The following is a 55,208-nucleotide window of genomic DNA, read 5'->3' as shown; positions in this document are numbered from 1 at the left end:
GCCGTCGTGTTCCTGCGCGACCCGATGACGCCGCAGCCACATGAACCGGACATCAACGCGCTGGTGCGCGCGTGCGACGTGCACAACGTGCCGTGCGCGACCAACGTGGCCACCGCCGAGCTGATGATCGCAGGCCTGGCCGACGAGGCCAACGTGGCCGATGGCGCGCAGGCAAGCTAAATTTCCCCGATCGATGCAGCACCACAACAAGGAGCGACGCAGATGAGCAAAGCCATCCGGATCGAGCAGACCGGCGGTCCTGAAGTCATGCAGTGGGTCGATGTGGAAGTGGGCGAGCCCGGGCCCGGCCAGGTGCGCGTGCGCCACGAGGCGGTGGGCCTGAACTACATCGACGTCTATTTCCGCACCGGCCTGTACAAGCAGCCGCTGCCCGGCGGCCTCGGCATGGAAGGCGCGGGCGTGGTCGAGGCGGTGGGCGAGGGCGTCGGCCACGTGAGCGTGGGCGACCGCGTCGCGTATGCCGGCCGCCCGACCGGCGCTTATGCGCAGGTGCGCGTCATGCCGGCCGATATCGTGGTGCGGCTGCCGGACGCGATCCCGTTCGACACCGCCGCGGCGATGATGCTGCAGGGCCTTACCGCGCAATACCTGATCCGCGACAGCTACAAGGTACAGCCGGGCGACACGGTGCTGCTGCACGCGGCCGCCGGCGGCGTGGGCCTGATCGTCAGCCAGTGGCTCAAGGCGCTTGGCGTGACCGTGATCGGTACCGTCGGCACCGACGAGAAGGCCGAGCTGGCCCGCGCCAACGGCTGCGCCCATACCATCGTCTATACGCGCGAGTCGTTCGTGGACCGCGTCAAGGAGATCACCAATGGCAAGGGCGTGCCGGCGGTCTATGACTCGATCGGCAAGGACACCTTCCAGGGCTCGCTCGACTGCCTGGCGCCACGTGGCACCATGGTGAGTTTCGGCAACGCCTCGGGCCCGGTACCGCCGTTCGATCTCTCGGTGCTGGGCAACAAGGGTTCGCTGCGGCTGACGCGCCCGACGCTGATGACCTATGTGGTGCACCGCGAGCTGCTCGAGCCAATGGTGGCCGACCTGTTCGATGCGGTCACGACCGGCAAGGTCAAGGTCGATATCCGCCAGCGCTATGCGCTGTCTGAAGTGGCGCAGGCGCACCGCGACCTGGAAGCGCGCAAGACCACCGGCTCGACCATCCTGCTGCCGCGCTGATCCGGTGCTGCGCAGGAATAAAAAATCCCCGGGGCAATCGCTGCCCCGGGGATTTTTTTGGCGCCTCAGTGGGGCCGGACAGTCGTGGCGGTGGCGCGCGCCTGCGCCTGGCGCAGGATATGCGGCGGCAGGCGCTTGAGGATCAGATGAACGGCCAGCGGGATCAGCACCACATCGTCGATGATGCCGAGGCCCGCGACCACGTCAGGCACGAGGTCGATCGGCGAAACCGCGTACAGCAACAGCCCGATCGCCGCGGGTTTCAGCCATGCCGGCGCATCAGGGTGGCGCAGCGCATACCAGAACAGCCGTCCATCACGGCGTACCAGCGTCCACAGGGCCGAAAATCGCTTCAACATGAGAGGCCTCCTTCACATGGCGGGCGCCTGGGATCGGCGCATACGCAGAGAGGTTGGGCCGGTGTGGGCGGGTTCAAGTTCCGCAGGGCCGATGTGATGGGAGAGGCAGTGGTATCGCGGCTTCAGGTGCCCGCGGTTTTCTCCCCTCTCCGGGTGTATAGACCGGGGCGGGGGTCAAAGGCTGAGGCGGTGCGTCTCGCTGTGGCCCGCCCCAGCGCCGTCGAGCGACCGATCAGCCCGGGATCTTCCCTTCCACGCCCTCGACGTAGAACTTCACGCCGTGCAGGAACTTGTCATCCGCGACCTGATCCTTTGCCAGCTGCTCCGTGCCGGTGTTGTCCTTGATCGGACCCTTCCAGATCGGCGCGCTGCCATCGGCAATGCCCTTCTTGCGCTCCTCGACCAGCTTCTTCACGTCCTCGGGCACGACCGCGTTGAACGACTTCAGGTCGATCATGCCTTCCTTCAGGCCCCACCACGTGGTGCCGTTCTTCCACTGGTTGTTCAGCACGTCTTCGACCACCTTGTTGTAGTAAACGCCCCACGAGATCACCGACGCGGCCAGGTGGGCCTTCTCACCGAACTTGGTCATGTCGCTGTCCCAGCCGAAGGCATGCACCCCCTTCTCCTGCGCGGTCTGCACCACGGCGGCGGAGTCGGTGTTCTGCATCAGCATGTCGACGCCCTGGCCGATCAGCGTGGTGGCGGCTTCGCGTTCCTTGCCCGGGTCGAACCACTTGTTGACCCACACCACCTTGACCGTGGCATTTGGGTTGACGCTGCGCGCGCCCAGCGTGAACGAGTCGATATTGCGGATCACCTCGGGGATGGGCACCGACGCGACCACGCCCATCTTGCCGGTCTTGCTCATCTTGCCGGCGACCACCCCCGCCAGGTATGCGCCTTCATAGGTGCGCACGTCGTACTGGGCCATGTTGTCGGCGGTCTTGAAGCCGGTGGCGTGCTCGAACTTCACGTCCGGGAATTCCCTGGCGACCTTGAGCATCGATTCCATGTAGCCGAAGGTGGTGCCGAAGATCAGCTTGTTGCCCTGGCTGGCCAGGTCGCGGAACACGCGCTCCGCATCGGCGGCGGATTCGGGCACGTTCTCGACGAAGGTGGTCTTGACCTTGCTGCCGAACTTTTCTTCCACGGCCTTGCGGCCGTTGTCATGCGCGTAGGTCCAGCCGGCATCGCCGACCGGGCCGATATAGACGAAGGCGACCTTGAGCGGCTCGGCCGCCTGCCCGGCAGCGGGCGCGGAAGCGGCGCCGGCGGTCTCGGCAGGCTTGTCGGCTTCCTTCTTGCCGCAGCCGGCCAGGGCCAGCACTGCGGTGGCGGCCAGGGCCGCCAGGGTCTTCCTGCGCGTGACGATCATGATTTCTCCTTGTGTGAATTGTTGGTAGCTCGGGGATTTCCGTCAGGTAAAGCGGTCAGACAATACCGATCAGGCATTGCCGGGCCGGAACGGCTTGCCCAGCGATGCCGGCATGTTCAGGCGTATCCACGCCGGGTTGCGCGAGATCAGCGCCAGCACCACGATGGTGGCCGCGTACGGCAGCATCGACAGGAACTGCGACGGCACCGATACGCCAATGCCCTGCAGGTAGAACTGCAGGATCGTCACGCCGCCGAACAGCCACGCGCCGATCAGCACGCGGCCGGGGCGCCAGGTAGCGAAGGTGGTCAGCGCCAGCGCGATCCAGCCGCGGCCGGCGACCAGGTTCTCGACCCACATCGGGGTGTAGACCAGCGACAGGTAGGCGCCCGCCAGCCCGCAGCAGGCGCCGCCGAACAGCAGCGCACCGAAGCGGATGGTGCGCACCGGATAGCCCAGCGCGTGCGCGGATTCCGGCGACTCGCCGATCGCGCGCAGCGTCAGGCCCGCGCGCGTGCGGAACAGGAACCACATGATGGCAAGGCACAGCAGCAGGCTGAAATACACCATCCAGTGATGCTGGAAGAACGCCGGGCCGACGAAGGGCAGGTCCGCCAGCCCGGGCACGGCCTTGGCCTGCGCCGGCATGGCAAAACCGACGAAGCGCTGGCCCATGAAGGCCGACAGCCCGGTGCCGAAGATCGACAGCGCCAGGCCGGTGGCGACCTGGTTGGTGGCGAGCACCAGCGCCAGCCATGAGAACAGCGTGGCCATCAGCATGCCGGCCAGCGCGCCGGCGGCAAAGCCGAGCAGCGGCGACTGGGTCTGGTAGCCGACCATGAAGCCGGCCACCGCGGCGACCAGCATCATGCCTTCGGCGCCCAGGTTGAGTACGCCCGAGCGCTCGTTGATCAGCAGACCGAGTGCCGCGAGCAGCAGCGGCGTGCCCGCGTTGATGGCGGTGGCGATGAGGGGAGCGAGTTGTTCCATGTTCTTTGTCTTGCTCCGCTCAGGCCGTGGCGGCGCGCCAGCGCAGGCGGTTTTCGATCAATGTGTCGCAGGCCAGCAGGAAGAACAGCAGCATGCCCTGGAACACCCAGCCGATGGCCGAAGGCAGGCCCAGGCGCGACTGCGCCATCTCGCCGCCGATATAGAACAGCGACATCATGATGCCGCCGAAGACGGTGCCGACCGGGTGCAGCCGGCCGATAAACGCGACGATGATCGCGGTGAAGCCGTAGCCCGGCGAGATCGACGGCAACAGCTGGCCGATCGGGCCGACCACTTCAAATGCGCCCGCCAGTCCTGCCGTGGCGCCGGAGATCAGCAGCGCGCTCCACAACGCGCTGCGTGCTGAAAAGCCCGCGTAGCGCGCCGCTGACGGCGCCGTGCCGCCCACTTGCAGGCGATACCCGGCAAAGCTGCGGAACACGAACACCGTCATCACTGCCACCAGCACCAGCATCACCGCAAAGCCGGCGTGCAGGCGCGAGCCCGACATCAGGTTGGGCAGCAGGAACTCGGACGAGAACACCTTGGACTGCGGGAAGTTCATGCCGTCGGGATCCTTCAGCGGCCCGTTGACCACCCACAGCAGAAGCTGCTGCGCGATATAGGTGAGCATCAGCGAGACCAGGATCTCGTTGGCGTTGAACCTGTCCTTTAGCAGCGCCGTGAGCGAAGCCCACGCCATGCCGCCGACGATGCCGGCGAGCGAGGCCAGCACCAGCACCACGGTGCCGTTCATCGTTTGCCCCGGCACGTCGAAATACAGCACCGCAGCGCCCGCGCAGATGCCGCCGGCGATCAGCTGTCCGTCGGCACCGATGTTCCACACATTGGCCCGGTAGCACACCGAAAGCCCCAGCGCGCACAGCACCAGCGGCACCGTCTTCAGCAAAACTTCCCCGATGGCGCGCTTGTCGCGCAGCGGATCGGCCAGGAACACCTTGAGCGCGGCCACCGGGTCCTTGCCGAGCACCAGGAACAGCAGCGCGCCGAACAACAGCGTCAGCGCCAGCGCGACCACCGGCGAGGCGTAGGCCATGGTGCGCGACGGCAGACCGCGCGGTGCCAGCGTGAGCGGGGAACGGGGGAAGAAGCGTCGCACATCAGCCATGGCTTGCCACCTCCGCATTGCCTGCCTTGGCGGGACCGCCTTCCCACAAGCCGCTCATCCACAGGCCGACCTGCTCGCGCGTGGCGGTTTCGGTCGGCACCGACGGCGACAGGTGCCCCTTGGCGATCACGTGCAGCCGGTCGCAGATCGCAAACAGCTCGTCGAGTTCTTCCGACACCACCAGGATGGCGCACCCGGTGGCCTTCAGCGCCAGGATCTCATTATGGATCTGCGCCGCGGCGCCCACGTCCACGCCCCACGTCGGTTGCGCCACGATCAGTACCTTCGGGCCGCTTTCGATCTCGCGGCCGACAATGAATTTCTGCAGGTTGCCGCCGGACAGGCTGCGCGCCAGCGCATCCGGCCCGCTGGTCTTGACGCGGAAGCGGTTGATCACCGCCACCGCGAGCCCGGTCGCCGCACGCGGCGAGATCATGCCTTGCCGTACATAGGGCGGCGTCTGGTGCGACAGCAGGATATTGGTGGCCAGGCTCATGCCCGGCACCGCGCCGCGGCCAAGGCGTTCTTCCGGCACGAATGCCAGCCCCGCGCGTCGGCGCTGGCGCGCATCGAGCTTGCCGACCGGCTTGCCGCCAAGCTGTACCGAGACATTCGACGCGCGCGTGTCTTCTCCTGACAGCGCGGCGAGCAATTCCTGCTGGCCATTGCCGGAAACGCCGGCGATGCCGACGATCTCGCCCGCATGCACGTCGAGCGATATCCGCTCGAGTTCGGTGGCAAAGGCATGCGAGCGCGGCAGCGACAGTTCCTGCACGCTCAGCCGCACCGGGCCGCGTTCGGCGGCGACGCGGGCCTCGCGCGGCGGTTCGCCGCCGATCATCAGCCGCGACAGCGACGCCGCGGTTTCCTGGCGCGGATCGCACACGCCGGTGACCTTGCCCATGCGCATCACGGTGGCGTGATGGCACAGCGCGCGGATCTCATCGAGCTTGTGGCTGATGTAGAGGATGCTGGTGCCTTCGTCGGCCAGCTGGCGCAGCGTGACGAAGAGCGTTTCCACTGCCTGCGGCGTCAGCACCGAAGTGGGCTCGTCCAGGATCAGCAGCTGCGGGTTGGCCAGCAGCGCGCGCACGATCTCCACGCGCTGGCGCTCGCCGACCGACAGCGTGTGCACGTGGCGGTTCGGTTCCAGCGGCAGGCCATAGCGCTCGGCGGTGGCGCGGATGCGCTCGGCCAGCTGCCTGATGTTGCCTTGGTTGCCCTGCTGGCTGGCCGGCAGGCCGAGCGCGATGTTTTCGGTCACGGTCAGCGTGTCGAACAGCGAGAAATGCTGGAACACCATGGCGATGCCCAGGTTGCGGGCATCGTGCGGGCTGTTGATCGTGACCGGCGCCCCGTTGAAGTGCATTTCGCCGGCATCGGGCCGGACGGCGCCGAAGATGATCTTCATCAGGGTGGACTTGCCGGCGCCGTTCTCGCCCAGTACGGCGTGGATCTCGCCGGGAGCGACGGTAAGGCTGACGTCGTCGTTGGCGACGACGCCCGGATAGCGCTTGCTGATATGGGCAAGCGCCAGCCTGGGAGGGGTCTGTGATGTCACTGAGGCGGCTCGGGTTGTTGTGAGGGCAGCAACGTCGGGATGAGTCAAAGCGCGGCAGTGCGTGGCGCAGGATCGCCGCGACGCATTGCAGCATTCATCATGAACTGGTGATGCTCGATATTGGTGACAAATTATATAAGTGCGCGGAGGCTGGAAGGTCCGAAACGGGCGAGTGTCCAGTCCCCGCAACGGTTGCAGGCAGGTTGCAAGTCGCATGCCGGCTGCGGCACGAAAAAAAGCCGCCGCCTCCTGGTGGAGGCGGCGGCTTGGTTGCCGACGACGCCGGAACTGCGAGGGTTTTCTCCCCTCTCCCATTTATGGCAGAAGGGTGGGGGTGAGGGCGGGCGTCACCACGAAGCCAATGCCCCTTGCAAGCGCCGGCCCTCCCCCCCGGCCCCTCTCCCGCTAGCGGGAGAGGGGAGCAAACCAGCCGAAGCACGGACGCCCCGGGCTCCGGCCAGCGTTACGCCCCAGAACCCGCCGCGATCGTCGCGAATCGCCCATCCCGGAAATCCGCCAGCGTCTGGTAGATCTGCTCCTGCGTGTTCATCACGAACGGGCCGTACTGCGCGATCGGCTCGTTCAGCGGCTTGCCGGCGATCAGCAGGAAGCGCGCGTCCGCATCGGCCCGCACCACCACGCCGTCGGCCGTGCCGGCATTGTCCAGCACGCCCATGCGCTGGGCCTCGACCACCGCGCTGTCGTCGCCATCGCCAATCGACACCTCGCCCTGGTACACATAGACAAAGGCGTTATGCCCGGCCGGCAGCGCCTGCGTGAACGCCTGTCCGGCCGGCAGGTGCACGTCGAGGTAGAGCGGCTCGGTCACCGGGCGCGTCACCGCACCGGCCACACCGTGGCTGGCGCCGGCCAGTACGCGGACCGTGCCGCCGCTCCCGTCGTCCCCCAGTGCTACCGTCGGAATCTCGGCCGACGGCATGTCGCGGTACCACGGCGCGGTCATCTTGTCCGCGGCCGGCAGGTTCAGCCACAGCTGGAAGCCTTCCATGCGGCCGTCTTCCTGCTCGGGCATTTCCGAGTGCACCACGCCGGCGCCGGCCACCATCCACTGGGCGCCGCCGTTCTGCAGCAGGCCTTCGTTGCCCGCGCTGTCGCGATGGCGCATGCGGCCGGCCAGCATGTAGGTGATGGTCTCGAAGCCGCGGTGCGGGTGATCGGGGAAGCCGCCGACGTAGTCGTCCTTGCTGTCGGTGCCGAAGGCATCGAGCATCAGGAACGGGTCCAGCCGGCGCTGCAGGTTCTGCGTCAGCACGCGGGTCAGCTTGACGCCGGCGCCGTCGGAGGTGGCGATTCCCCGCACGACGCGGTCCACGGAGCGCGAGCGTTGCACGCTTTCCGCGGCGGTGGCGGGAACGGTGGTGAAGGCGATACGGGTGTCCATGTCTTTCTCCTGTGGGCGGGAGGCGCTGCGATCGTGCCGCGCTGTCCCGTCGTTTCAGCTACCCAGTGAATTTAGTGGTTTGGCTGGGAAAGAGTAGAGGGCGGGAAGGCAACAGATTGTTCCATCCGTGAGTCGAGGCTCAGAACATCGCTATCGAAATTGGAACAGCGCGAGAGCCGATGCTGGCCTCGGCGACCGGTACCGCGAACGCCCCGTGGCAGCATAAAATTGCCGCAAATTGGGGGTAGGAAGGTGGGAAGATGACAAGATGGAAGAAGATCGCTATAATAGCGCTCTCTTTGTCATCCGTTGATGTGAATTGCAAGGTGGCCGAATCCGCGCCAGCCCTTGCCAGTCAACGGCCAATGGATCGGCGGCGCGTCGAAAAACCTCAATACCTGCGCTGCCACTGGCCAACTGGTCGTCACGCTTGCGCGTCGCCGGTTGCGCCGCATCAGGGAATGCCCGGCCGCATGTGCCGGCGTCCCGTCAATCGGGCTCCCCGCCAAGGCGGAAGGGTCCACAGACCGTCCGCCGGCAATCGTGCCGGTCATGGCGGCAATGCAATCTGAACCGGGCCGGTGGCGCCTCCATCTCCGCAACCACCAGCCCATATTGTTTTCCGCGATCGGGAAGTGGCGCCTTGCTCTCTTTTCGGCCCCGGAGAAGGGGAGAGTATGCCAAAGCAATCGGCCCGGTCTTTCGCCTGGGCAGGACTGACGCTTGCCGCGATCGCCGCATTGGTCGCATGGATTGGCGTGGATGTGATTCAGAAATATCAGGAGCGCCTGATTTACGACGTTGCCGACCACCTGCGCCTGGTCGCGATTTCGATGGCGCTGGCGCTGGCCACCGGCATCCCGGCCGGCATCGCGCTAAGCCGCCCGTGCATGCGCCGCTGGGCCGACCGGCTGATGCAGGTCTTCAACGTCGGCAACACGGTGCCGTCGCTGGCGGTGCTGGCACTCGCGCTGGCGGTGCTCGGCATCGGCGAGCGCCCGGCGATCCTGGCGCTGTGGCTGGCTTCGCTGCTGCCGATCGTGCGCAACACCTACGAGGGGCTGCGCAACGTCTCGCCCACGCTGCGCGAAGCGGCGCGCGGCATCGGCATGACGCCGGTGCAGCGGCTGGTGCGCGTGGAACTGCCGAACGCGCTGCCGGTGATGCTGGCCGGCATCCGCATCGCGCTGGTGATCAATGTCGGCACGGTGCCGCTGTCGTTCCTGATCGGCGCCAACAGCCTGGGCGAGCTGATCTTCCCGGGCATTTACCTGAACAACCAGTCGCTGCTGCTGCTGGGCGCGGCCGCCACCGCGCTGCTGGCACTGGCGCTGGACGCGCTGTTCGCCGCTGCCGGCCAGATGTACCTGCGCCGCCGCGGGCTGGCGCGCTGACGCGCTGACAGCGCTTACCAAGGGGGCCGACATGAAAGACCCGATGCAATTCATCCGCCGCCGCGCGCGGCGCGCCGCGATGCTGGTGGCAGCCGTCACCGCATTCGCGGCAGGACTGGCGTTGGCCACGGCGCCCGGGGCGCATGCCGCCGATGGCGCCAATACCGCCGCAACGCCGATCCGCGTGGGCGGCAAGAACTTCACCGAGCAGCTGCTGCTGTCGTCGATGACGTCGAAATACCTGCGTGCCAAGGGCTTCAGCACCGAGCTGACCGCCGGGCTGGGCAGCACGCTGATGCGCCAGGCCATGGAGAGCAACCAGCTCGACGTGGTCTGGGACTACACCGGCACCGCGCTGATCGTGTTCAACAAGGTCCAGGAAAAGCTGGGCGCGAAGGAAAGCTATGAGCGTGTCAGGCAGATGGACGGCGCGCGCGGGCTGGTGTGGCTGGATGCCTCGGGCATCAATAACACCTACGCGCTGGCGATGCCGAAGGAGCGCGCTGGCAAAGGCGTGACCACGCTGTCGGCGTTTGCCGAGCAGATGCGCAAGGCCGGCCCCGATGCCAGCCACCCGTTCGCGGTCGACATGGAATTCGCCGCGCGCCCGGACGGCCTGGAGCCGCTCAAGCAGCTGTACAAGCTGCCGTTCTCGCGCCGCGACGTGATCCAGCTCGACCCGGGCCTGGTCTACACCGCGCTGAAGAACAACCAGGTCGAGCTGGGCCTGGTCTACGCCACGGATGGCCGCGTCAAAGGCTTCGACCTCGTGCTGCTGGAAGACGACCTGCATTTCTTCCCGCCATACAACGCGGTGCCGGTGGTGCGCAAGCCGGTGCTCGACAAGCATCCGGAACTGGCGGGCCTGCTCAACGCGCTGGCGGCCAGGCTCGACAACCAGAGCATGACCGACATGAACTACAAGGTGGACATCGGCCAGCAGCCGGTGGACAAGGTCGCGGAGGACTTCCTGCGCAGCCACGGACTGATCTGAGGACTTGCGAATGGACCTATTTGCTTACCTGCAACACAGCTGGCCCACGCTGCTGAAAATGACCGGCGAGCATCTCGCGCTGGTCGGTTCGGCGGTGGGCCTGGCGATCCTGATCGGGGTGCCGCTGGGCATCGTGATCACGCGCTTCCGCGCGCTGGCCACGCCGCTGCTGGCGCTGGCCACCATCGTGCTGACGCTGCCGTCGATCGCGCTGTTCGGGCTGATGATCCCGATCTTCGCGCGCTTCGGCCACGCGCTCGGCTACGTGCCGGCGGTGACGGCGGTGTTCCTGTACTCGCTGCTGCCGATCATGCGCAACACCTACACCGCGCTGGCCAATGTCGACCCCGGCATCCAGGAAGCGGGCCGCGGCATCGGCATGACCACCTGGCAACGCATGCGGCTGGTCGACCTGCCGCTGGCCGTGCCGGTGATCCTCGGCGGCGTGCGTACCGCCGTGGTGATGAATATCGGGGTTGCCACCATTGCCGCCATCATCGGCGCGGGTGGCCTTGGGGTGCTGATCCTGCAGGCGATCAGCCAGAGCAACATGAGCAAGCTGGCCGTGGGCGCGGTCCTGGTCAGCCTGCTCGCCATCGTGGCGGACGCCTTCCTGCAGTGGTTGCAGCGGGTGCTGACGCCGAAGGGGATCCGTCTATGATCGAACTCGACCAACTCACCAAGTCCTTCCAGCAGAAAGACGGCACTGAAGTGCGCGCCGTCGACGCCGTGTCGCTGACGGTGCCGAACGGCGAGATCTGCGTCTTCCTGGGCCCGTCGGGCTGCGGCAAGACCACCACGCTGAAGATGATCAACCGCCTGATCGAGCCGACGTCGGGCACGGTGCGCATCGAGGGCGAGGACACGCGCGGCATCGACGGCGTGGCCCTGCGCCGCAAGATCGGCTACGTGATCCAGCAGATCGGCCTGTTTCCCAACATGACCATCGAAGAGAACATCATGGTCGTGCCGCGCCTGCTCGGCTGGGACAAGAAGCAATGCCGCGAGCGCGCGCGCGAACTGATGGCGATGGTGCAGCTCGATCCCAACCTGATGCTCGGCCGCTATCCGCGCGAACTGTCGGGTGGGCAGCAGCAGCGCATCGGCGTGATCCGCGCGCTGGCGGCCGATGCGCCGGTACTGCTGATGGACGAGCCCTTCGGCGCGGTCGATCCGATCAATCGCGAGAGCATCCAGAACGAGTTCCTGCAGATGCAGCGCCAGCTCGGCAAGACCGTGATCATGGTCTCGCACGATATCGACGAAGCCATCAAGCTGGCCGACAAGGTGGCGGTGTTCCGCAGCGGCAAGCTGGTGCAGTTCGACCACCCCGACGCGCTGCTGGCCCATCCGGCCGATGAGTTCGTGCAGGCCTTCGTCGGCCACGACAACACGCTCAAGCGCCTGCTGCTGGTGCGCGCCGGCGATGCCGCCACCATGCCGCCGAGCTGCCGCCCCGACATGCCGCTGGCCGAGGCGCTGGGCGTGATGGACGATGCCGACGTGCGCCACCTGCCGGTAGTGGACGACGCGCAGCGCGCGGTGGGCTATGTGACGCGCCGCGACGCCCGCTCCGGCAAGGGCGTGTGCAGCGAGGTGGTGCGCCCGTTCGCGGTGACCGCGGCGTCCGACGAGCACCTGCGCATCGTGCTGTCGCGCATGTACCAGCACAACACCAGCTGGCTGCCGGTGATGGGTGCGGATGGTGACTACCTGGGCGAAGTGACGCAGGAATCGATCGCGGGCTACCTCAGCTCGGGCCGTTCGCGCGGCCAGGCGGCGGTGGAGATGCCAACGGCTGCCGCGCCGGCGCCGCTGCGCGCGGCGGCCTGAGCGCAGCGCAAGGTAGGGCGAGGCAGAGCGCGAGCATCCGGGCTATGCTTGACGCATGCTCCGCTACTGCCGCTCCCCGCTCTGTCTGGTTGTCGAAACCCGCTGGCTGATCCCGCGCGGGTTTGACGGCTTTACGCCCGGTCCGCTGATCCTGCTGCGGCCCGGTGCCGATGAGGCGCTGATCGAACACGAAAAAGTCCATGTGCGCCAGTTCTGGCGCAGCTGGGGGCTGATGGGCGTGCTGTATCTCGCCAGCCGGCGCTGGCGGTTGCGCTATGAAGTGGAGGCGTACCGGGAGCAGTTGCGGTACTGCCACCCGGACTCGGCGCATGCCTTTGCGCGCGTGCTGGCCCAGAAGTACCGGCTGAAGATTTCTGAGGCGGAAGCCTACCGGTTGCTGACGCAGTGTCCGGAAGGCTCGCCCAAATAAAGACGGCCCGCACCGGTTGCCTGGTGCGGGCCGTCTTGCTGTCTGGCGGAAGCGGTGAGATTCGAACTCACGGATGGGTCACCCCATCGGCAGTTTTCAAGACTGCTGCCTTAAACCACTCGGCCACGCTTCCGGAAAGTGCGGGCATTGTAGCGCGAAAGGGCGGATCCTTCGGCGCCTTGTTGCCATCGATCTGACGGTCAGGCCGCGCATTATACAAGGCCTGCGTGGCAGCGGGTGGCGTTGCGCTGCGGTGAACGTGCATGCGTAAGCTTCCTGCCACACTGCCGCCTGCGGCTGTCGGCGTGTGTCTGACATTGCGGAACCTTCACATGTGGTCGTCGCTCATATTGGAGTGCTCGGGCGCGGTGTGTGTGCCGCAATCCCGGCTTCGACTGGCAACAGAGGAGAACTCAATATGCGAATGCAAAGCAAGAAATGGCTGTTCCTGCCGGCAGCTACCGCGGTGGCGGTGCTGGCTGGTTGTGCTGCGCCGTATAACGGCGGCTACAGCAATACCGGATACAACACGGCGCCGCCTCCGGGCTACCAGACCCCCAACACCACGCAGGCGCCTGCCGGCTCGGTGTACTACGGCCGCGTTGAATCGATCGAGCCGATCACTGCCACGCAAAACAGCTCGGGCCTGCTCGGCACGGTCATCGGCGGTGCCGCCGGCGGCCTGCTGGGCCACCAGATCGGCGGCGGGCGCGGGCAGACCGCGGCCACCATCGGCGGTGCCGTGGTCGGCGCGGTGGCGGGCAACCAGATCGAGAAGCGTGCGGGCAGCAATACGCAGAACGCGTATCGCGTCAACGTGCGCCTGGATGATGGCCGCGTGGCGACCGTGACGCAGTCGAGCCTGGGCAACCTGCAGGTCGGCATGCGTGCACGCGTAGCCAACGATATGGCGACGCCGTACTGACGCTGACCTCCCGTTCGGAACGGCAAAGGCCACGCGATTGCGTGGCCTTTGTCTTTTGTGACGCCTCTGCGTCCACAACTCAATCCTTCAGGAACATCTCCTGCAAGTCATTGAGAAAGCGCCGCCCCAGTTCCGTCGGCCGGATGGTCGTCAGGTCCGCTTCCAGCAGTCCCTTCTTCTCGGCTTCGGCGAGTTGCTTGCTGATGGTACGCAGCGGCAGCCCGGTGTAGTCCTGGAAGCTCGATGCCGGCACGCCCTCGGTGAGGCGCAGCGCATTGAGCATGAACTCGAACGGCAGCTCATCGGCGCTCACGTCGCGCGCTTCCTGCACGGCGTTGCCCGCGAGCGCTTGCGCCATGTAGGTGGCCGGATGCTTGTGCCGCATCTGGCGCACGATGCGGTGCGGGAACGACAGCTTGCCGTGCGCGCCCGCGCCGATGCCGAGGTAATCGCCGAAGCGCCAGTAGTTGAGATTGTGGCGCGCCTCGCGATGCGGCCTGGCATAGGCCGACGTCTCGTAGTGGCGATAGCCCGCCTCGCCGGTGCGTGCCTCGATCAGGTCCTGCATCTCGTACGCGCTGTCGTCGTCCGGCAGCGCGGGCGGGAATTTGGCGAACAGCGTGTTTGGCTCCAGCGTCAGGTGGTACAGCGACAGGTGCGTGGTGCCGTACGACAGCGCGGCCTCCAGATCCTGCCGGCATTCGTCCAGCGTCTGCCCGGGCAGGGCGTACATGACGTCGAGATTGATGTTGTCGAAGCTCGCCTGCGCGATATCGATCGCCTTGCGCGCCTCGGCGCCGCCATGGATGCGCCCAAGTGCCTCCAGGTGCCGGTCGTTGAAGCTCTGGATGCCGATCGACAGCCGGTTGATGCCGCTGGCGCGGTAACTGGCGAACTTGTCGGCCTCGAAGGTGCCGGGATTGGCCTCCATCGTGATCTCGGCGTCGGCATCGAGAGGCAGCAAGGCGCGGAGATCGGACAGCAGCCGGTCCATACCGGCGGCCGACAGCAGGCTGGGCGTGCCGCCGCCGATAAAGACGGTATGCACGGGACGGCCCCACACCAGCGGCAGCGACTGCTCCAGGTCCGCGCGCAGCGCGTCCAGGTAGAGCTCTTCCGGGATCTCATGGTTGTCGGCGCCCGGCGCCGCGTGCGAATTGAAATCGCAATACGGGCACTTGCGCACGCACCACGGGATATGCACGTACAGCGACAGCGGCGGCGAGCCGGGCAGGCTGATCTGCCCGGGTTTGAGCCACAGCTGCTTGCTGTCGGTGGGAGAAGCGGCGGACGGCGCGCTGCCGGCCGGTACGATCGGGATCATCGGCTGCTGCGCTGCGCGGCATCGGCCTGCAGCCTGGCCACCAGTGCACGCAGCGCCTGCGCGCGGTGGCTGACCGCGTTCTTCTCTTCTGCCGACAGCTCGGCGGCAGTCTTGCCCAGCCCCGGCAGCAGGAAATGCGGATCGTAGCCAAAGCCGCCCGCGCCGCGGGGCGCGTCGACGACCTCGCCATGCCACACGCCCTCGGCAATCAGCGGGCAGGGATCCTCGGCATGGCGCACCAACACCAGCACGCAGTAATAGTGCGCGTGGCGGTCCAGCTTGCCGGCCAGTTGCGACACCAGGTGCGCGTTGTTGGCCGCATCCGACCTGGGCTTGCCGGCCATCTGCGCGTAGCGCGCCGAATAGACGCCCGGTGCGCCGCCGAGCGCGCGCGCGCTGATGCCGGAATCATCGGCCAGCGCGGGCAGGCCGGACAGCCGGCTGGCGTGGCGCGCCTTGGTCAGCGCGTTCTCGACAAAGGTGACGAAGGGTTCTTCGGCCTCGGGAATGCCCAGGTCGCCCTGCGGCACCACATCGAAGCCGAGGGGGGCCAGCAGCGTGCCGAATTCGCGCAGCTTGCCGGGGTTGTTGGAGGCCAGTACCAGTCGTTGCATGGTCGGATCCTGTCAGGCCAGGCCGAGCGCTTCGCGCTGGTGCTGCACCAGGCGGGCAATGCCGGCTTCCGCCAGGCGCGTCATGGCGTCGAGGTCGGCGCGGCTGAAAGGCGCGCCTTCGGCAGTGCCCTGTACCTCGACAAAGCCGCCGCTGCCGGTCATGACCACGTTCATGTCGGTGTCGCAGCTGCTGTCCTCGGCGTAGTCCAGGTCGAGCACCGGCACGCCGTCGACCATGCCGACCGAGACCGCGGCCACGTGGTCGCGGATCGGGCTGGCGGCGATCAGGCCATCGCGCAGCATGGTGGCGACCGCGTCGTGCGCGGCGACAAAGGCGCCGGTGATGGCCGCGGTGCGGGTGCCGCCGTCGGCCTGCAGCACGTCGCAGTCGAGGTGGATGGTGTACTCGCCCAGCGCCGCGAGGTCGAACACCGAGCGCATGGCCCGGCCGATCAGGCGCTGGATTTCCTGCGTGCGCCCGGTCTGCTTGCCGCGCGCGGCCTCGCGGTCCGAGCGGGTGTGGGTGGCGCGGGGCAGCATGCCGTATTCGGCCGTAACCCAGCCCTCGCCGCTGCCTTTCTTGTGCGGCGGCACCTTGGCCAGCACGCTGGCGGTGCAGAGCACCTTGGTGTCGCCAAAGGCACAGAGGACGGAGCCCTCGGCGTGGCGGGTGTAGTGGCGGATAAGGCTGATGGAACGCAGCGCATCGGCTGCGCGGCCGCTGGGTCGCATGGGATGTTCGGGTCGGAATCGGGGAGAGACCGCGATTCTACCGCCGCCGGCCCGCGCGCGCTGCATACCGGCGCGCGACGAGCGACAAAGGCCGTGGGGGGGCAGGTCAGCGCATCAGGTTGCTGGTCTTGTCGATGGCCGCGCGGATCTCGGCGATCGAGCGCTCGATCTCTTCCTCGGACAGCAGGTCGCTGTCCGTGCCGGTGCGGTCCAGGATCGACGTGGTGAACGCGTTCAGCGGCAGCGTATCGGTCATCACCGAATCCGGCCCGGTGGCGTTGTTGTCGAGCTCCCACATCATGGCGATGCCGGTGGTGTTGTCGGCACCTTCGCCGGCGTTCTGCAGCGCCAGCTCGATCAGCGCCGGCACCGCCTGCACCACCGACAGCCGCGACAGCTTGTCGACCAGCGCCTGCTCGTCCAGTGGCCCCCACAGGCCGTCGGAGCAGAGCAAGGCGACATCGCCGGGCTCCAGCCGCACCGGGCCGCCCAGGTCGATCAGCGGCAGGTTGGGCGAACCCAGGCAGTTGTAGAGCTTGTTGCGCTCAGGGTGGTTGGCCACGTGCATCGGCAGCACGCGTTCCTGCTGCAGCAGGTTCTCGATCTTGGAATGGTCGCGCGTGCGCGTCAGCAGGCGGCCCTTGCGCAGCAGGTAATAGCGGGAGTCGCCGGCATGGGCCCAGTAGACCTGGCCGTGCTGGACCAGGCAGCAGACCACCGTGGTGCGCGGCACGTCGGCCATCCGGTTGGCTTCCGCGTAGCGGTGGATTTCGCGGTGCGCCAGCATGATCGTGTCCTGCAGGAACTCCGCGGGGTTTCGTATCGCCGGGCGCGCCTGGGTCTGGAACTGCCGCGCGAGCGTCTGCAGCGCCTGCTGCGCCGCGACTTCGCCGTGCGCGTGGCCGCCGAGCCCGTCGGCCAGCACCATCAGCAGCGCGTCGCGCGTGAAGCAATAGCCCATGCGGTCCTGGTTGACGCGGCGGCCGCCTTTCCTGCTTTCCTGGTAGACAGAGAATCGCATGTTGGCTTTGGAAATTCAGTAAGGTCAGCGCGCCACGGCGGACGCGATTTGTGATTTATTCTACGCTTGCGCCGGGGGCCGGCTCGTCGCGGCGGCGCAGCAGCGTGAGGAAGCGCGAAGCGGGGGCAGGGCGCTCGGCAGGGGCCGGCGGCGCGGCCGCCAGCAGCGCCTGCTCGCTCAGCGCGTTGGTCTGCTCGCGCAGCTCCTTCTGCAGCCGGAACACGCTCTGCGGCCGCTCCGACGGCGCCAGCCGCAGGCACCATTCGACCAGGTCGACCAGGCCGTTGGTGTAGCTGCTGCGCAGCCGCACCAGCGCCTCGCCCATGCGGTCGTCCTTCTCGCGCTGGTTGGCTTCCTGCGGCGGCATCCCGGCCATGCAGGCATAAAGCGTGGCGCCCAGGCTGTAGATATCGGTCCAGGGGCCCAGGTCGGAATGCTTGCCGTACAGCTCGGGCGCGGCGAAGCCGGGCGTGTACATTGGCTGGAAGCGTGCCGCTTCCATGGTCAGCGTCTGCCGCGCGGCGCCGAAATCCAGCAGGATGGGCGACTCGTCCTCGCGCAGGTAGATGTTGCCGGGCTTGATGTCCAGGTGCAGCAGCTTGTGGATATGCACTTCGCGCAGGCCGCTCATCAGGTCGTGGAAGACCTTGCGCATGAAATGCTCGCGCAGCACCTTGGCGCGGCCCTGCTGCCGGGCCGCCAGCACGTGCTCCTGCAGCGTCTTGCCCAGCTCGTAGTTCATCACCATGTAGACCGTGGCGTTCTCGCGGAAGAAGTTCACCACGCGCACCACGCTGGGATGGGAAATGCGGGCCAGCGAGCGGCCCTCTTCGAAGAAATACTTCAGGCCGAGCCGGAATGCCGCGGCGTTTTCCTCGGGCACCACGGGGATCAGCTCGCCCGGGTTGCGCCGCGCCAGCGACGACGGCAGGTACTCCTTGATCGCGACCGGCGCGCCGGTTTCATCGGTGGCCAGGTAGACGAAACTGAACCCCCCGCTGGCCAACTTCTTTACAATACGATAGTTGGACAACAGCGTGCCGACGGGCAGCGGTGCACTCTTCAGTTGTGTCGTGCCCTTGGACTCTGTCATGGGAATAGGGACCGGATTTGCCTCCGCGGATTTGCCAACGGATTGTCCGGGCTAATCGGTCACTTGTAAAGAACACAAATACGGGCATTGTTGCCCTCCTTTCAACGTTTTGAGAGCGCTCCCGGGATGCGGTTGCGGGAGGCTCGAGGAGGGTGCCTGCGGGCCGCCATCGCCCCAGGGCCGCCTCCACTCACGAGAACATCCAATGATCCACAGCATGACAGGCTATGGCCTGGCCACGCGCCAGGCGCCACTGACCAACGCACAGGGCGAGCCGAGCGGGCGCACCGCCTCCGTTTCGGTGGAATTCCGCACTGTCAATTCGCGTTTCCTCGACCTGTTGTTCCGGGCCCCGGAAGAGTGCCGCGCCTTTGAGCCGGCGCTGCGCGAGATGCTGATGGCCGAGCTGTCGCGCGGCAAGCTGGAATGCCGCATCAACCTGCAGCGCACCGATTCGGGCGGCGCCACGCTGGCGCTCAATGACGGCCTGCTGTCGCAGATCCGCGCGCTGGAAACCACCGTGGCCGGCACCTTCCCCAGCGCCGGCACGCTGCGCATGGGCGAGATCCTGCGCTGGCCGGGCGTGCTGGTCGAGCCCGAGCTGTCGCAGGAAGCGTTGCGCGAAGCCGTGACCGGCGCCGCGCGCGAGGCGCTGGACCAGCTGCTGGAAGCGCGCCGCCGCGAGGGCGAGGCGCTCAAGGCGACGCTGATGGAGCGCGTCGACGCCATGCTGGCGATCGTCGAGCGCCTGACGCCGGCGATCCCGCAGCTGATCGCGCACCACCAGCAGAAGCTGACCGAGCGCCTGCAGGAAGCGTTCAACCTGGCCGCACCCGCCGGCATGCCGTCGATGAGCCGCGACGAGATTGCCGAGCGCATCCGCCAGGAGGCCACCGTCTACGGCATCCGCATCGATATCGCCGAAGAGCTGTCGCGGCTGCAGGCACACCTGAACGAGACCCGCCATATCCTGAAGAAGGGTGGGCAGGTCGGCAAGCGCCTCGACTTCATGATGCAGGAGCTGAACCGCGAGGCCAACACGCTCGGTTCCAAGGCCGCCGCCAAGGAGCTGGCCGATGCCTCGATGGAGCTCAAGCTGCTGATCGAGCAGATGCGCGAGCAGGTCCAGAACCTCGAATAACGCGGCAACAGCAGCAAACGCAGCAAAGAACCAGAATCACCCCGAAGTCACCGAATCATCATCATGAGCCAAACGTCTCAAACCGCGCCGCATCCTCCCATCGACACCGTCTACCCGGGCAACCTGTTCATGGTGGTGGCGCCGTCGGGAGCCGGCAAGTCGACGCTGGTCAACGCGCTGCTGGCGCAGGACCCGGCCATCCGCCTGTCGATCTCGCATACCACGCGCGCGCCGCGCCCGGGCGAGCAGAACGGCCGCGAATACCACTTCGTCAGCGTCGACGACTTCCGCGCCTCGCGTGACCGCGGCGAGTTCCTGGAGTGGGCCGAGGTCCACGGCAACTACTACGCGACCTCGCGCGTGTGGATCGAGCAGCAGATGGCGCAAGGCAACGACGTGCTGCTCGAGATCGACTGGCAGGGCGCGCAGCAGGTGCACCAGCGCTTCTCCAACGCGGTCGAGATCTTTATCCTGCCGCCGTCGCTGACCGCGCTGGAAGAGCGCCTGAAGAAGCGCGGCCAGGACGAGCCCAATGTGATCGTGCGCCGCCTGCTGGCAGCGGGCAGCGAGATGTCGCATGCGTCGGAGTCGGACTATGTCATCATCAACGAGATCTTCGACGATGCGCTGGAAGAGCTGCGCAACGTGGTTCGGGCTACCCGTTTGCGCTTTTCGTCGCAAAAGGCACGTCACACGGAGCTGTTCATCGAGCTCGGCATCCACTGAGCCGACGCACGTGGGCGGAGGCGCCTCCGGCGTTTTCCGCCGCGTGCTGTAAAATAGCAACCCAACAGGTTTTGTCCCAAGGTGGATTTGATATGGCGCGTATTACCGTCGAAGATTGTCTGAAACACATCCCGAATCGCTTCGAGCTCGCCCTGGCGGCCACGTACCGTGCGCGCCAGCTGGTGCAGGGCCACACGCCCAAGGTCGAGGCCAAGGACAAGCCGACCGTGGTGGCATTGCGCGAGATCGCGTCGGGCCAGGTCGGCATCGAGATGCTGAAGAAGGTCCCGACCTGATCGACCCGATCGAGCGGCCGGCCCATGGCTCATCCTCGCAACGTGCCAGCATATTTCCAGGCTCTCCCGCCGGATTCCAGGGGCCGCCGCCATGCCTTCGCCGCATCTGCCCTCCCAGCCTTCCTCTCCGCCAACGCCCGCGGCGGGCGCGCACGGCGATTCTGCGCCGCCCACGGCGCGTAAGCGCACCATCCCGGGCCAGTCTTCCGTGAACGCGCGCACCGGCGCTCCCAATCTTCCCGATCCGCTCGGCGACGATGTCGTCGGGGAGCGTGCCGTCGCGCCCGCGCTGGCGCCAGGCAAGGCGAGGGCGCCCGCGCTGCAGGACGAGCTGGCGGCAGTGCAGGAAGCGGCGCCTCCGGTGGCGGACAGCCTCTTTATCGATGCAGTGCTGGCGCAGTCATACCGGCACTTCTTCGGCCCGACCTCGCAGCCGGCGGTGCCGCCGCGCCAGCAGGTCATTTCCATCACCCGGCTGATGGAAAAGCTCGCGTACCTGAAGGCGCCCGACCTGGCGCGCGTACGCGAGGCCTTCCAGTTTTCCGACGAGGCCCACCTGGGCCAGTACCGCCAGAGCGGCGAGCCCTACATCACCCATCCGGTGGCGGTGGCCGAGCTGTGCGCGGACTGGAAGCTCGATGTGCAGTCCATCATGGCGGCGCTGCTGCACGACGTGATGGAAGACCAGGGCATCACCAAGAGCGAGCTGGCCGAGAAATTCGGCCCCAAGGTCGCCGAACTGGTCGATGGCCTGACCAAGCTGGACAAGCTCGAATTCCAGAGCCGCGAGCAGGCGCAGGCGGAAAGCTTCCGCAAGATGCTGCTGGCGATGGCGCGCGACGTGCGCGTGATCCTGGTGAAGCTGGCCGACCGTACGCACAACATGCGCACGCTCGACTTCGTGCCGCCGGAGAAGCGCCGCCGCATCGCGCTGGAGACCATGGAGATCTATGCGCCGATCGCGCACCGTCTCGGTCTCAACACCATCTACCGCGAACTGCAGGAGCTGTCGTTCAAGGTCGGCTCGCCATTCCGCTACGCCACGCTGGAGAAGGCCGTCAAGGCCGCGCGCGGCAACCGGCGCGAAGTGGTCAAGCGCATCCTCGAGGCCGCGCAGAAGGGGCTGGCCGATGCCGGCATCGTGGCCGAACTGTCCGGCCGCGAGAAGACGCTGTACAGCATCTACCGCAAGATGCACGACAAGCAGTTGTCGTTCTCGCAGGTGCTGGATGTGTACGGTTTTCGCGTGGTGGTGGAAACGCAGATGCACTGCTACATGGCGATGGGCGCGCTGCATGGCCTGTACAAGCCGATGCCCGGCAAGTTCAAGGACTACATCGCCATCCCCAAGATCAACGGCTACCAGTCGCTGCACACCACGCTGGTGGGTCCGTTCGGCACGCCGGTCGAGTTCCAGATCCGCACGCGCGACATGCACCAGATCGCCGAGGCCGGCGTGGCCGCGCACTGGATGTACAAGCACCAGGCCGACCACGCCAACGATATCCAGCAGCAGGCGCACCAGTGGCTGCAGTCGCTGCTCGATATCCAGAGCCAGACTGGCGATTCGCAGGAATTCCTCGAGCACGTCAAGATCGACCTGTTCCCGGATGCGGTCTACGTGTTCACGCCCAAGGGCCATATCCGCGCGCTGCCGCGCGGCGCCACGGCGCTGGACTTTGCCTATGCGGTGCACAGCGACCTGGGCAACCAGTGCGTCGCGGTCAAGATCAACAACGAACTGCTGCCGCTGCGCACCGAACTCAAGAGCGGCGATATCGTCGAGGTGGTGACGGCGCCGTACTCCAAGCCGAATCCGGCGTGGCTGTCGTTCGTGCGCACCGGCAAGGCGCGCGCGGCGATCCGCCATTACCTGAAGACCACCAAGCTGGACGAAGCGATCCAGCTCGGCGAGCGGCTGCTGGAACAATGCGCGCGCCAGCTCGGCATCGAGCTGAAGGCGGTGCCGCAGTCGGTGTGGGACCGCATGATCCAGTGGACCGGCAACAAGCAGCGCGAAGACATCTTCGCCGACCTGGCGCTGGGCCGGCGCGTGCCGGCGGTGGTGGCCAAGCGCATGGAGATCCTGCTGCAGGAGCTGTCCGGCGACGTCGACAGCGCGCTGCTGGCGGCGGTGCAGACCTTTGCCGGCGAAGAGGCGCCCGCGGTGCCGATCACCGGCGACGAAGGCATGTCGATGATCTTCTCGGCATGCTGCCGCCCGATCCCCGGCGATTCGATCGTCGGCTACCTGGGCAAGGGCGAAGGGCTGCAGATCCACGTACAGGACTGCAAGATCGCCAAGCGCCTGCACAGCAAGGATCCGGAGCACTGGATCGACGTGATGTGGGCAAAGAAGACCACGCGTGCCTTCGATGTCTCGATCAAGGTGATGGTGCGCAACGTCAAGGGCATCGTCGCGCGCGTCGCCGCGGACCTGACCGCCGCCGATGCCAACGTCGCGCACGTGGCGATGGAGCAGCAGGACGGCAGCCATCAGGAAGCCACCTACATGCAGTTCGTCATCCAGGTGCAGAACCGACTGCACCTGGCCAACGTGATGCGCGGGCTGCGCCGCAACCCGGACGTCATCCGCATCTTCCGCGACCGCAACGACGGCTAGGCGGGCGCCCGCCTACTTATTGTTTTTTGACGGGTAGCTGACTTCCAGGATATCGATCTGCTCGACCCCGGCCGGTGTGCGCAGCGGCACGGTGTCGCCTTCGCGCGCCTTGATCAGCGCCTTGGCGATCGGCGAGATCCAGCTGACGCGGTTGCTGTCCAGGTCTACCTCGTCCATGCCCACGATGGTGATGGTGGTCTCTTCGCCGGCGCGGTTGGCATAGGTGACGGTGGCGCCGAAGAAGATCTGGTCGTTGTCGCCCTGCAATGAGGGATCCACAACCTCGGCCTTGTCGAGGCGGCGCGTCAGGAAGCGGATGCGGCGGTCGATCTCGCGCAGGCGCTTCTTGCCGTAGAGATAGTCGCCGTTCTCGGAGCGGTCGCCATTGGATGCCGCCCACGAGACGATCTGCACCACATCGGGCCGGTCGACGTCGATCAGCTGCATCAGCTCATTGCGCAGGCGGTTGTAGCCATCGGCGGTGATGTAGTTCTTGGTGCCGGGAGGCAGCGGCGTTGCGCCTTCGGGGAGGTCGTCGTCCTCGTCGCCTGAGGACTCTTTGACAAATGCCTTGTTCATGGTCCGGATCACATCTTCGGGTTCCCATTATAGAAAAACGCTGCGTGCAGGCCCGTGCCCGCAAAAAGATGAGAAAAAAGTGCAGAGGGGGGTTCACAAATCTGAAATCTCAGATATAATCTCTTTTCTCGAGTGCGGCTGTAGCTCAGTTGGATAGAGTACTTGGCTACGAACCAAGGGGTCGTGGGTTCGAATCCTGCCAGCCGCGCCACCTATGCAGTAAGAAAAGGGCTTCCGGAAACGGAGGCCCTTTTTGTTTTGCTGCCTTCTCCCTCTCTCTCTGTCTTCCCCATCGCTTGTAGTCCCCGCGCCGGCAGCGCTTTTTGCTGCACCACGGCTTGCGCGCGTCCTTGCCGCCTTCTAGGCTCGACTCAAGGGCAGAGCAAGCCGAACCCGGAGCAATGCGCATGGAAAACGACTGGCGCGTCGAGCAGTACCGCGACATGGACGTCTACGTCCTGGTGTTGCCGCAAGGGCGGGGCAGCATCGGCCGATGGGGCTATGAAGTCCGCGTGGCCCAGGAAGGCGTCGATCCCGCGGATGCGGGCGATACCGAAGTACTGGCGAGTGGCTCGCAGCAGTTCGCCACGCGCCACGCCGCGGAGGTGGCGGCATTCGGTGCCGGCTATGCGTTGGTGGACCGCCTGCTCGGGCCGCCGCCCGACTGATATCCACGCACGCCAAGAAAAGACTTGCCAGATGCGCGCAACTACCGCATAATTGTTTTCTTCAGACGCGGGGTGGAGCAGTTGGCAGCTCGTCGGGCTCATAACCCGAAGGTCGCAGGTTCAAGTCCTGCCCCCGCAACCAACGCCTTTCGCGGCATTCGCCGCCATCCTTCAAGGCGTTGTTCTCAAGGCCGTCCGGCCTGACTCATTCCTTGTTTCGAACTGAATCCGCGACAAATTCGCGACTCATCCGTTGGCGTTGCGCATGCAACCGCTCAGGCGGGCAATCGCTGTGCCGCCTGCAAAAAGGTATCGCGCACCGGCGCCTGGTCTTCGCGCTCGGCCGCTTCCGCGCGCTCGCGCAACCGCTTGGCCAGCACCACCAGCGTACCTTGTGCCTGCGGTCCGCCTGCCGCCTGGCATTTGGCTACCGCTTCGCGCATCACGGCATCGAGCTCGGCGCCGACATCGGCACCATCGAAGGCGCTCACCGACAGGGCTGAAATTCGTTCCAGGTAGAGATTGACCAGCGCTTCGTCGTGTAGCGGTTCGGACATGTCTTCTCCTTGGCGATGACGGGAACACAAAACCCATTGTAGTGGAGGCGGCGCCTGCGCAAGCTCAAACAATAATGATTCTTGTTCTGGCCGCGGCAGGGTTCACATACAATACGCGTTCACGACGCGTCCGTGGGGCGTGCACGCTTTCCCCATTCTTGCCCAGAGGTTGTCGCCACCATGTTGCTGCAGATTCCAGACGTACTTTCCAAGGCCCAGGTGGCGCAGGTCCGGCAGGTCATCGACGCCGCGCCGTGGACCGATGGCAATGAAACCTCGGGCTACCAGTCGGCGCTGGCCAAGCGCAACCTGCAATTGCCCGAAGGCTCGCCCGCGGCGCGCCAGGTTGGCGACCTGATCCAGGATGCGCTGGGCAACAACGCGTTGTTCTTCTCGGCGGCACTGCCGCTGAAGGTCTATCCGCCGCTGTTCAACCGCTACGAGGGTGGCCACACCTTTGCCAACCATGTCGACAACGCGATCCGCTACCTGCGCGGCACCAGCTTCCGCATCCGCAGCGACCTGTCGGCTACGCTGTTCCTGACCGAGCCGGACCAGTACGACGGCGGAGAACTGGTGGTCGAGGATACCTACGGCCAGCAACGCGTGAAGCTGCCGGCCGGGCATATGGTGCTGTACCCGGCCACGAGCATCCACCACGTGACGCCGGTCACGCGCGGCGCACGGGTGTCATCGTTCTTCTGGATCCAGAGCATGGTGCGCGACGATGGCCAGCGTTCGCTGCTGTTCGAGATGGACAGGCGCATCCGCCAGACGGCGCAGGAACTCGGCCAGTCGCATGAAGCCGTGATCGGCCTGACTGGTGTCTACCACAACCTGCTGCGCCGCTGGGCGGACGCCTGAGCGCCACCGGCGCCCGGCGCAGGGGCACTGGCGGGGCGCTATGTCGATGCAGCGAAGGGCGCGGCTATTCGTCGCGCCGCCGTCGCATCTGCAACTGCTCGATCGGGGAGGGCTGGATGCGGCGCCGTGCCGGCCGCAGGGAGCGGTTCGGCCACAGCACGTAGTTGGTGTGCGGGTCCAGCGGCTTGCCGAGATACGAAACCCAGACCTGCACGCCGTGCTCGGTTTCGGCGATCACGGCCGCGACGGCGCGCGCCGCGGCGGAAGGGGACTTGAGCAACTCCGCCAGGGCTTCGACGCCCTGCACGACATGGTGCTTTACCCCTGAAAACCATGCGTACTGACGCATGGCGGACAACAAACGCTTGGTCATGAACGCGACTCTGGTGTGGTTGGAAGTGCGAATGAGACTGCTCTCCGTCCGATTTGTTCAACGGGAGCTGGCGGACGACAGTATGACTGTGCGTGCGCTCCCCCGCATTCGGTGCGTACCCTGAGGCCAGCACTTTTGGCGGAATGGGCGGCAGCGTCACACGACGCGCGCCGGCTCCGGGGCCAATGCAGAGAGTACCATTGCCAACCGGTCTAGCGCCGGATCGATGTCGAGCAGGTCGATGGCGCCAAAGCCGAGCAGCAGGCCGGCGCAGGTCGGCGGCGGCGTGGCGTAGAAGGGGTCAAGGGTGGCCAGTTCCAGGTCCGCGAGCCGCGCCACGGCCATCAGCGCGTCGCTAGCCACCGGCACGCGCAACCGCGCTGCCAGGTGAAAGCCGGCGATTGCCGGCAGGGCTTCGAGCCAAGGTGACAGGTCGCCGTGCAGCCGCGCCAGCAGCCGCGCGCGCCGCTGCGCATGGCGCGCGTGCGAGCGCCGGATATGGCGCAGCAGGTGGCCCTCCGACAGGAAGCGCGCCAGCGCCTGCTGGGTCAGCGTCGGGGTGTACCAGTCCATCAGGTGCTTGACCTTGCGTGCCACCGGCATCAGCCATGGCGGCACCACCAGGTAACCGCAGCGCAGGTTGGCCAGCAGCGTCTTGGAAAACGTTCCCAGGTACACCACCCGCCCATGGCGGTCCAGCGTCTGCAGTGCGTCCAGCGCCTGCCCGCCATAGCGGAACTCGCTGTCGTAGTCGTCCTCCAGGATGACCGCGTGGCGGCGCGCGGCCCAGTCGAGCAGCGCCTGGCGCCGCGCCAGGCTCATCGGCACGCCCAGCGGCGACTGGTGCGATGGCGTGACGAAGACCATTGTCGCCTCGCCGGGCAGTGCCTCCACCACCAGTCCTTCGCCGTCGACCGGCACCGGCACCACGCGCGCGCCCAGCCCCTGGAACAGCGCGCGCGCCATCGGGTAGCCGGGATCCTCCATCGCCACCACGGCGCCCGGCCCCAGCAGCAACCGGGCTGCCAGGTCGATGCCCTGCTGCGCGCCGCCGGTGACCAGGATATCCGTCGGAGAACTCTGTACACCCCGGGTGAAGGCGATATGGCTGGCAATGGCCTGACGCAGGGGCATCTCGCCACATGGATCCGCAGGCCCGGGTGGGCGCTGCCGCTCCGCCGCCAATGCCGCGCGCACGCAGCGCGACCAGGCTTCGTGCGGAAACCGTGAGGTGTCGGCCTGGCCCGGCTGGAAGGCATAGCGCGCACCGCCGACCGGCCCGAGGAAGGGCGTCTGGACAGCCATCCAGCGCTGCACCGCCGGCGGCAGCACCGGCGCGGCGGCGATGCGCACCGGCTTGCGCGCCAGCCCCTCGGCGACATAGGTGCCGTCGCCGACGCGCGCGTGCAGCCAGCCCTCCGCCACCAGCCGCTCGTAGGCGGTGGTCACGGTCTTGCGCGCGACGCCCAGCTGCGTGCCGAGGAGCCGCGTGGGCGGCATGCGCGCGCCGGCTTCCAGGCGCCCGGCCTGGATGGCGTCGCGGATCTGGTGGACGATCTGCGCGGTAAGGTCGCCGGCGTGGTCCAGCGCGAGATGGAGCTCCATGGTCTTTGCCTGGAAATTGGTCTACCAATTTTGACGGAAATTGGCGGTGTACGGAGCCAATCGCCAGGACTATCTTTGAGTCCAACGGGCCAGCGCCCGCCAATCACTCAACTACCGGAACCCTGGAGAATCGACATGGAAGAACGCATGAACTGGCAAGACGTGGCCCCGGATGCCTACAAGGCCATGGTCGGCGTGGAGATCTACCTTGCCCGCTGCGGACTCGAAAACAGCCTGAAGGAACTGGTGAAGATCCGCGCCTCGCAGATCAACGGCTGCGCCTTCTGCCTCGACATGCATGTGACCGACGCGCGCAAGCACGGCGAGAGCGATCGCCGGCTGAGCCTGCTGCCGGCCTGGCGCGAAGTGAGCTGGTTCACCGCGCGCGAGCGTGCCGCGCTGGCCTGGACCGAGGCGCTGACGCTGCTGGCGCAAAGCCAGGCGCCCGACGCTGACTACAACGCGGTGCGCGAGCAGTTCACGGAGAAGGAAATTGCCGACCTGACCTTGCTGATCTCGATGATCAATGCGTGGAACCGCTTCGGCGTCGGCTTCCGTCGCCAGCCGCCGGCGCTCTGAACATAGCGCCACGCTCGCCGCCGCGGCCGGTCATTGACCGGCCACGGCGCGCTGCATTCGCGCCACGGCGCCGAACGGAAGGCACAGCCGCCGGCGCGCGGCAGGGAGGCATCGTGGCCCGATGGCCGATGCGATGGTAGGCTATGGCAATGCCGGTCAGGTCAAGCGCGATGCTGAGCAGTTCGTCGCCGCGTGACTGGCGGTGCCCATCGCGTTCATGCCTTGCCAGGAGTCTGCCCATGACAGAAGACACCCTGCTGCAACTGATGGCCGAGGTCGAGAAGGAAGACCCGATCGACTACGCCGACCTGCCGTTCGACGACCGCGCGCTGCGCCAGCTGGCGTGCCGGCTGATCGCCGAGCGCTCCGAGCAGATGGAAGCCTCCGGCATGCCGATGGAAGCGCTGCTGGCCACGATGTGGGCCTCGACCGCCAAGCTGGTGCTGGAAAACCTCGTGCTCAACGCCCGCTTGCTGACACTGCAGGGCATGCCCGAGGATGCCCAGGCGCTGATCGATCGCATCGCGCGCCAGTCGCGCGGCGGGCAGGATCGCGAGTCCTAGATTGCCTCTCGCTGTGATGTGCCTCAGCCGCCACTAGCTGCGGCGTGCCGGCCATTTCGGTAAAATGCCGGTTTTCGCCCAGCCTGCCTGCTGCGCCAGTCATCGGCGCGCCAGGGCGGCCAACCAGGAGGACTTCGGGTGATCAAGTGGATAATCGTCGCGGGCTACCTCGGTGCCATCCTGTATGTGCACTTCCGCGGCAAGGTAAGGCTGAAGATCTGGCGCCAGCTGCTGGACCATTCGGCGCTGGTCGCGCCGATCAACTGCTTCATGTATGCGTTCTCGGGCGTGCCGCGCACGCCATACATTCCGGTCGAAAATTTCCCGGACCTGGAGAAACTGCGCACCGCGTGGCCGGAGATCCGCGATGAAGGCCTGGCGCTGGCCGCGATGCGCAAGATCAAGGCCGCGGACAAGAACGACGACGCCGGCTTCAACTCGTTCTTCAAGTATGGCTGGAAGCGCTTCTACCTGAAGTGGTACGAGGCCCAGCACCCGTCCGCGGAAGTGCTGTGCCCCAAGACCGTGGCCCTGCTGCGCGAGCTGCCGAGCGTGAAGGCCGCAATGTTCGCCGAGCTGCCGCCGGGCGGCAAGCTCAATCCGCACCGCGACCCGTTCGCCGGCTCGCTGCGCTACCACCTGGGTTTGTCCACACCCAACGATGACCGCTGCTTTATCGAGGTCGACGGCGAGCGCCACAGCTGGCGCGACGGCAAGGGCGTGGTGTTCGACGAAACCTACCTGCACTGGGCCGAGAACCGCAGCGACGCCAACCGCCTGATCCTGTTCTGCGATATCGAGCGGCCGATGCGCTATGGCTGGGCCGCCAGGTTCAACCACTGGATGGGCCGCAAGGTCATGACCGCGGCCAGCTCGCCCAACGACGAGCACGACCAGACCGGCATGATCAACAAGCTGTTCCGCTTTGTCTGGCTGGGCGGGCAATATCGCCGCCGCTTCAAGGCATGGAACCGCCAGCTGTACTACGTGGCCAAATTCGGCCTGATCGTGGGGGGCGTGGCCCTGGTCATCTTCCTGTAATTCGCGGGAAGTCATCAGCAAGAGAGCCGGCACATGCCGGCTCTCTTGCGTTGGACTGCTTCAGTTGCCGCGGCGCCGCTCGTTGCCCAGCGCCTCATAGTGCGCGCGCTTGGCTTCGTACATGCGGCTGTCGGCCACCTTGACCGCGTCGGTGAGGCGCTCGCCCTGCACGCAGGTGGCGTGGCCGATAGAGAAGCTCAGGCGCACGCCGGGATAGAAGGTGTTGTTCAGTTCCACCACCTGTTCGATCTGCTCGACCACCGTGGCGGCGCCGCGCTCGTCGCGGCCGGGCAGCAGCACCATGAATTCATCGCCGCCGATGCGCGCCACGCAGGCCTGGTCGCCCACCGCCTTCTTCAGCACCTCGCCGGTGCGGCGCAGCAGTCCGTCGCCGTCGCCGTGGCCGAACTGGTCGTTGACCACTTTCAGCCCGTTCAGGTCCACCGCCACCACGTTGACCGGCCACGGGCCCTTGCGGCCCAGCCGCGCCAGTTCGTCTTCGTAGTAGGCGCGGTTGTAGAGCTTGGTCAGCACGTCGTGCTTGCCCAGGAACTCGACATAGGCCTCGGCCTTCTTGCGCGCGGTGATGTCGGTCAGCGATACCAGCACCTGGTCCCAGTCGGCTTCGCAGCCGGGGAAGACCGACCACTGCATGAAGACGTCGACCTGGCGGCCGTCGAGCGCGTAGTTGATGACCTCGCGCTGCTGCCACAGCTTTTCGTGCCAGAGGTCGACCAGCTGCTCGGCAAAGTGGATGCGCATGTCGTCGCGGAACACGTCGCCGAGGCGCGACAACAGGATCTGCTTGGACTCGGCGCCAAACATCAGCAGCGTCTGCCGGTTGACGTCGAGCACGCGGATCTCCTGCATGCAGCGCGAGACGAAGTCCGGATGCACGTTGAGGAAGGTGCGGAAGTCGGTGATGCCGGCCGCGCGCACTTCATCGAGCAGCACCTTGACCGCGCTGAAGTCCTCCACCCACAGCGACACCGGCGAGTGTTCGAACAGGCCAACGGCATATTGCTCGCTGCGGCGCAACTCGCGTTCGGTGCGCACGCGCGCGGTGATGTCTTCGATCGACAGCAGCACGCGCTCCCATGTGCCTTCATGGCCGGGCATCACCGTGGCTTCGAGCCGGATGTCGAGGCGTTCGCCGTCCAGCGTGTAGTTGACGGTCTGGCTGGAAAAGCGGCTGCCGCCGTCCCAGAGCTGGCCGAGTTCTTCCACGTGCTGGTCGAACATGTCGTCGCGGAAGACCGTTTCGAGGTTGGCGATGAGGTCGTGGAGGTCGGCCGCGCGGAACAGGTCGAGCGTGCGCTGGTTGACGTCGATCACGCGGATCAGCGACGAGCATTGCGCTACCTGGTGCGGATTGGCGCGCAGGTAGGCGCGCAGGTCGGTGACCCCGTCGCGGCGCAGCTGTTCGAAATGCACCCGCACATCGCTGAAGTCTTCCAGCCACAGCGACACGGGGGCGAGCTGGAACAGCATCTGGTAATCGTCGGCGCTGTTGTCCGGCCTCGTGCCGGCCGGGCGGTTGCGCGATGCCGCGGATGGACTGCTCAAGGCCACTCTCCTTTGTTCTTGTTCCTGTCTGATGGCGGCGCTTGGCAGCGGGGCACCGGCAGCGGGGACAGCCGGGCCACGGCCGCGCGCCAGCGCACTAGGATAGGCGAGGCGGCGGCAAATGGGGCAAACGGGGCGCAAAAAGCAGGTCAACCCGGCAGTGCGCCTGTACGTGTGTTGCAATAATGCGCGCTGCCCCCGCACGAGGCTAGCCGGCAAGGCGGTGCACCACGCCGGCCAGCGTGGCCAGCGCGCGCTCGATCTGCGCCGAACGCGGCGTGCCGCAGTTGATGCGCAGGCAATGGTCGAAGCGCCCGGCGTTGGAGAACATCACTCCCGGCATGACGCGGATGCCCGCCTGCAGCGCCTGGTCGAAGACCGCCTCGGACGAGACCTGCACGGGCATCTCCACCCACAGGTGCATGCCGCCGCGCGGCGAGCCCAGCCGCGTCCCGGCCGGGAAGCTGGCCGCCACCGCCTGCGCGAACCATTCACGCTGCAGTTGCAGCCGCGTGCGCAACCGGCGCAGGTGCCGTTCATGCGCGCCGCTGGCGAGGAAATCCGCCGCCGCCATCTGCGACAGCATTTCGTTGGGCCGCGACAGCCCGAACTTGAGCATTTCCACGCGCGGCTGCCATTTGCCGGCAGCGATCCAGCCGAGCCGCATGCCCGGCGCCAGCACCTTGTGCAGCGAGGCGCAGTGGATTACGTTCCCGCTGCCATCCCAGGCCTTGGCCGCCGCCGGCTGGGTATCGCCGTCGGCGGTGGCGGAAAAGCAGTCGTCCTCGATCAGCGCGATGCCGCGCGCCTCGCACCACTGCACCAGCCGCGCCTTGTGCGCGTCCGGCATGATGCAGCCGAGCGGATTCTGCAGGTTGGGCACTACCGCCACCGCGCGGATATTGTCGTAGTGCTGCGCCGCCAGCTCGAGCGCCTCGAGCGACATCCCCGTCTGCGGGCTGCACGGGATTTCCAGCGCGCGCATGCCGAGGCTTTCGAGGATCTGCAGCAGCCCGTAGTAGGTGGGCGATTCCACCGCGATCACGTCGCCCGGGCCGGCCACCGCGCGCAACGCCAGGTTGAGCGCCTCGGTGCAGCCGTGCGTGATGACGATCTCCTCCGGCGCCAGCTGCATCCGCGCGTGCAGCGCCTGGCGCGCGATGGCGCCGCGCAGCGGCGCATGGCCTTCCGGCTCGACCGCCTCGCCGAACAGCATCGGATGCCGGCGCAGGGCGCGCGCCGCGGCGCTGCGCAGTGCCTCGGCGGGATACAGCGAGGGCGCACAGTAGGCGCCGCCCAGGTTGGTATGGACATGCTGGTGCTGGCTGCGCGCCAGCAGCCCCGAAATGCGCTGGTGGATGCCGACGTACTGCGCGGGATCGGGCAGCGCGGCGTCGGGTTCGGTCAGCGGTGCCAGCGGCGCGCGCACAGGTGCCGCGACAAAATAGCCGGCGCGCGGGCGGGCTTCGAGCAGGCCGTCGCTCTCCAGCTGGCGGCAAGCCTGCAGGGCCGTGGACAGGCTGACGCCGTGCAGTCCCATCAGCGCGCGCACGGATGGCATGCGGTCGCCGGCGGTCAGCGTGCCGGATTCGATGGCGCGGCGGTAGTGGCCGGCAACCTGGCGGTAGAGCGGAGTGGCTTCCATGGGGGCATGGTGGCGCGGTTGGCCATCGGGGTACAGATACAGAGGCGGGGCGCCTGTATCGTAACAGCCCCGGTTTTGCCTTGCTGTTCCGGTGGAGGTTTCGCGGTGATGTGCCTGCCGCGGGCGGGGGGCGGCCGATAGGCTGGAGGCCTGAATCTGTTACCGGAGCCAAGCCATGCCAAGCGTATCGATCGACACTTCAGGAACCGTCTTGCCGGCCTCCGCCACGCGCCTGCCCGCCGGGCAATGCCTGCATCTGCGCGTGGCGGCGGGCACGGTGCTGCATGCCGGCGCCGGCCGGATCGAGGTCAGCGGACCGCCGCAATGGCTGGCCGAAAGCTGGCATATCCCGCGCTGGCGCCTGCGTGCGGGCGAGACGCTGACGATACCGGCGCGCGGCTGGCTGCAGGTCGTGGCGTGCGGCGACGCCGCCTTCACCATCACCTTGCCGCTCGGCGTGATTGACCGCCTGGCGGCACTGCTGGCGTGGCGCAGGCGCCGCCTGTCGTCGCCACCGTGGCACCAGCCGCAACGGATTGCCGACCCGGCGCCCGAAAAACTATAAAATTGCGCTCCGGCCGGCCTGGCACATTGGTGTGCCCAACCCCCCGGCCGCAGTTCCCGGGTTCCCCATGCTACGTCTAAGTGAAGTCAAACTCCCGCTCGACCATACCGAAAGCGACCTGGACGCCGCCGTGCGCGCCAGCGCCGCGCAGATCGGCGTCAAGGGAGACGGCCTGATCGGCTATACGGTATTCCGCCGCGCCCACGATGCGCGCAAGCGCTCCGATATCAAGCTGACCTACATCATCGATATCGAAGTCAGCGACGAAGCCGCGGCGCGCAAGCGCATGGCCGGCAAGCCCAACTGGAGCGTGACGCCCGATATGGAGTACCACTTCGTCGCGCGCGCGCCGCAGGGCGGCCCCGCGCTGCGCCCGGTGGTGATCGGCATGGGCCCGTGCGGGCTGCTGGCCGGCCTGATCCTGGCGCAGTCGGGCTTCCGCCCGATCGTGCTGGAGCGCGGCAAGGAAGTGCGCGAGCGCACCAAGGACACGTTCGGCCTGTGGCGCAAGAGCGTGCTCAACCCGGAGTCGAACGTGCAGTTCGGCGAAGGCGGCGCGGGCACGTTCTCGGACGGCAAGCTGTACAGCCAGATCAAGGACCCGAAGCACTACGGGCGCAAGGTGCTGAACGAGTTCGTGCGCGCCGGTGCGCCGGAAGACATCCTGTACAAGGCGCGCCCCCATATCGGCACCTTTCGCCTGGTCAGCATGGTCGAGAAGATGCGCGCGGAGATCATCGAGCTGGGCGGCGAGATCCGCTTCGAAACGCGCGTCGACGATATCGACATCGACGGCGGCCAGGTGCGCGGCCTGAAGCTGTCGAATGGCGAATACCTGGAAGCCGACCACGTCATCATGGCGGTCGGCCACAGCGCGCGCGATACCTTCCAGATGCTGCACGATCGCGGCGTGTTCATGGAGGCCAAGCCGTTCTCGCTGGGCTTCCGCATCGAGCATCCGCAGGGCCTGATCAACCGCAGCCGCTTCGGCAAGTTCGCCGGCAACAAGCTGCTGGGCGCGGCCGACTACAAGGTGGTGCACCACTGCAGCAACGGGCGTTCGGTGTACAGCTTCTGCATGTGCCCGGGCGGCACGGTGGTGGCGGCGGCCTCGGAGCCGGGGCGCGTGGTGACCAACGGCATGAGCCAGTACAAGCGCGCCGAGCGCAATGCCAACGCCGGCATCGTGGTCGGCATTACCCCGGAAGATTATCCGGGCGGCCCGCTGGCCGGCATCGAGTTCCAGCGCAAGTGGGAAGAACGCGCGTTCGAGCTGGGCGGCCGCAACTACAACGCGCCGGGCCAGCTGGTGGGCGACTTTATCGCCGGCCGTGCCTCGACGTCGCTGGGCTCGGTCGAGCCTTCGTACAAGCCGGGCGTGACGCCGACGGATCTGAGCACGTCGCTGCCCGACTACGTGATCGAAGCGATCCGCGAAGGCATTCCGGAGATCGACAAGAAGCTGCCGGGCTTCGCGCTGCATGACGCGGTGCTGACTGGCGTGGAGACGCGCACGTCGTCGCCGCTGCGCATCCGCCGCAACAACGACGATTACCAGAGCATCAACGTCAAGGGCCTGTACCCGGCGGGCGAGGGCGCCGGCTATGCCGGCGGCATCTACTCGGCCGCGATCGATGGCATCGAGGTGGCCGAAGCGGTGGCGCTCAGCATCGTCGGGGGCAAGCAGGCTTAGGATTGCCGCGGAGGTTGGCGCGGAGGTTGCCGCAGATATGCCGCGGCGCCCTGCGCCGCAGTGCGCCCGCTGGCGAAGCACGCCGTCAGCAGGTAGCCGCCGGTGGGCGCTTCCCAGTCCAGCATTTCGCCCGCGCAGAACACGCCCGGCAGCGCACGCAGCATCAATCGTTCATCCATCGCCTCGAAGCGCACGCCGCCCGCGCTGCTGATGACCTCGTCGATCGGACGCGGACGCAGCAGGCGCAGCGGCAGTGCCTTGAGCGACACGGCCAACGTGCCGGAATCCTGCATCGCGTCCTTTGTCAGGCATTCGCGCAACAGGCCGGCCTTGACGCCGGTAATGCCGAGCCGGCTCTGCAGGTGGCTGGACAGCGAGCGCGAGCCGCGCGGATGGTTCACTTCATTGCCGACCTGTTCCGCGGTGTGCGAGGGCAGCAGGTCGAGGTGGATCACCGCGCTGCCGTCGGCTTCGATCCGGTCGCGGATCGGCGCCGACATCGCGTAGACCAGGCTGCCTTCGATGCCGGTGGCGCTGATGACGAACTCCCCCTGCCGGTAGTGCGCGTTGCCGTCGCGACCGGTCAATGCGATCGCCACCGGCTTGACCGGCGTGCCGGCGAAACGGTCGGCAAATGATTCGCTCCATGCCGCATCGAAGCCGCAATTGGCGGGGCGCAGCGGCGCGATATCGACGCCACGGTCAGCCAGCCGCGGCACCCACGCGCCATCCGATCCCAGCCGCGCCCAGCTTGCGCCGCCGAGCGCGAGCACCACGGCACGCGTGGACACCGACACGTCGCCATGCGGGGTGGCAAAGCGCAGCGTATGCGGCGCGCACTCATCCCAGCCCAGCCAGCGATGGCGCATATGGAACTGCACGCCGGCCTCGCGCAGCCGGTGCAGCCATGCGCGCAGCATCGGCGCGGCCTTCATGTCGGTGGGGAAAACGCGGCCCGAGCTGCCGACGAAGGTCTCGATGCCAAGCCCGTGCACCCACTCGCGCAGCGCCTGCGGGCCGAAGTCTGCGAGCATCGGCGCGATCTGTGCTGCACGGGCGCCATAGCGGCCGAGGAAGGCCGGTTCCGGCTCCGCATGCGTGAGGTTCATGCCGCCCTTGCCGGCCATCAGGAACTTGCGCCCCACCGACGGCATCGCTTCATAGACGGCCACGGTCGCGCCCTGCGCCACCAGTACCTCGGCCGCCATCAGCCCGGCCGGCCCGCCGCCGATGATGGCGACGTCGGGGCGGCTGGCGAGCGAAGGGGACGCGGACGCGTTGGCGAGGGACATATGGAGGTCGGGTGGTCGGGTGGTCGGGTAGGGCAGGGAGTGTTTCCGCCGCGGATTATAGAGCCTGCGGCAGCGCTAGAATGACGGTTTCCCCGGTATCGCCATCATGTCTTCCGCCGCCACTTCCGCAGACGCAGTCATCGCCGCCACCCGCCACTGGCTGGAACGCGCGGTGATCGGCCTCAACCTGTGCCCTTTTGCCAAGAGCGTGTATGTGAAGGAGCAGGTGCGCTACGTGGTCAGCACGGCGACGGAAGCGCCGGATGTGCTGGATGAACTCGAGCGCGAGCTCCGCCTGCTCGACGAGACAGATCCGGCAGAGATCGACACCACGCTGCTGATCCTGCCCGACGCGGTGGCCGACTTCCTCGACTACAACGACCTGCTGTACTTCGCCGACCGCCTGCTCGGCAGCCTGGGACTGGACGGCACGCTGCAGATCGCGAGCTTCCATCCGCAATACCAGTTCGCCGATACCGGGCCGGACGATATCGAGAACTACACCAACCGCGCGCCGTATCCGATCCTGCACTTGCTGCGCGAGGACAGCATCGCGCGCGCTGCGGCGGCCTTTCCGGATGCGGCGGATATCTACGAGCGCAACCAGGCAACCATGCGCCGCCTGGGCCATGCGGGCTGGCGCCGCTGGATGGCGGGCGAGGACGAAGACTCAGCCGAAGACAAAGCCGCCGGCAAGAACCCGCCCGCGAAAGACTGACTTACGCCGGCTCGGCCGGCGTGACCGGCGTGGCCGATAGCGGAGCGGCGAAGAAGCGCTCGTTCATCTCTTCCAGCCCCAGCGTTTCCAGCACGTTCTGCAGCCGCTCCGCCGGGCGCCGGCGCGGCAGGTCCTTGTACTGGGCGATGATCAGCTCGTTCTTCATCGAGTGCTCCCATCCCACCAACTCGGTCACGCTGACCTGGTAGCCATGCGCCTCCAGCTGCAGACAGCGCAGCACGTTGGTCACCTGGCTGCCGAATTCGCGCGTATGCAGCGGATGGCGCCAGATTTCGGTCAGCGGATTGCCCGCCAGCAGCTTGCCCTTGTGCTTGCGCAGGACGCTGGCAACTTCGGCCTGGCAGCAGGGCACCAGCACGATGTGCTGCGCGCGCTTGGCCAGTGCGAAGCGGATGGCGTCGTCGGTGGCGGTGTTGCACGCATGCAGCGCGGTGACCACGTCGACGGTCGGCGGCAGTTGCGGCGAGGTGATCGAGTCCGACACCGACAGGTTCAAAAACGACATCCCGGGAAAGCCCAGCCGCGCCGCCAGCGCCTGCGAGGTCTTCACCAGTTCCTCGCGCGTCTCGATGCCGTAGATATGGGAATCGTCCTTCAATGCCTTGAAGAACAGGTCGTACAGGATGAAGCCGAGGTACGACTTGCCGGCCCCATGGTCGACCAGCGTGACGTGGCCGCGCTCATCCTTGACCTGCTGCAGCAGCGGCTCGATGAACTGGAACAGGTGGTAGACCTGCTTGAGCTTGCGCCGGCTGTCCTGGTTCATCTTGCCGTCGCGCGTCAGGATATGGAGTTCCTTGAGCAGCTCGATGGACTGGCCGGGGCGGATTTCGTGGGTATTTGACATGGGGACTGCACAGGCTGCGGGACGCGGCGCGCCCCGGAAATGCCGACAGTTTACCGAAGTTTCGGCCCAGCCCCCCACCTCGGCGGGGATCGTTGTGCGCTCAAGTTTTGCACCCGCGCTGCCGATGGTCATGGATCGATAACAAGTGGAGCGCCAGCCGTCCGGGCACGCACTGTCCGCCAGCGCGGGCAGGCCGCCGTGGCCGGTCGCCATGCAGCTCCGCAACCAATGTCAGGGGACTCAAGATGCACGAGTCAGGTTTGCGCCTGGAACTGACCGAGCCAGGCGAGCAGGTGCATGCACGCTACACACCGGAGCCAGGCAGGCTGGCGCCGGGTCACGACAGCCTGAAGCAGTGCCTGGACAGCCACGGCTGGGCCGGCGCCAGGCTGGATGCACGCGCTGTCGCGCAGTTCCTGCAGCAGTGCCAGCGTGCCGAGCATGAGATCGACGCCGCCATCGGTGTACTGGTCGATGGCGCGTTCACGCTCGATATCACGGACGACGGCCTGGCCGTGCGGCTCACGCTGATGCCCGCCGAAGGCGGTCGGCCGGTGGCGGAGGACGATATCCGGCGCGCCGTCGCCGAGCGCGGCGTGGTGCTGCCGATCCAGGCGCTGGCGCTCGGCGCCGCGCTGGCCGAAGGCCGCTGCGAGCTGCGCACCATCGCCGCCGGCGTTGCGCCGCGCCAGGGCGAGCCGGCGCGCTTCCTTAACCTGCTGCAGCCGCGCAAGCCGGTGCAGGCCGATGAAGAAGATTCGCGCGTCGACCTGCGCGATCTCGGCAACCTGCTGCTGGTCAGCCCTGGCACGCCGCTGATGCGCCGCATCCCCGCGGTGCCCGGCCATGACGGCGTGGACGTGTTCGGCAAGCCCATTGCCGCCGATCCCGTGGACGATCCACCCTTCGCAGAGGGCCTCACCGGCGCCGCCGCCGATCCGGACGACCCCGATCTGCTGGTGGCCGTGATCGCCGGCGCGCCGGTGGCCGGCGTGCATGGCATCGCCGTCAGCCCGGTGGTGCAGGTGGAGGCGGTCGACCTGCATTCCGGCAACGTTGCCTTTGACGGCACGCTGCGCGTGGCGGGCGATATCCGTACCGGCATGTCGGTGCGCGTCAGCGGCGACGTGCTGGTCGAGGGCACCATCGAAGCGGCCGACATCGACGCCGGCGGCAATGTCGTGGTCAAGGGTGGCATCATCGGCAAGACCAAGACCGGACATGCCGACGGCGGCATCAGCCGCGCCCGCGTGCGCTGCAAGGGCGCGGTCAAGGCGCGCTTCATCGAGAACGCCGTGGTCGAGGCCGGCACCGAGGTGAACGTCGACAGCGGCATCCGCCAGAGCGACGTCGCCGCGGGCGAGCGTATCGTGGTCGGCGGCCCAGGCGTGCAGGGCAGCATCAGCGGCGGGCGCACGCGCGCCATGCTGGCAGTGCGCGCCGCGGTGCTCGGCAGTCCTGCAGGCAGTGCCACCAGCGTGCAGGTGGGCTTGAACCCTTACGCGGACGCGCAACGTGCCGCGCTCGAGGCCGACCGCCGCAGGCTGCTGGAAGAGCAGAGCAAGCTCAACCAACTGGTTGCGTTCTTTGCCAGGAATTCTGAAAAGGCCGTAGGCGACCTGCGCGAGAAGGCGCGCGCCACGCTGTTCAAGCTCTCGCGTGACCTGTTCGAGCTGGAAGGCCGCTTGACAGAGCTGGGCCAGCAAATGCAGCCATCGGCCGATGCCGTGATCGACGCCGCCCGCCGCATCCATGGCGGCGTCACGCTGCAGGTGGGCAGCCGCGTGCTCAAGGTGATGGAAGACAAGCCTGGCGGCCAGATCCGCCTGATCGAGGACCGTATTGCGGTGACGTGAGCGGAACCTGGGCGTGGCCCGAGCGAGAGTCTTTCCTGCGCCCGAATTTGTACTATCCTGCAGGTATGTCCTGGGGTGCCGCAGGATGGGCGAGAGAGCTAGTCTCGGGCAGTGAATGCAGAAGCGGACCAGCAAACTGTGGAAGCGTTACACGGAACCGATTCACGTGGCACTTGAGATACCGGAAGGCCAGCCAATGCGGCTGGCCTTCCTGCTTTTTGCACGCACGCGCAGCGCGCGCGATCCGACCTACACTAAAGGTGCAACCAGTCTCTCACAGGAGGTTGCTATGACTGCCGCCCTGATCACGGCATTGGCGCTGGTCGCCCTGGTCGCCTGCGCCGCCATTGTCGTCTGGATCATGCGCGAGAAGAACCCGACGCTGCTGCAGCAGCAGGAGCAGTCGGTGCGCACATGGTTCGACCATATGATCCACCGCCACTAGCGCGGCACCGCAGCTTAGCGGTACGTGCTGCAAGAGCCCGCCGTGCAGGCGGGCTTTTTCATGGCGCGGGCTTCACGCCGCCGACATGTGCAGTTCGTGCAGCCCGCTGCGCTCGACCCGCGTGCCGAGCGCGCGTCCTTCGTAGGCGAACATCGCCAGCAGCCATGCGATATCGACTTCGCCCGCATATTCCAGCCGGAAATGGCTGCGCCGCAGCGGCACCAGCCGCAGGTCCGCGTCGCCTGCCGCATCGAAGCTGACGAAGACCATCAGCGCCAGATCCGGCCGGTAATCGTCGTAGCCGCCGATGCCTTCGTAGTCGTTGATGAAGTCGCCGCAGCCATAGAGGATGGGCTTGCCCGCATGCAGCTCGATGCCGAGTGGATGGTGCGAGGAATGTCCATGCACGATATCCACGCCGGCCCGTTCCACCAGCCCGTGCGCGAAGGCGCGTTGCGCCGGATCGATCTGGTAGCCCCAGTTGGCACCCCAGTGGATCGACGCCACCACCAGGTCGTCGGCACGCCTGTCCTTGCCGATCCGCGCGGCGATGCGGTCGCACGAGGCGGCGGACCAGTCATCCAGCAGGTTCACGCCGGAGTGGCCGGCGGTGGCACGCCATGCCGCGGGTGTGCCGCAATCATGCATGGCGAAGGCAAACACAAGGACACGGCCGCCGCCCGGCCGCGGCAGCGACGCCGGCCGCATCGCGCTGTCCTCGTCGGGGCCGGCCCCGGCATGTGCGATATGCGCAGCATCGAGCGCCCCCAGAGTATCGGCCAGGCCCGCGCGTCCCCAGTCGAGCACATGGTTGTTGGCCAGTGCCACGCAGTCGATGGCCGCGGCCTGCAGGCAATCGACGTTGCCCGGATGCATGCGGTAATGCACGGCCTTGCCCGGCCATGCGTCATCGCTGGTAGTGATCGCCGTTTCCAGGTTGGCAATGCGCGGACTTGCGCCGCGACGATCGAGCTCGGCGAGGGCATCGCCCCATGGATACGCCGGCGCCACCGGACGCGCGATCGGGCCCGCCTTGCGCTCGGCCAGGCGCACATAGTCGAGCGCCGAATGCACATACGACTCATGCAGCAGCGGCTGGCTGGGGTGCGCCAGGATCTGGTCGATGCCGCGCCCGGTCATCACATCGCCGCACAGGAACAGGGGAGGGGGGCTGGTTGTGTCCATTGCGTAGCCGGCCGGTGGGGTTGGGACGTGCCGGCAATAGTTCCATGATAGGCCGGCACGGCGCCATGATCGCGTTGCGGCACTTGGGCGGGGCTCGCCGCGCGCCGCGCTTATGTCGCATCCATGCCGCGTTTACATTCGACGGGGGGCTGCCTTAAATGGTGAAATCATCGGTTCTCGTGGCCATCTTCCTCCACCCGGCAGCCGCGCGTCGTCCGATGGTTTCAAACCGCATCGGGAGACAGATCATGGGCCAGTTATCGCAAGAACATGTCGAATCACTGAAGGCGCAACTGCGCGGCCGGCTGCTGCAGCCCGCCGACGCCGCCTACGATGAAGCCCGCCGCATCTGGAATGCGATGATCGACCGCCGGCCACAACTGATCGTGCAGGCCGCCGGCGTCGCCGACGTGATCGCCGCGGTCAACTTTGTGCGCGACAACGGCGTGCTGCTGGCCATACGCGGCGGCGGCCACAACATCGGCGGGCTGGCGATCTGCGACGAAGGCATGGTGCTCGACCTGTCGGCGATGCGCTCGGTGCGCATCGATCCGCGGGCACAGCGTGCCTGGGTCGAACCTGGCGCCACGCTGCGCGACTTTGACCATGAGGCCCAGGCCTTCGGGCTGGCCACGCCGCTGGGCATCAACTCGACCACCGGCGTCGCGGGGCTCACCCTGGGCGGCGGCTTTGGCTGGCTCAGCCGCAAGTTCGGCACCACCGTCGACAACCTGGTCTCGGCGCATGTGGTCACTGCCGAAGGCAAGCTGGTGCGCGCCAGCGTCGACGAGCATCCCGACCTGTTCTGGGCGCTGCGCGGCGGCGGCGGCAACTTCGGCGTGGTCACGATGTTCGAGTTCCGGCTGCATCCGGTCGGTCCCGAGGTCTATGGCGGCCTGATCGTCTACCCGCTCGAGCAGGCTCCCGCCGTGCTGCCGGCCTTCCGCGAGCAGTTCAAGTCCATGCCGGATGAATTGACGGTCTGGGCGGTGTTGCGCCAGGCCCCGCCTCTGCCGTTCCTGCCGCCGGAGGCGCACGGCAAGCCGATCGTGGCGCTGGCGATCTGCTACATCGGCCCGCCGGAGCATGGCCCCGCGCTGGTCGAGCCGCTGCGCAAGCTGGGCACGCCTTATGGCGAGCATGTCGGACCGATGCCGCTCGTGGCATGGCAGCAGGCCTTCGATCCCTTGCTGACGCCGGGCGCGCGCAACTACTGGAAATCGCACAACTTCGCCGGGCTCGACGACGGCCTGATCGCGATGCTGGTCGAGCAGATCGGCAAGCTGCCGTCGCCGCAATGCGAGGTGTTCATCGGCGCGATGGGCGGCCAGACCAATCGCGTGGCGGCGGACGCCACCGCCTATGCCAACCGCGACGCGCAGTTCATCATGAACCTGCACGCGCGCTGGGACACGCCGGCCGAGGACGACGCCTGCATCGGCTGGGCCCGCGAGGTATTCCGCGCCGCGGAGCCGTTCGCGCTGGGCAGCGTCTACGTCAACTTCCTGACGCAAGAAGAAACCGACCGCGTCGGCGCCGCCTATGGTCCCAACTTTGCACGGCTGCTCGAGGTCAAGCGCCAGTACGATCCGGGCAACCTGTTCCGCCACAACCACAACATCAATCCGGCGGCATAGCGCGCGAAGGCGTTCACGCGCCTGCAACACTGGCGTGCCAGCATCGGCGCGACCGCGATGGATCCGACAGGAGGAGCAGATGAGACCGGGCGAGGCAGAGCTGGTGCGGCGCATCCACAACGAAGTGGCCGACTACTACGACGAAGAGATCGAACTGGAACTGGACGACCGCAATGCCAGCGAGGCCTTCGGCGACCCCGTGCAATTGCCCGACGCGGCCGAGCAGGACAGCCGCCGCCACTATTTCCGCGAGCTGTTCCGCCTGCAGGGCGAACTGGTGAGGCTGCAGAGCTGGGTCGCGACCACCGGCCACAAGCTGGTGATCCTGTTCGAAGGGCGCGACGCCGCCGGCAAGGGCGGCGTGATCAAGCGCATCACGCAGCGGCTGAACCCGCGCGTATGCCGCGTGGCCGCGCTGCCCGCGCCCAACGATCGCGAACGCACCCAGTGGTACTTCCAGCGCTACGCGGCGCACCTCCCGGCGGCAGGCGAGATGGTGCTGTTCGACCGCAGCTGGTACAACCGAGCCGGCGTCGAGCGCGTGATGGGCTTCTGCAGCGACGACCAGTACGAAGAATTCTTCCGCTCAGTGCCCGAGTTCGAGAAGATGCTGGTGCGCTCCGGCATCCAGGTCGTCAAATACTGGTTCTCGATCACGCACGATGAACAGCGCCTGCGCTTCCTCAGCCGCATCCACGACCCGCTCAAGCAATGGAAGCTCAGCCCGATGGACCTGGAATCGCAGCGGCGCTGGGAGGATTACACCAAAGCCAAGGAGACCATGCTCGAGCGCACCCACATCGCCGAGGCGCCGTGGTGGGTGGTCCAGGCCGACGACAAGAAGCGCGCACGGCTGAACTGCATCCACCACCTGCTCAGCCTGGTGCCCTACCAGGACGTGGACGCCCCCCCGATCGTGCTGCCGGCGCGCGAGCGGCATGAAGACTACGTGCGGCATCCGGTACCGCAAGAGATGTTCGTGCCGGAAGTGTACTGATCCACCTTGCCGGGTTAGGGTAAGTGCGGAGTGCGGTATCGGCCCCGCAGCGACAGCGCTCCCTATAATGAAAACGGCCACCTGGCAAACAAGGGTGGCCGTGCATCATGGACCTGTTTGCTTTTTGGGCGACCATGCTTGTCGCCTACCTCCTGATGAAGCACGCCGGCTGCTTCAGCCAGCCGGTGCTGTATCCCGACTTCGACCATCCGTTCAGGTATTGGTGGGCACGGCGGTTGGGGCCCTGATCTCTTCGCCATTTCCTTGGCTGCGGGGCAACAAAAAACCCGGAGAGCGTGACGCTGTCCGGGTTTGCGTGGGCGATGCCCTGAATTCTTTTGGTGCCGAAGAGAGGAATCGAACCCCCGACCTTCTCATTACGAATGAGCTGCTCTACCGACTGAGCTACTTCGGCAACAAGTTCCGGTGAACTGGAACAGCCCGCAATACTAGCAGTGTTTTTCCGGCTTGGGAAGCCCTTTTGTGTCGCCGGTGCCATCCGGCGGCACGGTCCAGGCGGCGCCTGCTGCGCTTGCGGGGAGATGAAAAAAGGGGCGCCAGCTGGCGCCCCGTCCTGTTGCCGGAAGGCGAGGCTCAGGCCTTGCCTTCGGCTTCGTGGTGGTAGCGGGTGACGCGTTCCACTTCATTCTTCGAGCCCAGGATCACCGACACGCGCTGGTGCAGCTTGTCCGGCTGCACGTCCATGATGCGGATGTGGCCGTTGGTGGCGGCGCCGCCGGCCTGCTCGACCAGCATCGCCATCGGGTTGGCTTCATACATCAGGCGCAGCTTGCCCGCCTTTTCCGGCTCGCGCTTGTCCCACGGATACATGAAGACGCCGCCGCGGGTCAGGATGCGGTGCACGTCGGCGACCATCGAAGCGACCCAGCGCATGTTGAAGTTCTTGCCGCGCGGGCCTTCGTTGCCGGCCAGGCATTCGTCGATGTACTTGCGCACCGGCGGGGCCCAGTGGCGCATGTTCGACATGTTGATGGCGAATTCCTTGGTGTCTTCCGGAATCATCAGGTTGGACTGGGTCAGCACGAAGCTGCCGGCCTCGCGGTCCAGCGTGAACACGTGCACGCCGTTGCCGACGGTCAGCACCAGCGTGGTCTGCGGGCCGTAGACGGCGTAGCCCGCGGCGACCTGGTGGGTGCCGGGCTGCAGGAAGTCGGCCTCGGTCACGGTCTGCCCGGGCTTGGGCATGTGCAGCACCGAGAAGATGGTGCCGATCGACACGTTGACGTCGATGTTGGACGAGCCGTCGAGCGGGTCAAACATCAGCAGGTATTCGCCCTTCGGGTAGCGGTTGGGAATCTCGTAGAACGATTCCATTTCCTCCGACGCCATCGCGGCGAGGTGGCCGCCCCATTCATTGGCGTCGAGCAGCACTTCGTTGGCGATCACGTCCAGCTTCTGCTGGGTCTCGCCCTGGACGTTGCCGGTGCCGGCCGAGCCCAGCACGCCGGCGAGGGCGCCCTTGTTGACGGCGTTGGAAATGGCCTTGCAGGCGCGCGCGACCACTTCAATCAGCAGCCGCAGTTCGGGCTGGATCGTGTTGTGCTTGCGCTGCTCCTCGACCAGGTAGCGGGTGAGGCTGATGCGAGTCATGGTTGGTTCTCCTTGGATGGCCGCAATTCTACATGCCCGGCCGGCCCTGGCCGGGCAAAGTGGCGTTGCGGGGCCTCCCTGATGTGCTCATGGGTTCAGGCGGCCAGCGCCTTGCCGACGATCTCCCTGACGTCGCGCGACAGCGTGGTGCTGGCGGCGACGCGCTCCAGCTCGGCGCGCATGCGGCCGCGCAGCGTCAGCTCGTATTTCTGCCAGCGGTCCATCACCCGCGCCAGGCGCGCGGCCACTTGCGGGTTGATGGCGTCGAGCGCCAGCACCTGGTCCGCCCAGAAACGGTAGCCCGAGCCGTCTTCGGCATGGAACTGCGCCGGGTTACCGGAGCAGAAGCTGAAGATCAGCGAGCGTGCGCGGTTGGGGTTGCGCAGGTTGAACGCCGGGTGCTCCATCAGCCTGAGCACGGTGTCGATGGTGCGCTTGCCGGCGTGCGGGCCCCCCGGTTGTGGCCCCACGCTGCCGCGCTGCATGCCCTGCAGCGAGAACCATTTGTCGATCACCAGAGCGTCGTCCTCGAAGCGCTCGTAGAAATCCGCGAGTGCATGCTCGCGCCCGGGCGCGAAGCTGTTCACCAGCGCCGACAGCGCGGCGAAGCGGTCGGTCATGTTGTCGGCGGCCTGGTACTGCTTGTCGGCCAGGGCGTGCATGTCGGCGTCGCCACTGTCGGCCAGGTAGCCGAGCGCAAGGTTGCGCAGCGCGCGCCTGGCGGCGGAGGCGGCATCCGGGGAGTAGGCGCCGGGCGTGGCGTTGGCCTCGTAGGCGGCCAGCCAGTCGGCCTTGAGCGCGCGGGCCAGACCTTCGCGCATGAACTGGCGGGCGCGGTGGATGGCGGCGGGATCGGCCACGCCCATGCGCTCGGCCAGGTAGGCTTCGGCGGGCAGCACCAGCGCCTGCTCGCGGAAGGCGGGGTTGAGCGTGTCGTCGGTCAGCACGGCGCGCATGGCCTGGACCAGCGCCGGGTCGAGCTTGAGTTCGCGGCCGGCCTGCACGTCGGCGACCAGCTGCAGCAGCGCGCGCGTCGCCAGGCGCTGGCCGGCTTCCCAGCGGTTGAAGGCGTCGCTGTCGTGCGCGAGCAGGAAGGTCAGCTGCGCGTCGGTGTACTCGGCATCGACGATCACCGGCGCGGAGAAATTGCGCAGCAGCGACGGCAGCGGTGCCTCCGCGCCGCGCGGCAGGTTGATAAAGCGGAAGGTCTGCTCGGCCTGCGTGAAGTCGAGCACGCGCGTGGTCGCGCCGGGCGCGCTTTCGCCCTCGAGCTGCAGCGGCAGGTCCTTGCCGTCGGCGCCGAGCAGGCCGAGCGCGAACGGGATGTGGAAGGGTTGTTTCTCGGGCGTGCCGGCGCGGGTCTCGATGCCGACCTTGGGGCAACGCTGCGTCAGCGTCAGCGTCAGGCTGCCGTCGTCGCCGTTCCAGACGGTGCGGGCGGTCACCACCGGCGTGCCGGCCTGGCTGTACCAGAGTCCGAACTGCGTCAGGTCGCGGCCATTGGCATCGGCCATTGCCGCGCGGAAGTCGTCGCAGGTGACGGCCTGGCCGTCATGGCGCTCGAAGTACAGGTCCATGCCCTTGCGGAAGCCATCGCGGCCCAGCAGGGTCTGGTACATGCGCACGACCTCGGCGCCTTTCTCGTACACCGTGACGGTGTAGAAGTTGTTGATCTCTTCATAGCTGTCGGGGCGCACCGGGTGCGCCATCGGACCGGCGTCCTCGGGGAACTGCACCTGGCGCAGCACGCGTACGTCTTCGATGCGCTTGACCGCGCGGCCGGATTCCGAGCCCATCATGTCGGCGGAGAATTCCTGGTCGCGGAACACCGTCAGGCCTTCCTTCAGCGACAGCTGGAACCAGTCGCGGCAGGTCACGCGGTTGCCGGTCCAGTTGTGGAAGTACTCGTGGCCGACCACAGCCTCGATATTGGCAAAGTCCGTGTCGGTGGCGGTTTCGGCATTGGCCAGCACGTACTTGGTGTTGAAGATGTTCAGGCCCTTGTTCTCCATCGCGCCCATGTTGAAGTCGCCGACGGCGACGATCATGAAGCGGTCGAGATCGAGTTCCAGGCCGAAGCGCTGTTCATCCCAGCGGATCGAATGGACCAGCGAATCCATCGCGTGGCGGGTCTTTTCCAGGTCGCGCGCCTCGACCCATACCTGCAGCAGCTTGTCCTTGCCGGAGGCGGACTGGATCTTTTCCTCGATGCATTCCAGCTTGCCGGCCACCAGCGCGAACAGGTACGACGGCTTGCGGAACGGGTCTTCCCATACAGCTTCATGGCGGCCGTCGGACAGGTCCTGCTTGCTGACGAGGTTGCCGTTGGACAGCAGCACCGGGTAGGCGTCGCGATTGGCGCGCAGCGTGACGCGGAAGGTCGCCATCACGTCAGGGCGGTCGAGGAAGTAGGTGATGCGGCGGAAGCCCTCGGCTTCGCACTGGGTGAAGAAGTTGCCGTTGGACACGTACAGGCCCGACAGCGTGGTATTGGCCGCGGGCTGGCACGCGGTGGTGATCTCGAGCGAGCCCTGCGCGGGCAGCCCGGGGATGGTCAGCGTGCCGGCGTCCTGGGTGGCATTGGCCACCGGCTTGCCGTCCAGGCTGACGCCGACCAGTTCGAGTTCGTCGCCGCACAGCACCAGCGGCGCGTCGGCGGCGGCGCCGGGCTGGCGCGCGAAACGCAGCGTGCTGGTGACGATGGTGCGCTGGGGATCGAGATCGAGCACCAGCTCGGCATGGTCGATGGCGAACGGGGGCGCGGTATAGTCCTTGCGATAGACGGTAACGGGCGTGTCGGTGCGCAGCATGGAGAGATCCTGTCTTCGGAAGACCGTTGGGGAGGGTGCCATGCGCGCGGGCGAAGCATGGCGCCGAAGTCCTCATTGTAGCCAAGGGGGTGGCGGGGTATCGTCCGCCGCCGCACCCGGGCCGGCGGGAATTCCGCCGGTGCCGCGTGGTCTCAGCGACACGCGGGACGATTTCGAGCGTGTGGAAAGCGAGGTGGCACTATGTGGCAGCGCGCAGGCGGTGTCGGCAATGAAAAAGAACGAAGCGGTCGGTCCACGGGATTCCCGGGGCTTTGGGGCGCGCTGTCGCTGCTTGCGGCGCTGGTGCTGACTGGATGCGCCAGCACCGTGGTGACCGATGTCACCGCCTTCAGCCAGCCCGGCTGGCAGAACGATGCGCCGCACACCTACAGCTTCGAACGCACCCCGGAACAGGCGGCGCAGCTGGACCGTCAGACCTACGAGCAATGGCTGGCCGCGGCGCTGTCTGGCGTTGGCTATGAGCAGGTCCCCGAGAAGCAGGCGCACTACCGCATCAGCATGGATTTCGACGCCGCGCCCGGCATCGTGCGCGTGGCCGAGACGGTCTATCCCGATCCCTGGTACGGCCCATGGGGGCCATATTGGGGACCGTACTGGGGTCCGGGCTATTACCGCCCATGGGGGCCGTGGGGTCCGTGGGGTCCAGGCTACTGGCCGCCGCAGACGGTGGTGCGCGACGTGACGGTGCTGTTCTCGAGCCTGCGTGTCTATTTCAGGGATGCTGCCAGCGGCAAGCGCGTCTACCAGGTCACGGCGCAGAACCAGACCGAGAACGGCAGCCTGCCAGCGACGATGCCATACCTGATCCGCAGCGCCTTCGCGGGCTTCCCGGGGAACAGTGGACAGCCGCGGCGTGTCGAGCTTGAAGTCGAGAAGCCGCAGAAATAAGGCTGCGTGCAAATGCGTGCAGGAGCATGCCTCTGGCGTTCATTGCATACCCATTGGTAAAAGCTGTTTAACTGGAACATTCCGCCCAAAATACGGCTTTGGGACTGGCTTTGGTGGCACTTTGCACGATGCCGGGGCTAGAATAACTGCTCGATTTTTCCGGCCTTGTGGTCGGAATCGCCAGTTTCGCTGCCAGGTTTTCTTCGCTGCCGGTCCTTTGTCCCGATTGCGGCTGATACGAATCATGGCGGGAGAAGGGCGCTTCCGGCACGGGCCACTTTCCGGACGAGCCAATGAGCAGCCAGAACAGCGGTGATGCACCGCAACATGCCCCGAACAGTCCTGAAGCGCAACTGCGCCTCGCTGCACTGGAATACCACCGCAGTCCCACCAAGGGAAAGATCCAGGTCACCGCGACCAAGGCGCTGTCCAACCAGCGCGACCTGTCGCTGGCGTACTCGCCTGGCGTAGCCTACGCCTGCGAGGAAATCGCCAAGGATCCCGCCACCGCCGCCGAATACACCTCGCGCGCCAACCTGGTGGCCGTGGTGACCAACGGCACCGCCGTGCTGGGCCTGGGCGACATTGGCCCGCTGGCCGGCAAGCCGGTGATGGAGGGCAAGGGCTGCCTGTTCAAGAAGTTCGCCGGCATCGACGTGTTCGACATCGAGCTCGACGCGCGCGACCCGGACAAGATCGTCGAGATCGTCGCCGCGCTCGAGCCCACGCTGGGCGGCGTGAACCTGGAAGACATCAAGGCGCCGGAGTGCTTCTACATCGAGCAGAAGCTGCGCGAGCGCATGAACATTCCCGTCTTCCACGATGACCAGCACGGCACCGCCATCATCTCGGCGGCGGCGCTGCTGAACGGCCTGAAGGTGGTAGGCAAGGATATCGCCGAGGTCAAGCTGGCGGTGTCGGGCGCCGGCGCCGCGGCGATCGCCTGCCTGGACACGATGGTGAGCCTGGGCGTGAAGCGCGAGAACGTCTCGGTGGTGGACTCCAAGGGCGTGATCTACGTTGGCCGCGACGCCAACATGGAAGCCAACAAGGCCCGCTACGCGCAGGACACCTCGGCGCGCACGCTGGCCGACATCGTCAAGGGCGCGGATGTCTTCCTGGGCTGCTCGACCGCCGGCGTGCTCACCGGCGACATGGTCAAGACCATGGCCGACAAGCCCATCATCCTGGCGCTGGCCAACCCCGAGCCGGAAATCCGCCCGGAATTGGCCAAGGCCGCGCGCCCGGACTGCATCATCGCGACCGGCCGTTCGGACTACCCGAACCAGGTCAACAATGTGCTGTGCTTCCCGTACATCTTCCGCGGCGCGCTCGATTGCGGCGCGACCAAGATCACGGAAGCGATGAAGCTGGCCTGCGTGAAGGCGATCGCCGAGCTGGCCGAAGCCGAGCTGAACGATGCCGTGGCCGCCGCCTACGGTGGCCGCGAGCTGAAGTTCGGCCCCGACTACATCATCCCGACGCCGTTCGACCAGCGCCTGATCGAGAAGATCGCGCCGGCGGTGGCCAAGGCCGCTGAAGAGTCCGGCGTGGCCACGCGCCCGATCCAGGACCTGGAGGCGTATCGCCAGCAGCTCTCGACCTACGTCTACCACACCGGCCTGATCATGAAGCCGGTGTTCTCGGCCGCCAAGGCAGCGCCCAAGCGCGTCGCCTACGCCGAGGGCGAGGAAGAGCGCGTGCTGCGCGCGGTGCAGAGCGTGGTCGACGAAGGCCTGGCACGCCCGACCCTGATCGGCCGTCCGCACGTGATCCAGATGCGCATCGAGAAGGCCGGCCTGCGTCTGAAGGCCGGCGTGGACTTCGACCTGGTCAACCCGGAAGAAGACCCGCGCTACCGCGCCTACCACGAGGCCTACCACGCGCTGCGCGGCCGCGACGGCGTCACGCCGGACATGGCCAAGGTGGCGCTGCGCCGTTCCAACACGCTGATCGGCACCATGCTGATGCACATGGGCGACGCCGACGCGCTGCTGTGCGGCACCGTGGGCCGCTTCGAGGCGCACCTGGAGCATGTGCGCGACGTGATCGGCCTGGCGCCGGGTGCCAAGGTGTTCGCCGCGATGAACGCGCTGATGCTGGAAAAGCACACGCTGTTCATCACCGACACCTTCGTCAATGATGATCCGACCGCGGAAGAACTGGCCGCGATCGCGCAGCTGGCCGCCGAGGAGATCAGGCGCTTCGGGCTGCATCCCAAGGCCGCGCTGATGTCGCACTCGATGTTCGGCTCCTCGACCCGCCCGTCGGCGCGCAAGATGCGCGAGGCTGCCGCGATCCTGGCCAAGGCGGCACCGCACCTGGAAGTGGAGGGCGAGATGCAGGGCGACGCCGCACTGGACGAGGACGTGCGCCGCCACTTCCTGCCGTCGACCCAACTGGCCGGCAGCGCCAACCTGCTGGTGATGCCGACGCTGGACGCCGCCAATATCGCCTTCAACCTGCTCAAGATCACGGGCGGGCAGGGTGTGACCGTTGGCCCGATCCTGCTGGGTGCGGCTAAGCCGGTGCACATCCTGAACCCGCAGGCGACCGCGCGCCGCATCGTCAACATGACGGCGGTGGCGGTGGCGGAGTGCAATGCCATTCGCTGATGTGCGGAGAGGGTAGTTGCCTGGCGTAGCGCCAGGATGCAAAAAGCCGGGTCGATGACCCGGCTTTTTGCTTGTTGCTGCCTTGCCGCACGGTACGCGCAGCAGGCATTCGGTGCGGTGGCTATTGCAGCACGTTGTACTGCTCGCGCATGACCACGATGATGGACTTGGCCGCGGCCAGCTGGGTGTCGAGGTTTTCGACGTACTCCTGTCGGAAATCGACCTCGGCGCTCCAGTTGCATCCGGTATGGTCAGGCTGGTGCATTCGCACCGCGTGCAGTTCGCATTCGCCGCACTCGGGGTTGTTGTCGAGGCACTGGTTCAGGATGGCCATCAATTCGGATCGCGTCTTCGCATATCGCCGCATGAGTCACCTCTCTGGGATGGAGTTTTGAGGCCTGGAACACCAATCTAGGTAGCGCCAGTGAGTGCTTCCAATTGAATCCCCCTATGGGGCGAAGGCTTCCGATCCGCCGCTGGCTTGGCATCTAATGGCGCAGCGCAGCATTCCGTGATGTTTTCCTGCTTTAAGTGACTGGTGCAGGTGCAATAAAAAGCCCGCCGGAAAGGCGGGCTTCAGGACAGCAGGTGAGGCGGTTACGCCATCAGAACTTGTGGCGCACGCCCACGCCGAAGGTATCGCCGTGCTCGATGCCGGTGATCTTGTCGTAGTAGTAGGCGGCGTACACGTCGGTACGCTTGGACAGGTTGTAGTCGTAGGCCACGGCGAAGGTGTTGCGCTTGAAGTCGCCCAGCGAGTTGTCGACCTTGCCGTAGGCGTAGGAGGCCAGCAGGCTGCCGGCGCCAATGGGCACGGAGGCGCCGAACTGGCCGTCGATGTGCTTGGTGTCGCCGGACGGCGCGGTAGTGGCGCGGGTCTTGATGTACTGGCCCTGCGCGAACAGCTTGACCACCTTGAAGTCATAGGACAGGCCGAGCTGGGCGGCGTCCTGGCGCGACAGGCCGGCGTCGGACATGTCGGTCGGCACGTTGTTGAAGCGCACCTGCTGGTAGGCAACGGTGGCCGCGAACGGGCCGCTGAAGTACATCAGGTTGCCGCCCCACTTGTTCTTGCCGTTGGCACCGGCTTGCTCGCCGAACGAGTAGATGAAGTTGGCGGTCAGCCCACCGAAGTTCGGCGTGGAGTACAGCACCGAATTGTTCCAGCCCGAGTCGCCGATGATGCCCGGATCCACCACCGCGCCGCTGGTCGCGCCGAAGTACGTGTGGAAGATCGTCGGCGAGAACACGTACGAGTCGATCAGCGGGTTGAACAGGATGGTCGACACGAAGTACGGCGTGGTGTTGCGTCCCAGCTTGATCGTGCCGGCCTTGTCGTTCTGCAGGCCGACGTAGGCATTGCGGCTGAACATCGAGTCGCCGGTGAAGCGGCCGCTGTTGCCGCTGTCGGTGCGGAAGAAGCCGTTCAGGTCGAACAGGGCCTTGGTGCCGCCGCCCAGGTCTTCGGTGCCCTTGATACCCCAGTAAGACGTCTGCATCCCGCCCGAATTTGCGACCCATGCACGCTCGCCTACACCCGGGCTCTTGACCGCACCGACGAACATGTCGGCCTGGCCGTACAGCGTCACGCTGGACTGGGCCATGGCCGTGCCGGAAAGAAGGGTAGCCGCTACCGCCGCCAGCTTCATTGCCGGCTTGTACTGCTTCTGCATGTTTAGACCTCCGTGGTTTTGGATCCTGCTTGGAACGTTGTGTACTGGGTCCCTGTCGGGTTCTTTTAATGTCTTATATTCGTGCCGCCTGGCTCAGGCTCGGTGCGGTGTGGTGCTTTGGGTGCCGGCGGCATCGGGTACAGCGTTTTTTGTTATACAGGTGACGCTTTTTTTCTCAGGCGGATACTAAGTCGTCAAGTCGGAACTGCGCAATGCGATGGATCTGGTTGATGCAAGTTTGCAACTCTTCCTTCGGCGAGTTTTCTACGCGGCGCGCGAACTCCGCGATGATCCCGTGGCGGTCGTAGCCGCGCACGGCGAGGATGAACGGGAAGCCGAATTTCTGGTTGTACGTGGCGTTGAGCGCCTGCAGGCGATCGAATTCCTCAGGGGTGCACAGGTTCAGGCCGGCGCCGCTTTGCTCGCGCGTGGATTCGGCGGTCAGTTCGCCGCGCACCGCGGCCTTGCCGGCGAGCTCCGGGTGAGCGCGCACCAGCTTCAGTTGCGCGGCCTCGCCGGCTTCATCCACGGCGCTGCGCAGCGCCTGCGCCAGCGCGGCGGCATCGGCAAAGGGCCGTTGCGTGGCAGCGGCCTCGGCGAACCACGGCGAATGTTCATAGATGCCGCCCAGCACCTGCACGAATTCCGCGACAGGCATGGTGTTGAGTTGGGCTAAGGTGTAGGTCTGGCTCATGCTGAATCCGGTTTACTTGCGAGCGTGTTACTTGGCGGGCGTGTAGGGATGGGTCTCGGCCCAGTGGCGGGCGATGTCGACACGGCGGCAGATCCACACCTTGTCGTGGCCCTGCACGTAGTCGAGGAAGCGCTGCAGCGCGCGGAAGCGGCCGGGGCGGCCGAGCAGCCGGCAGTGCATGCCGATCGACAGCATCTTGGGGCTGTCCTGCCCTGCGGGATCGCCTTCTTCATACAGCACGTCGAACGCATCCTTCAGGTACTGGAAGAACTGCTCGCCGGTGTTGAAGCCCTGCGGCGTGGCAAAGCGCATGTCGTTCGAGTCCAGCGTGTAGGGCACCACCAGGTGGGGCTTCTTCTCGCCGCCGGTGACTTCCACTTCGGTCCAGAAGGGCAGGTCATCGCCGTAGTAGTCGGAGTCGTACAGGAAGCCGCC

General features: G+C 66.6%; 52 protein-coding genes, 4 tRNA genes and 1 pseudogene (1 of these 57 running past the window's edge). 29 read left to right on the top strand and 28 right to left on the bottom strand.

What is annotated here, in order from left to right; all coding sequences use genetic code 11:
* Both K309_RS0106420 and K309_RS0106415 read left to right on the top strand, forming a co-directional pair.
* A protein-coding gene (locus K309_RS0106420; protein ID WP_029045648.1) for a methylglyoxal synthase crosses the window boundary here: on the top strand, positions 1-180 show its final stretch. It extends 231 nt beyond the left edge of the window; only the last 180 of its 411 coding nucleotides appear in the window; its start codon lies beyond the left edge, outside the window; its stop codon occupies positions 178-180.
* Positions 181-222: 42 nt separating this feature from the next.
* A complete protein-coding gene (locus K309_RS0106415) occupies positions 223-1,200 on the top strand; it encodes a quinone oxidoreductase family protein (protein WP_029045647.1) in 978 nt (325 codons plus the stop codon).
* Between the two features lie 65 nt (positions 1,201-1,265).
* Here the strand turns inward: K309_RS0106415 and K309_RS0106410 are convergent, their stop codons facing one another.
* The 6 genes from K309_RS0106410 to K309_RS0106385 form a co-directional block, all read right to left on the bottom strand.
* Entirely contained in the window at positions 1,266-1,559 is a 294-nt protein-coding gene (locus tag K309_RS0106410) for a YkvA family protein (protein WP_029045646.1), read from the bottom strand.
* 232 nt (positions 1,560-1,791) lie between these two features.
* On the bottom strand, positions 1,792-2,937 hold the full coding sequence (locus K309_RS0106405; protein WP_029045645.1) for a BMP family ABC transporter substrate-binding protein: 1,146 nt from the start codon (positions 2,935-2,937) through the stop codon (positions 1,792-1,794).
* Positions 2,938-3,006: 69 nt separating this feature from the next.
* On the bottom strand, positions 3,007-3,927 hold the full coding sequence (locus K309_RS0106400) for an ABC transporter permease (RefSeq protein WP_029045644.1): 921 nt from the start codon (positions 3,925-3,927) through the stop codon (positions 3,007-3,009).
* A 19-nt stretch (positions 3,928-3,946) separates the two neighbouring features.
* On the bottom strand, positions 3,947-5,056 hold the full coding sequence (locus K309_RS0106395; protein WP_029045643.1) for an ABC transporter permease: 1,110 nt from the start codon (positions 5,054-5,056) through the stop codon (positions 3,947-3,949).
* Entirely contained in the window at positions 5,049-6,617 is a 1,569-nt protein-coding gene (locus tag K309_RS0106390; protein ID WP_029045642.1) for an ABC transporter ATP-binding protein, read from the bottom strand. The genes K309_RS0106395 and K309_RS0106390 overlap by 8 nt, the downstream gene beginning before the upstream one ends.
* A gap of 463 nt (positions 6,618-7,080) precedes the next feature.
* Positions 7,081-8,019 (bottom strand): pirin family protein, encoded by a 939-nt coding sequence (locus K309_RS0106385; RefSeq protein WP_029045641.1) that lies wholly within the window; start codon positions 8,017-8,019, stop codon positions 7,081-7,083.
* Positions 8,020-8,696: 677 nt separating this feature from the next.
* On the opposite strand from K309_RS0106385, the gene K309_RS0106380 reads away from it, so the two are divergent.
* The 5 genes from K309_RS0106380 to K309_RS0106360 are packed head-to-tail and all read left to right on the top strand — an operon-like array spanning position 8,697 to position 12,670.
* Positions 8,697-9,413, top strand: a complete 717-nt coding sequence (locus K309_RS0106380) for an ABC transporter permease (RefSeq protein ID WP_029045640.1) — start codon at positions 8,697-8,699, stop codon at positions 9,411-9,413.
* A gap of 43 nt (positions 9,414-9,456) precedes the next feature.
* On the top strand, positions 9,457-10,407 hold the full coding sequence (locus K309_RS0106375; RefSeq protein WP_029045639.1) for a glycine betaine ABC transporter substrate-binding protein: 951 nt from the start codon (positions 9,457-9,459) through the stop codon (positions 10,405-10,407).
* Positions 10,408-10,417: 10 nt separating this feature from the next.
* Positions 10,418-11,068 (top strand): ABC transporter permease, encoded by a 651-nt coding sequence (locus K309_RS0106370; protein WP_029045638.1) that lies wholly within the window; start codon positions 10,418-10,420, stop codon positions 11,066-11,068.
* Positions 11,065-12,240 carry an osmoprotectant ABC transporter ATP-binding protein OsmV gene (locus K309_RS0106365; protein ID WP_029045637.1) on the top strand — a complete coding sequence of 392 codons (1,176 nt, stop codon included), beginning with the start codon at positions 11,065-11,067 and terminating at the stop codon, positions 12,238-12,240. The genes K309_RS0106370 and K309_RS0106365 overlap by 4 nt, the downstream gene beginning before the upstream one ends.
* Positions 12,241-12,295: 55 nt before the next feature.
* Positions 12,296-12,670 (top strand): hypothetical protein, encoded by a 375-nt coding sequence (locus K309_RS0106360; RefSeq protein ID WP_029045636.1) that lies wholly within the window; start codon positions 12,296-12,298, stop codon positions 12,668-12,670.
* 43 nt (positions 12,671-12,713) lie between these two features.
* Here the strand turns inward: K309_RS0106360 and K309_RS0106355 are convergent.
* Positions 12,714-12,803: transfer RNA gene (locus tag K309_RS0106355), tRNA-Ser, on the bottom strand.
* Positions 12,804-13,088: 285 nt separating this feature from the next.
* Between K309_RS0106355 and K309_RS0106350 the strand changes: the two genes are divergently transcribed.
* Positions 13,089-13,595, top strand: a complete 507-nt coding sequence (locus K309_RS0106350; protein WP_029045635.1) for an outer membrane lipoprotein — start codon at positions 13,089-13,091, stop codon at positions 13,593-13,595.
* Positions 13,596-13,674: 79 nt separating this feature from the next.
* On the opposite strand, the gene hemW is transcribed toward K309_RS0106350, so the two are convergent.
* The 5 genes from hemW to K309_RS0106325 all read right to left on the bottom strand — a co-directional run bounded on the left by hemW (position 13,675) and on the right by K309_RS0106325 (position 18,379).
* Positions 13,675-14,919, bottom strand: a complete 1,245-nt coding sequence (gene hemW / locus K309_RS0106345; RefSeq protein ID WP_029045634.1) for a radical SAM family heme chaperone HemW — start codon at positions 14,917-14,919, stop codon at positions 13,675-13,677.
* Positions 14,916-15,533, bottom strand: coding sequence for an RdgB/HAM1 family non-canonical purine NTP pyrophosphatase (rdgB, locus tag K309_RS0106340; RefSeq protein WP_029045633.1), 618 nt, complete (start codon positions 15,531-15,533; stop codon positions 14,916-14,918). The genes hemW and rdgB overlap by 4 nt, the downstream gene beginning before the upstream one ends.
* Before the next feature lie 12 nt (positions 15,534-15,545).
* Positions 15,546-16,265 carry a ribonuclease PH gene (gene rph / locus K309_RS0106335; RefSeq protein ID WP_029045632.1) on the bottom strand — a complete coding sequence of 240 codons (720 nt, stop codon included), beginning with the start codon at positions 16,263-16,265 and terminating at the stop codon, positions 15,546-15,548.
* 106 nt (positions 16,266-16,371) lie between these two features.
* Complete coding sequence (locus K309_RS0106330) at positions 16,372-17,286, bottom strand: PP2C family protein-serine/threonine phosphatase (protein ID WP_029045631.1); 915 nt, start codon at positions 17,284-17,286, stop codon at positions 16,372-16,374.
* Positions 17,287-17,341: 55 nt separating this feature from the next.
* Positions 17,342-18,379 carry a serine/threonine protein kinase gene (locus K309_RS0106325; RefSeq protein ID WP_029045630.1) on the bottom strand — a complete coding sequence of 346 codons (1,038 nt, stop codon included), beginning with the start codon at positions 18,377-18,379 and terminating at the stop codon, positions 17,342-17,344.
* Between the two features lie 205 nt (positions 18,380-18,584).
* On the opposite strand from K309_RS0106325, the gene K309_RS0106320 reads away from it, so the two are divergent.
* The 4 genes from K309_RS0106320 (at position 18,585) to K309_RS0106305 (ending at position 23,165) form a co-directional block, all read left to right on the top strand.
* Positions 18,585-19,520 carry a YicC/YloC family endoribonuclease gene (locus K309_RS0106320; protein ID WP_029045629.1) on the top strand — a complete coding sequence of 312 codons (936 nt, stop codon included), beginning with the start codon at positions 18,585-18,587 and terminating at the stop codon, positions 19,518-19,520.
* Between the two features lie 63 nt (positions 19,521-19,583).
* Complete coding sequence (gene gmk / locus K309_RS0106315) at positions 19,584-20,246, top strand: guanylate kinase (RefSeq protein WP_035876935.1); 663 nt, start codon at positions 19,584-19,586, stop codon at positions 20,244-20,246.
* A 92-nt stretch (positions 20,247-20,338) separates the two neighbouring features.
* A complete protein-coding gene (rpoZ, locus tag K309_RS0106310) occupies positions 20,339-20,542 on the top strand; it encodes a DNA-directed RNA polymerase subunit omega (RefSeq protein ID WP_006578656.1) in 204 nt (67 codons plus the stop codon).
* A gap of 208 nt (positions 20,543-20,750) precedes the next feature.
* Positions 20,751-23,165 carry a RelA/SpoT family protein gene (locus K309_RS0106305; RefSeq protein WP_029045627.1) on the top strand — a complete coding sequence of 805 codons (2,415 nt, stop codon included), beginning with the start codon at positions 20,751-20,753 and terminating at the stop codon, positions 23,163-23,165.
* Between the two features lie 12 nt (positions 23,166-23,177).
* Here the strand turns inward: K309_RS0106305 and greB are convergent, their stop codons facing one another.
* Complete coding sequence (gene greB, locus K309_RS0106300) at positions 23,178-23,744, bottom strand: transcription elongation factor GreB (protein WP_029045626.1); 567 nt, start codon at positions 23,742-23,744, stop codon at positions 23,178-23,180.
* A 134-nt stretch (positions 23,745-23,878) separates the two neighbouring features.
* Here greB and K309_RS0106295 point away from each other — a divergent pair.
* The 3 genes from K309_RS0106295 (at position 23,879) to K309_RS0106285 (ending at position 24,554) form a co-directional block, all read left to right on the top strand.
* Positions 23,879-23,955 (top strand) — tRNA-Arg (locus K309_RS0106295).
* A gap of 196 nt (positions 23,956-24,151) precedes the next feature.
* Complete coding sequence (locus tag K309_RS0106290; RefSeq protein WP_029045625.1) at positions 24,152-24,412, top strand: hypothetical protein; 261 nt, start codon at positions 24,152-24,154, stop codon at positions 24,410-24,412.
* Between the two features lie 66 nt (positions 24,413-24,478).
* Positions 24,479-24,554, top strand: a tRNA-Met gene (locus tag K309_RS0106285).
* A gap of 133 nt (positions 24,555-24,687) precedes the next feature.
* On the opposite strand, the gene K309_RS0106280 is transcribed toward K309_RS0106285, so the two are convergent.
* The gene (locus tag K309_RS0106280; protein ID WP_029045624.1) at positions 24,688-24,969 is read right to left on the bottom strand and encodes a hypothetical protein; all 282 of its coding nucleotides are present in this window, start codon (positions 24,967-24,969) and stop codon (positions 24,688-24,690) included.
* A 180-nt stretch (positions 24,970-25,149) separates the two neighbouring features.
* On the opposite strand from K309_RS0106280, the gene K309_RS0106275 reads away from it, so the two are divergent.
* Positions 25,150-25,833 carry a Fe2+-dependent dioxygenase gene (locus K309_RS0106275; RefSeq protein WP_029045623.1) on the top strand — a complete coding sequence of 228 codons (684 nt, stop codon included), beginning with the start codon at positions 25,150-25,152 and terminating at the stop codon, positions 25,831-25,833.
* A gap of 64 nt (positions 25,834-25,897) precedes the next feature.
* Here K309_RS0106275 and K309_RS0106270 read toward each other — a convergent pair whose 3' ends face one another.
* Positions 25,898-26,206, bottom strand: coding sequence for a hypothetical protein (locus tag K309_RS0106270; RefSeq protein ID WP_029045622.1), 309 nt, complete (start codon positions 26,204-26,206; stop codon positions 25,898-25,900).
* A 156-nt stretch (positions 26,207-26,362) separates the two neighbouring features.
* Complete coding sequence (gene pdxR, locus K309_RS0106265) at positions 26,363-27,811, bottom strand: MocR-like pyridoxine biosynthesis transcription factor PdxR (protein WP_029045621.1); 1,449 nt, start codon at positions 27,809-27,811, stop codon at positions 26,363-26,365.
* A 135-nt stretch (positions 27,812-27,946) separates the two neighbouring features.
* On the opposite strand from pdxR, the gene K309_RS0106260 reads away from it, so the two are divergent.
* From K309_RS0106260 to lpxO, 3 genes are all read left to right on the top strand, one after another.
* Positions 27,947-28,390, top strand: a complete 444-nt coding sequence (locus tag K309_RS0106260; RefSeq protein WP_029045620.1) for a carboxymuconolactone decarboxylase family protein — start codon at positions 27,947-27,949, stop codon at positions 28,388-28,390.
* Positions 28,391-28,629: 239 nt separating this feature from the next.
* Positions 28,630-28,953 carry a hypothetical protein gene (locus K309_RS0106255; protein WP_029045619.1) on the top strand — a complete coding sequence of 108 codons (324 nt, stop codon included), beginning with the start codon at positions 28,630-28,632 and terminating at the stop codon, positions 28,951-28,953.
* Positions 28,954-29,091: 138 nt separating this feature from the next.
* Positions 29,092-29,994, top strand: coding sequence for a lipid A hydroxylase LpxO (gene lpxO / locus K309_RS0106250; protein ID WP_029045618.1), 903 nt, complete (start codon positions 29,092-29,094; stop codon positions 29,992-29,994).
* A gap of 60 nt (positions 29,995-30,054) precedes the next feature.
* Here lpxO and K309_RS0106245 read toward each other — a convergent pair whose 3' ends face one another.
* Entirely contained in the window at positions 30,055-31,485 is a 1,431-nt protein-coding gene (locus tag K309_RS0106245) for a sensor domain-containing diguanylate cyclase (protein ID WP_051320368.1), read from the bottom strand.
* Positions 31,486-31,768: 283 nt separating this feature from the next.
* The gene (locus K309_RS0106240) at positions 31,769-33,205 is read right to left on the bottom strand and encodes an aminotransferase-like domain-containing protein (RefSeq protein ID WP_029045616.1); all 1,437 of its coding nucleotides are present in this window, start codon (positions 33,203-33,205) and stop codon (positions 31,769-31,771) included.
* Between the two features lie 175 nt (positions 33,206-33,380).
* On the opposite strand from K309_RS0106240, the gene K309_RS0106235 reads away from it, so the two are divergent.
* Both K309_RS0106235 and K309_RS0106230 read left to right on the top strand, forming a co-directional pair.
* Positions 33,381-33,770: a hypothetical protein gene (locus tag K309_RS0106235; protein ID WP_029045615.1), complete on the top strand. Its 390-nt coding sequence runs from the start codon at positions 33,381-33,383 to the stop codon at positions 33,768-33,770.
* A 67-nt stretch (positions 33,771-33,837) separates the two neighbouring features.
* Positions 33,838-35,463, top strand: a complete 1,626-nt coding sequence (locus K309_RS0106230; RefSeq protein WP_029045614.1) for an NAD(P)/FAD-dependent oxidoreductase — start codon at positions 33,838-33,840, stop codon at positions 35,461-35,463.
* On the opposite strand, the gene K309_RS0106225 is transcribed toward K309_RS0106230, so the two are convergent.
* On the bottom strand, positions 35,460-36,755 hold the full coding sequence (locus tag K309_RS0106225; protein WP_029045613.1) for a TIGR03862 family flavoprotein: 1,296 nt from the start codon (positions 36,753-36,755) through the stop codon (positions 35,460-35,462). The two genes, K309_RS0106230 and K309_RS0106225, sit on opposite strands and share 4 nt — an antisense overlap.
* Before the next feature lie 106 nt (positions 36,756-36,861).
* On the opposite strand from K309_RS0106225, the gene K309_RS0106220 reads away from it, so the two are divergent.
* Entirely contained in the window at positions 36,862-37,473 is a 612-nt protein-coding gene (locus tag K309_RS0106220) for a DUF1415 domain-containing protein (protein ID WP_029045612.1), read from the top strand.
* A gap of 1 nt (position 37,474) precedes the next feature.
* Here the strand turns inward: K309_RS0106220 and K309_RS36050 are convergent, their stop codons facing one another.
* Positions 37,475-38,341: a class I SAM-dependent methyltransferase gene (locus K309_RS36050; protein WP_035876931.1), complete on the bottom strand. Its 867-nt coding sequence runs from the start codon at positions 38,339-38,341 to the stop codon at positions 37,475-37,477.
* Between the two features lie 245 nt (positions 38,342-38,586).
* Between K309_RS36050 and K309_RS0106210 the strand changes: the two genes are divergently transcribed.
* Entirely contained in the window at positions 38,587-40,197 is a 1,611-nt protein-coding gene (locus tag K309_RS0106210; RefSeq protein ID WP_035876928.1) for a flagellar assembly protein A, read from the top strand.
* 115 nt (positions 40,198-40,312) lie between these two features.
* The gene (locus K309_RS41580) at positions 40,313-40,642 is read left to right on the top strand and encodes a hypothetical protein (protein WP_156914314.1); all 330 of its coding nucleotides are present in this window, start codon (positions 40,313-40,315) and stop codon (positions 40,640-40,642) included.
* 72 nt (positions 40,643-40,714) lie between these two features.
* Here K309_RS41580 and K309_RS36045 read toward each other — a convergent pair whose 3' ends face one another.
* Positions 40,715-41,827 carry a CapA family protein gene (locus K309_RS36045; protein ID WP_035876924.1) on the bottom strand — a complete coding sequence of 371 codons (1,113 nt, stop codon included), beginning with the start codon at positions 41,825-41,827 and terminating at the stop codon, positions 40,715-40,717.
* 248 nt (positions 41,828-42,075) lie between these two features.
* Between K309_RS36045 and K309_RS0106195 the strand changes: the two genes are divergently transcribed.
* The 3 genes from K309_RS0106195 to K309_RS42390 all read left to right on the top strand — a co-directional run bounded on the left by K309_RS0106195 (position 42,076) and on the right by K309_RS42390 (position 44,709).
* Positions 42,076-43,464: an FAD-binding oxidoreductase gene (locus tag K309_RS0106195; RefSeq protein ID WP_029045610.1), complete on the top strand. Its 1,389-nt coding sequence runs from the start codon at positions 42,076-42,078 to the stop codon at positions 43,462-43,464.
* A 79-nt stretch (positions 43,465-43,543) separates the two neighbouring features.
* Positions 43,544-44,461: a polyphosphate kinase 2 gene (gene ppk2, locus K309_RS0106190; RefSeq protein ID WP_029045609.1), complete on the top strand. Its 918-nt coding sequence runs from the start codon at positions 43,544-43,546 to the stop codon at positions 44,459-44,461.
* Positions 44,462-44,568: 107 nt separating this feature from the next.
* Positions 44,569-44,709 carry a hypothetical protein gene (locus tag K309_RS42390; protein ID WP_198030792.1) on the top strand — a complete coding sequence of 47 codons (141 nt, stop codon included), beginning with the start codon at positions 44,569-44,571 and terminating at the stop codon, positions 44,707-44,709.
* A 91-nt stretch (positions 44,710-44,800) separates the two neighbouring features.
* On the opposite strand, the gene K309_RS0106180 is transcribed toward K309_RS42390, so the two are convergent.
* From K309_RS0106180 to pepN, 3 genes are all read right to left on the bottom strand, one after another.
* Positions 44,801-44,876, bottom strand: a tRNA-Thr gene (locus tag K309_RS0106180).
* Between the two features lie 179 nt (positions 44,877-45,055).
* Positions 45,056-46,072, bottom strand: coding sequence for a class 1 fructose-bisphosphatase (locus tag K309_RS0106175; protein ID WP_029045608.1), 1,017 nt, complete (start codon positions 46,070-46,072; stop codon positions 45,056-45,058).
* A gap of 95 nt (positions 46,073-46,167) precedes the next feature.
* Positions 46,168-48,882, bottom strand: a complete 2,715-nt coding sequence (gene pepN / locus K309_RS0106170) for an aminopeptidase N (protein ID WP_029045607.1) — start codon at positions 48,880-48,882, stop codon at positions 46,168-46,170.
* 282 nt (positions 48,883-49,164) lie between these two features.
* On the opposite strand from pepN, the gene K309_RS0106165 reads away from it, so the two are divergent.
* The gene (locus K309_RS0106165; RefSeq protein WP_029045606.1) at positions 49,165-49,791 is read left to right on the top strand and encodes a DUF4136 domain-containing protein; all 627 of its coding nucleotides are present in this window, start codon (positions 49,165-49,167) and stop codon (positions 49,789-49,791) included.
* Positions 49,792-50,084: 293 nt separating this feature from the next.
* On the top strand, positions 50,085-52,406 hold the full coding sequence (locus tag K309_RS0106160; RefSeq protein ID WP_029045605.1) for an NADP-dependent malic enzyme: 2,322 nt from the start codon (positions 50,085-50,087) through the stop codon (positions 52,404-52,406).
* Between the two features lie 121 nt (positions 52,407-52,527).
* Here K309_RS0106160 and K309_RS0106155 read toward each other — a convergent pair whose 3' ends face one another.
* The 4 genes and pseudogenes from K309_RS0106155 to K309_RS0106140 all read right to left on the bottom strand — a co-directional run.
* Entirely contained in the window at positions 52,528-52,773 is a 246-nt protein-coding gene (locus K309_RS0106155; protein ID WP_029045604.1) for a hypothetical protein, read from the bottom strand.
* A gap of 238 nt (positions 52,774-53,011) precedes the next feature.
* Positions 53,012-54,079 (bottom strand): porin, encoded by a 1,068-nt coding sequence (locus K309_RS0106150; RefSeq protein ID WP_029045603.1) that lies wholly within the window; start codon positions 54,077-54,079, stop codon positions 53,012-53,014.
* A 175-nt stretch (positions 54,080-54,254) separates the two neighbouring features.
* Entirely contained in the window at positions 54,255-54,773 is a 519-nt protein-coding gene (gene uraD, locus K309_RS0106145; RefSeq protein WP_029045602.1) for a 2-oxo-4-hydroxy-4-carboxy-5-ureidoimidazoline decarboxylase, read from the bottom strand.
* A gap of 27 nt (positions 54,774-54,800) precedes the next feature.
* A pseudogene (locus tag K309_RS0106140) lies at positions 54,801-55,208 on the bottom strand (allantoinase); the annotation flags it as partial.

Source organism: Cupriavidus phytohabitans (genome assembly GCF_000426345.1).
Taxonomy (GTDB): Bacteria; Pseudomonadota; Gammaproteobacteria; order Burkholderiales; family Burkholderiaceae; genus Cupriavidus.
The sequence above is the reverse complement of the archived record's forward strand: the minus strand, read 5'-3'. Positions and strand labels throughout refer to the sequence as shown.

Bases quoted from the DNA above. Each gene is read 5' to 3' on its own strand.
- K309_RS0106415 (WP_029045647.1), top strand. From the start codon at position 223: ATGAGCAAAGCCATCCGGATCGAGCAGACCGGCGGTCCTGAAGTCATG.
- K309_RS0106410 (WP_029045646.1), bottom strand. From the start codon at position 1,559: ATGTTGAAGCGATTTTCGGCCCTGTGGACGCTGGTACGCCGTGATGGA.
- K309_RS0106405 (WP_029045645.1), bottom strand. From the start codon at position 2,937: ATGATCGTCACGCGCAGGAAGACCCTGGCGGCCCTGGCCGCCACCGCA.
- K309_RS0106400 (WP_029045644.1), bottom strand. From the start codon at position 3,927: ATGGAACAACTCGCTCCCCTCATCGCCACCGCCATCAACGCGGGCACG.
- K309_RS0106395 (WP_029045643.1), bottom strand. From the start codon at position 5,056: ATGGCTGATGTGCGACGCTTCTTCCCCCGTTCCCCGCTCACGCTGGCA.
- K309_RS0106385 (WP_029045641.1), bottom strand. From the start codon at position 8,019: ATGGACACCCGTATCGCCTTCACCACCGTTCCCGCCACCGCCGCGGAA.
- K309_RS0106380 (WP_029045640.1), top strand. From the start codon at position 8,697: ATGCCAAAGCAATCGGCCCGGTCTTTCGCCTGGGCAGGACTGACGCTT.
- K309_RS0106375 (WP_029045639.1), top strand. From the start codon at position 9,457: ATGCAATTCATCCGCCGCCGCGCGCGGCGCGCCGCGATGCTGGTGGCA.
- K309_RS0106370 (WP_029045638.1), top strand. From the start codon at position 10,418: ATGGACCTATTTGCTTACCTGCAACACAGCTGGCCCACGCTGCTGAAA.
- K309_RS0106365 (WP_029045637.1), top strand. From the start codon at position 11,065: ATGATCGAACTCGACCAACTCACCAAGTCCTTCCAGCAGAAAGACGGC.
- K309_RS0106360 (WP_029045636.1), top strand. From the start codon at position 12,296: ATGCTCCGCTACTGCCGCTCCCCGCTCTGTCTGGTTGTCGAAACCCGC.
- K309_RS0106350 (WP_029045635.1), top strand. From the start codon at position 13,089: ATGCGAATGCAAAGCAAGAAATGGCTGTTCCTGCCGGCAGCTACCGCG.
- hemW (WP_029045634.1), bottom strand. From the start codon at position 14,919: ATGATCCCGATCGTACCGGCCGGCAGCGCGCCGTCCGCCGCTTCTCCC.
- rdgB (WP_029045633.1), bottom strand. From the start codon at position 15,533: ATGCAACGACTGGTACTGGCCTCCAACAACCCCGGCAAGCTGCGCGAA.
- rph (WP_029045632.1), bottom strand. From the start codon at position 16,265: ATGCGACCCAGCGGCCGCGCAGCCGATGCGCTGCGTTCCATCAGCCTT.
- K309_RS0106330 (WP_029045631.1), bottom strand. From the start codon at position 17,286: ATGCGATTCTCTGTCTACCAGGAAAGCAGGAAAGGCGGCCGCCGCGTC.
- K309_RS0106325 (WP_029045630.1), bottom strand. From the start codon at position 18,379: ATGACAGAGTCCAAGGGCACGACACAACTGAAGAGTGCACCGCTGCCC.
- K309_RS0106320 (WP_029045629.1), top strand. From the start codon at position 18,585: ATGATCCACAGCATGACAGGCTATGGCCTGGCCACGCGCCAGGCGCCA.
- gmk (WP_035876935.1), top strand. From the start codon at position 19,584: ATGAGCCAAACGTCTCAAACCGCGCCGCATCCTCCCATCGACACCGTC.
- rpoZ (WP_006578656.1), top strand. From the start codon at position 20,339: ATGGCGCGTATTACCGTCGAAGATTGTCTGAAACACATCCCGAATCGC.
- greB (WP_029045626.1), bottom strand. From the start codon at position 23,744: ATGAACAAGGCATTTGTCAAAGAGTCCTCAGGCGACGAGGACGACGAC.
- K309_RS0106290 (WP_029045625.1), top strand. From the start codon at position 24,152: ATGGAAAACGACTGGCGCGTCGAGCAGTACCGCGACATGGACGTCTAC.
- K309_RS0106280 (WP_029045624.1), bottom strand. From the start codon at position 24,969: ATGTCCGAACCGCTACACGACGAAGCGCTGGTCAATCTCTACCTGGAA.
- K309_RS0106275 (WP_029045623.1), top strand. From the start codon at position 25,150: ATGTTGCTGCAGATTCCAGACGTACTTTCCAAGGCCCAGGTGGCGCAG.
- K309_RS0106270 (WP_029045622.1), bottom strand. From the start codon at position 26,206: ATGACCAAGCGTTTGTTGTCCGCCATGCGTCAGTACGCATGGTTTTCA.
- pdxR (WP_029045621.1), bottom strand. From the start codon at position 27,811: ATGGAGCTCCATCTCGCGCTGGACCACGCCGGCGACCTTACCGCGCAG.
- K309_RS0106260 (WP_029045620.1), top strand. From the start codon at position 27,947: ATGGAAGAACGCATGAACTGGCAAGACGTGGCCCCGGATGCCTACAAG.
- K309_RS0106255 (WP_029045619.1), top strand. From the start codon at position 28,630: ATGACAGAAGACACCCTGCTGCAACTGATGGCCGAGGTCGAGAAGGAA.
- K309_RS0106245 (WP_051320368.1), bottom strand. From the start codon at position 31,485: ATGCTGTTCCAGCTCGCCCCCGTGTCGCTGTGGCTGGAAGACTTCAGC.
- K309_RS0106240 (WP_029045616.1), bottom strand. From the start codon at position 33,205: ATGGAAGCCACTCCGCTCTACCGCCAGGTTGCCGGCCACTACCGCCGC.
- K309_RS0106235 (WP_029045615.1), top strand. From the start codon at position 33,381: ATGCCAAGCGTATCGATCGACACTTCAGGAACCGTCTTGCCGGCCTCC.
- K309_RS0106230 (WP_029045614.1), top strand. From the start codon at position 33,838: ATGCTACGTCTAAGTGAAGTCAAACTCCCGCTCGACCATACCGAAAGC.
- K309_RS0106225 (WP_029045613.1), bottom strand. From the start codon at position 36,755: ATGTCCCTCGCCAACGCGTCCGCGTCCCCTTCGCTCGCCAGCCGCCCC.
- K309_RS0106220 (WP_029045612.1), top strand. From the start codon at position 36,862: ATGTCTTCCGCCGCCACTTCCGCAGACGCAGTCATCGCCGCCACCCGC.
- K309_RS36050 (WP_035876931.1), bottom strand. From the start codon at position 38,341: ATGTCAAATACCCACGAAATCCGCCCCGGCCAGTCCATCGAGCTGCTC.
- K309_RS0106210 (WP_035876928.1), top strand. From the start codon at position 38,587: ATGCACGAGTCAGGTTTGCGCCTGGAACTGACCGAGCCAGGCGAGCAG.
- K309_RS41580 (WP_156914314.1), top strand. From the start codon at position 40,313: ATGCAGAAGCGGACCAGCAAACTGTGGAAGCGTTACACGGAACCGATT.
- K309_RS36045 (WP_035876924.1), bottom strand. From the start codon at position 41,827: ATGGACACAACCAGCCCCCCTCCCCTGTTCCTGTGCGGCGATGTGATG.
- K309_RS0106195 (WP_029045610.1), top strand. From the start codon at position 42,076: ATGGGCCAGTTATCGCAAGAACATGTCGAATCACTGAAGGCGCAACTG.
- ppk2 (WP_029045609.1), top strand. From the start codon at position 43,544: ATGAGACCGGGCGAGGCAGAGCTGGTGCGGCGCATCCACAACGAAGTG.
- K309_RS42390 (WP_198030792.1), top strand. From the start codon at position 44,569: ATGGACCTGTTTGCTTTTTGGGCGACCATGCTTGTCGCCTACCTCCTG.
- K309_RS0106175 (WP_029045608.1), bottom strand. From the start codon at position 46,072: ATGACTCGCATCAGCCTCACCCGCTACCTGGTCGAGGAGCAGCGCAAG.
- pepN (WP_029045607.1), bottom strand. From the start codon at position 48,882: ATGCTGCGCACCGACACGCCCGTTACCGTCTATCGCAAGGACTATACC.
- K309_RS0106160 (WP_029045605.1), top strand. From the start codon at position 50,085: ATGAGCAGCCAGAACAGCGGTGATGCACCGCAACATGCCCCGAACAGT.
- K309_RS0106155 (WP_029045604.1), bottom strand. From the start codon at position 52,773: ATGCGGCGATATGCGAAGACGCGATCCGAATTGATGGCCATCCTGAAC.
- K309_RS0106150 (WP_029045603.1), bottom strand. From the start codon at position 54,079: ATGCAGAAGCAGTACAAGCCGGCAATGAAGCTGGCGGCGGTAGCGGCT.
- uraD (WP_029045602.1), bottom strand. From the start codon at position 54,773: ATGAGCCAGACCTACACCTTAGCCCAACTCAACACCATGCCTGTCGCG.